At 69.3% G+C, this 57,671-nt stretch carries 43 protein-coding genes and 1 tRNA gene (2 of these 44 running past the window's edge); 24 read left to right on the top strand and 20 right to left on the bottom strand.

Going from position 1 to position 57,671, the window contains the following annotated elements:
- Together EL493_RS17605 and fadD5 are read left to right on the top strand one after the other, a co-directional pair.
- A protein-coding gene (locus EL493_RS17605; RefSeq protein ID WP_019046614.1) for an enoyl-CoA hydratase-related protein crosses the window boundary here: on the top strand, positions 1–590 show its 3' portion. It extends 217 nt beyond the left edge of the window; 590 of the gene's 807 nt are visible here — the last part of the coding sequence; its start codon lies off the left edge, out of view; its stop codon occupies positions 588–590.
- A 22-nt stretch (positions 591–612) separates the two neighbouring features.
- Positions 613–2,187, top strand: a complete 1,575-nt coding sequence (gene fadD5 / locus EL493_RS17600) for a fatty-acid--CoA ligase FadD5 (RefSeq protein ID WP_022567017.1) — start codon at positions 613–615, stop codon at positions 2,185–2,187.
- Positions 2,188–2,244: 57 nt separating this feature from the next.
- Here fadD5 and EL493_RS17595 read toward each other — a convergent pair whose 3' ends face one another.
- The 3 genes from EL493_RS17595 to EL493_RS17585 all read right to left on the bottom strand — a co-directional run bounded on the left by EL493_RS17595 (position 2,245) and on the right by EL493_RS17585 (position 5,720).
- Positions 2,245–3,288: an alpha/beta fold hydrolase gene (locus tag EL493_RS17595; protein WP_126405763.1), complete on the bottom strand. Its 1,044-nt coding sequence runs from the start codon at positions 3,286–3,288 to the stop codon at positions 2,245–2,247.
- Positions 3,289–3,320: 32 nt separating this feature from the next.
- Entirely contained in the window at positions 3,321–4,670 is a 1,350-nt protein-coding gene (locus EL493_RS17590) for a lipase family protein (protein WP_019046611.1), read from the bottom strand.
- 66 nt (positions 4,671–4,736) lie between these two features.
- The gene (locus EL493_RS17585; RefSeq protein ID WP_126405761.1) at positions 4,737–5,720 is read right to left on the bottom strand and encodes an AurF N-oxygenase family protein; all 984 of its coding nucleotides are present in this window, start codon (positions 5,718–5,720) and stop codon (positions 4,737–4,739) included.
- 186 nt (positions 5,721–5,906) lie between these two features.
- Here EL493_RS17585 and EL493_RS17580 point away from each other — a divergent pair, with 186 nt between their 5' ends.
- Positions 5,907–6,701, top strand: coding sequence for an oxygenase MpaB family protein (locus tag EL493_RS17580; protein ID WP_019049119.1), 795 nt, complete (start codon positions 5,907–5,909; stop codon positions 6,699–6,701).
- On the opposite strand, the gene EL493_RS17575 is transcribed toward EL493_RS17580, so the two are convergent.
- The 3 genes from EL493_RS17575 to EL493_RS17565 form a co-directional block, all read right to left on the bottom strand.
- Positions 6,694–7,617 (bottom strand): oxygenase MpaB family protein, encoded by a 924-nt coding sequence (locus tag EL493_RS17575; RefSeq protein ID WP_019049118.1) that lies wholly within the window; start codon positions 7,615–7,617, stop codon positions 6,694–6,696. The two genes, EL493_RS17580 and EL493_RS17575, sit on opposite strands and share 8 nt — an antisense overlap.
- Positions 7,618–7,831: 214 nt before the next feature.
- Positions 7,832–8,995: a thiolase family protein gene (locus EL493_RS17570; RefSeq protein ID WP_022566619.1), complete on the bottom strand. Its 1,164-nt coding sequence runs from the start codon at positions 8,993–8,995 to the stop codon at positions 7,832–7,834.
- Positions 8,996–9,115: 120 nt separating this feature from the next.
- Complete coding sequence (locus EL493_RS17565; RefSeq protein WP_126405759.1) at positions 9,116–9,397, bottom strand: hypothetical protein; 282 nt, start codon at positions 9,395–9,397, stop codon at positions 9,116–9,118.
- A gap of 70 nt (positions 9,398–9,467) precedes the next feature.
- Between EL493_RS17565 and EL493_RS17560 the strand changes: the two genes are divergently transcribed.
- From EL493_RS17560 to EL493_RS17505, 12 genes are read left to right on the top strand one after another with little or no spacing between them, the layout of a single operon-like run.
- Positions 9,468–9,692, top strand: coding sequence for a hypothetical protein (locus tag EL493_RS17560; protein WP_019049116.1), 225 nt, complete (start codon positions 9,468–9,470; stop codon positions 9,690–9,692).
- The gene (locus EL493_RS17555; RefSeq protein ID WP_019049115.1) at positions 9,692–9,877 is read left to right on the top strand and encodes a hypothetical protein; all 186 of its coding nucleotides are present in this window, start codon (positions 9,692–9,694) and stop codon (positions 9,875–9,877) included. The genes EL493_RS17560 and EL493_RS17555 overlap by 1 nt, the downstream gene beginning before the upstream one ends.
- A 34-nt stretch (positions 9,878–9,911) precedes the next feature.
- Entirely contained in the window at positions 9,912–10,796 is an 885-nt protein-coding gene (locus tag EL493_RS17550) for an MlaE family ABC transporter permease (protein ID WP_019049114.1), read from the top strand.
- Position 10,797: 1 nt separating this feature from the next.
- Positions 10,798–11,661 carry an ABC transporter permease gene (locus EL493_RS17545; protein WP_019049113.1) on the top strand — a complete coding sequence of 288 codons (864 nt, stop codon included), beginning with the start codon at positions 10,798–10,800 and terminating at the stop codon, positions 11,659–11,661.
- 9 nt (positions 11,662–11,670) lie between these two features.
- Positions 11,671–13,095 (top strand): MlaD family protein, encoded by a 1,425-nt coding sequence (locus EL493_RS17540; protein WP_019049112.1) that lies wholly within the window; start codon positions 11,671–11,673, stop codon positions 13,093–13,095.
- A complete protein-coding gene (locus EL493_RS17535) occupies positions 13,092–14,114 on the top strand; it encodes an MCE family protein (protein WP_019049111.1) in 1,023 nt (340 codons plus the stop codon). Before EL493_RS17540 ends, EL493_RS17535 begins: the two co-directional genes overlap by 4 nt.
- On the top strand, positions 14,111–15,124 hold the full coding sequence (locus EL493_RS17530; protein ID WP_022566621.1) for an MCE family protein: 1,014 nt from the start codon (positions 14,111–14,113) through the stop codon (positions 15,122–15,124). Before EL493_RS17535 ends, EL493_RS17530 begins: the two co-directional genes overlap by 4 nt.
- A complete protein-coding gene (locus EL493_RS17525) occupies positions 15,124–16,224 on the top strand; it encodes an MCE family protein (protein ID WP_019049109.1) in 1,101 nt (366 codons plus the stop codon). Before EL493_RS17530 ends, EL493_RS17525 begins: the two co-directional genes overlap by 1 nt.
- Positions 16,221–17,339 carry an MCE family protein gene (locus tag EL493_RS17520; RefSeq protein ID WP_019049108.1) on the top strand — a complete coding sequence of 373 codons (1,119 nt, stop codon included), beginning with the start codon at positions 16,221–16,223 and terminating at the stop codon, positions 17,337–17,339. Before EL493_RS17525 ends, EL493_RS17520 begins: the two co-directional genes overlap by 4 nt.
- Positions 17,336–18,520, top strand: coding sequence for an MCE family protein (locus EL493_RS17515; protein WP_019049107.1), 1,185 nt, complete (start codon positions 17,336–17,338; stop codon positions 18,518–18,520). Before EL493_RS17520 ends, EL493_RS17515 begins: the two co-directional genes overlap by 4 nt.
- A gap of 12 nt (positions 18,521–18,532) precedes the next feature.
- The gene (locus EL493_RS17510; RefSeq protein ID WP_019049106.1) at positions 18,533–19,126 is read left to right on the top strand and encodes a hypothetical protein; all 594 of its coding nucleotides are present in this window, start codon (positions 18,533–18,535) and stop codon (positions 19,124–19,126) included.
- Positions 19,123–20,397, top strand: coding sequence for a TetR/AcrR family transcriptional regulator (locus tag EL493_RS17505; protein WP_019049105.1), 1,275 nt, complete (start codon positions 19,123–19,125; stop codon positions 20,395–20,397). Before EL493_RS17510 ends, EL493_RS17505 begins: the two co-directional genes overlap by 4 nt.
- On the opposite strand, the gene EL493_RS17500 is transcribed toward EL493_RS17505, so the two are convergent.
- The gene (locus EL493_RS17500; RefSeq protein ID WP_019049104.1) at positions 20,394–21,089 is read right to left on the bottom strand and encodes a TetR/AcrR family transcriptional regulator; all 696 of its coding nucleotides are present in this window, start codon (positions 21,087–21,089) and stop codon (positions 20,394–20,396) included. The genes EL493_RS17505 and EL493_RS17500 overlap by 4 nt on opposite strands.
- A 152-nt stretch (positions 21,090–21,241) precedes the next feature.
- Between EL493_RS17500 and EL493_RS17495 the strand changes: the two genes are divergently transcribed.
- Entirely contained in the window at positions 21,242–21,676 is a 435-nt protein-coding gene (locus tag EL493_RS17495; RefSeq protein ID WP_019049103.1) for a hypothetical protein, read from the top strand.
- 258 nt (positions 21,677–21,934) lie between these two features.
- On the opposite strand, the gene EL493_RS17490 is transcribed toward EL493_RS17495, so the two are convergent.
- From EL493_RS17490 to EL493_RS17460, 7 genes are all read right to left on the bottom strand, one after another.
- Positions 21,935–24,142, bottom strand: a complete 2,208-nt coding sequence (locus tag EL493_RS17490) for an acyl-CoA dehydrogenase (protein WP_030204244.1) — start codon at positions 24,140–24,142, stop codon at positions 21,935–21,937.
- Positions 24,143–24,144: 2 nt separating this feature from the next.
- Positions 24,145–25,023: an SDR family oxidoreductase gene (locus EL493_RS17485; protein ID WP_019049100.1), complete on the bottom strand. Its 879-nt coding sequence runs from the start codon at positions 25,021–25,023 to the stop codon at positions 24,145–24,147.
- Between the two features lie 34 nt (positions 25,024–25,057).
- On the bottom strand, positions 25,058–25,936 hold the full coding sequence (locus EL493_RS17480; RefSeq protein WP_019049099.1) for a MaoC/PaaZ C-terminal domain-containing protein: 879 nt from the start codon (positions 25,934–25,936) through the stop codon (positions 25,058–25,060).
- On the bottom strand, positions 25,933–26,373 hold the full coding sequence (locus EL493_RS17475; protein ID WP_022566622.1) for a type II toxin-antitoxin system Rv0910 family toxin: 441 nt from the start codon (positions 26,371–26,373) through the stop codon (positions 25,933–25,935). Before EL493_RS17475 ends, EL493_RS17480 begins: the two co-directional genes overlap by 4 nt.
- A gap of 36 nt (positions 26,374–26,409) precedes the next feature.
- On the bottom strand, positions 26,410–27,600 hold the full coding sequence (locus EL493_RS17470; protein ID WP_019049097.1) for a lipid-transfer protein: 1,191 nt from the start codon (positions 27,598–27,600) through the stop codon (positions 26,410–26,412).
- A gap of 213 nt (positions 27,601–27,813) precedes the next feature.
- Positions 27,814–28,002, bottom strand: a complete 189-nt coding sequence (locus tag EL493_RS17465) for a hypothetical protein (RefSeq protein ID WP_019049096.1) — start codon at positions 28,000–28,002, stop codon at positions 27,814–27,816.
- A gap of 97 nt (positions 28,003–28,099) precedes the next feature.
- A complete protein-coding gene (locus EL493_RS17460) occupies positions 28,100–28,876 on the bottom strand; it encodes an MHYT domain-containing protein (RefSeq protein WP_019049095.1) in 777 nt (258 codons plus the stop codon).
- 337 nt (positions 28,877–29,213) lie between these two features.
- Between EL493_RS17460 and EL493_RS17455 the strand changes: the two genes are divergently transcribed.
- Both EL493_RS17455 and EL493_RS17450 read left to right on the top strand, forming a co-directional pair.
- Positions 29,214–30,137 carry an aminoglycoside phosphotransferase family protein gene (locus EL493_RS17455; protein ID WP_022566625.1) on the top strand — a complete coding sequence of 308 codons (924 nt, stop codon included), beginning with the start codon at positions 29,214–29,216 and terminating at the stop codon, positions 30,135–30,137.
- A 115-nt stretch (positions 30,138–30,252) separates the two neighbouring features.
- On the top strand, positions 30,253–30,912 hold the full coding sequence (locus tag EL493_RS17450) for a dihydrofolate reductase family protein (RefSeq protein ID WP_019049093.1): 660 nt from the start codon (positions 30,253–30,255) through the stop codon (positions 30,910–30,912).
- Here EL493_RS17450 and EL493_RS17445 read toward each other — a convergent pair.
- Positions 30,879–32,081, bottom strand: a complete 1,203-nt coding sequence (locus EL493_RS17445) for a glycosyltransferase (protein ID WP_019049092.1) — start codon at positions 32,079–32,081, stop codon at positions 30,879–30,881. The genes EL493_RS17450 and EL493_RS17445 overlap by 34 nt on opposite strands.
- Positions 32,082–32,094: 13 nt before the next feature.
- Entirely contained in the window at positions 32,095–33,384 is a 1,290-nt protein-coding gene (locus tag EL493_RS17440; protein ID WP_019049091.1) for a glycosyltransferase, read from the bottom strand.
- Between the two features lie 68 nt (positions 33,385–33,452).
- Here EL493_RS17440 and EL493_RS17435 point away from each other — a divergent pair, with 68 nt between their 5' ends.
- Positions 33,453–34,457, top strand: coding sequence for a Gfo/Idh/MocA family protein (locus EL493_RS17435; protein ID WP_019049090.1), 1,005 nt, complete (start codon positions 33,453–33,455; stop codon positions 34,455–34,457).
- On the opposite strand, the gene EL493_RS17430 is transcribed toward EL493_RS17435, so the two are convergent.
- The 3 genes from EL493_RS17430 to EL493_RS17420 form a co-directional block, all read right to left on the bottom strand.
- Positions 34,440–35,480, bottom strand: coding sequence for an alpha/beta hydrolase (locus EL493_RS17430; RefSeq protein WP_019049089.1), 1,041 nt, complete (start codon positions 35,478–35,480; stop codon positions 34,440–34,442). The two genes, EL493_RS17435 and EL493_RS17430, sit on opposite strands and share 18 nt — an antisense overlap.
- Positions 35,477–37,627, bottom strand: coding sequence for a thioester reductase domain-containing protein (locus EL493_RS17425; RefSeq protein WP_019049088.1), 2,151 nt, complete (start codon positions 37,625–37,627; stop codon positions 35,477–35,479). Before EL493_RS17425 ends, EL493_RS17430 begins: the two co-directional genes overlap by 4 nt.
- A gap of 623 nt (positions 37,628–38,250) precedes the next feature.
- Positions 38,251–48,486 (bottom strand): type I polyketide synthase, encoded by a 10,236-nt coding sequence (locus tag EL493_RS17420; RefSeq protein WP_022566627.1) that lies wholly within the window; start codon positions 48,484–48,486, stop codon positions 38,251–38,253.
- Between the two features lie 194 nt (positions 48,487–48,680).
- Here EL493_RS17420 and EL493_RS17415 point away from each other — a divergent pair, with 194 nt between their 5' ends.
- The 3 genes from EL493_RS17415 to EL493_RS17405 all read left to right on the top strand — a co-directional run bounded on the left by EL493_RS17415 (position 48,681) and on the right by EL493_RS17405 (position 50,542).
- The gene (locus EL493_RS17415) at positions 48,681–50,009 is read left to right on the top strand and encodes a cytochrome P450 (RefSeq protein WP_019049087.1); all 1,329 of its coding nucleotides are present in this window, start codon (positions 48,681–48,683) and stop codon (positions 50,007–50,009) included.
- A 36-nt stretch (positions 50,010–50,045) separates the two neighbouring features.
- Positions 50,046–50,366: a hypothetical protein gene (locus EL493_RS17410; RefSeq protein WP_022566628.1), complete on the top strand. Its 321-nt coding sequence runs from the start codon at positions 50,046–50,048 to the stop codon at positions 50,364–50,366.
- A gap of 102 nt (positions 50,367–50,468) precedes the next feature.
- Positions 50,469–50,542 (top strand) — tRNA-Pro (locus EL493_RS17405).
- A gap of 982 nt (positions 50,543–51,524) precedes the next feature.
- Here the strand turns inward: EL493_RS17405 and EL493_RS17400 are convergent.
- Positions 51,525–55,157, bottom strand: a complete 3,633-nt coding sequence (locus tag EL493_RS17400; protein ID WP_022566629.1) for a P-loop NTPase fold protein — start codon at positions 55,155–55,157, stop codon at positions 51,525–51,527.
- Positions 55,158–55,548: 391 nt separating this feature from the next.
- Here EL493_RS17400 and EL493_RS17395 point away from each other — a divergent pair, with 391 nt between their 5' ends.
- Positions 55,549–56,241, top strand: coding sequence for a S8 family serine peptidase (locus EL493_RS17395; RefSeq protein ID WP_074965580.1), 693 nt, complete (start codon positions 55,549–55,551; stop codon positions 56,239–56,241).
- Between the two features lie 12 nt (positions 56,242–56,253).
- Positions 56,254–57,671, top strand: partial view of a hypothetical protein gene (locus EL493_RS17390; RefSeq protein WP_022566631.1) — the 5' portion only. Its footprint extends 418 nt past the window's final position; only the first 1,418 of its 1,836 coding nucleotides appear in the window; it begins with the start codon at positions 56,254–56,256; its stop codon lies off the right edge, out of view.

The following is a 57,671-nucleotide window of genomic DNA, read 5'->3' as shown; positions in this document are numbered from 1 at the left end:
GCGGCAACGAGGCCTCCCCCGAGGTCGTGATGGACCGCGCCAACGACGTCATCCGCGCGATCGTCGACTCGCCGCTGCCGGTGATCGCCGAGGTCAATGGCCCCGCCGCCGGCGTCGGTACCTCCATCGCGCTGGCCGCCGACCTGATCTACGCGGCCGAGGGTGCCTACCTGCTGCTGCCGTTCACTTCCATCGGCCTGATGCCCGACGGCGGCGCGACCGCCGTCGTGGCGGCCGCGATGGGCCGGGCCAGGGCCGCGGAGCTGGCGCTGCTCGGCGGCAGGCTGCCCGCGGCCGAGGCCGCGGCGGCGGGCCTGATCACCCGCAGCGTGCCCGCCGAGGAACTGCGCGAGCAGGTCGACACGGTCGCCGCCAAGCTCGCGGTCGGGCCGCGGCGCGCGCTGGAACTCACCAAGGCCGCGATCAACGCGGCGACCCTGCCCGAGCTCGACGGTGCGCTCGCGCGGGAGAAGACCGGCCAGATCGAGCTGCTCACCTCCGCGGACTTCCTCGAGGGGATGACCGCCATGCTCACCCGCCGCGCCCCCAAGTTCGCCGGCGCGCCCAGCCCGGTCGCCGATCCGGCCTAGTTCCCCCGTCAAGGAGACGACGATGTCCATTGCCGCAGAACCGATGCGCTCGCGACGCAATCACTGGATGAACCAGATCGCGATCCACGCCACCACCATCCCGGACGCGCCCGCGCTGCGCTATCTCGGCAAGACCACCACCTGGGGCGAACTGCACGCGCGCGTCGGCCGCCTGGCCGACGCGCTGGCCCGCCGCGGTGTCGGCGCGGGCGACCGGGTGCTGATCCTGATGCTCAACAACACCGAGTACATCGAATCGGTGTTCGCGATCAACACTCTCGGCGCCATCGCGGTGCCGGTGAACTTCCGGCTCACCCCGCCCGAGATCGCCTACCTGGTCACCGACAGCGGCGCCACCGCGATCATCACCGAGGCGATGTTCGCCCCGCTGGTCACCGCGGTCGCGGGCCAGACCGGCGGCCTCGAGACCCGCATCGTGGTCGGGGTGGGCACCTGTGAGGGGCTGCTCGGCTACGACGACTTGCTCGCCGAGGAGGGCGCGCCGCACGAGCCGCTCGACGTGGCCGAGGACACCGCCGCGCTGATCATGTACACCTCCGGCACCACCGGAAACCCCAAGGGCGCGGTGCTCACCCACCTCAACATGCAGTCCCAGGCGCTCACCTGTATCCGTGCCATGCGCTACGCGGGCGACGACATCGCCTTCTGCGCGTCGCCGCTGTTCCATATCGCCGGTTTGGGTTCGGTCGCCGCGTGTTTCGTGCTCGGCGCGCTGACGGTGATCCACCCGCTCAAGGCCTTCGACGCCACCGAGGTGCTCGACGCCTGGGAGCGCGAACGCGCCACCTCGGTGTTCCTGGTGCCCGCGCAGTGGCAGATCGTCTGCGCCGATCCCTCGGTGCCGCAGCGTGATCTGCGGCTGCGGGTGATCAGCTGGGGCGCGGCCCCCGCCTCCGACACCGTCCTGCAGGCCATGGCCGACACCTTCCCAGACGCGCTGAACGTGGCGGTGTTCGGGCAGACCGAGATGTCGCCGATCACCTGCGTGCTCGACGGCGAGGACGCGATCCGCAAGCTCGGGTCCGTGGGCAAGCCCATCCCGACCATCGCCACCCGGATCGTGGACGACGAGATGAACGACGTCGCCCCGGGCGAGATCGGCGAAATCGTTTACCGCGGACCGACGCTGATGCGCGAGTACTGGAACAATCCGCGGGCCACGGCCGACGCGTTCGCCGGCGGCTGGTTCCACTCCGGTGACCTGGTGCGCCGCGACGAGGAGGGCTTCGTCTATGTGGTCGACCGCAAGAAGGACATGATCATCTCCGGCGGCGAGAACATCTACTGCGCCGAGGTGGAGAACGTGCTCTTCGCCCATCCCCGGATCCGCGAGGCCGCGGTGATCGGCCGGGTCGACGACAAGTGGGGCGAGGTGCCGGTGGCGATCGTGGCCGTCGAGGACGACGCCGAGATCAGCCTGGCCGATCTGGAAGACCATCTCAACGCGCACCTCGCGCGCTACAAGCATCCGAAGGATCTGGTCGTGGTCGAGACCCTGCCGCGCAATGCCGGCGGCAAGGTAGTCAAGCACGAACTGCGCAAGCTGCACGGCTCGGCCGCCATCGTCGGCGGCTGATCCCGGTCCCCGGTGGGCACCGCAGGGGGGAGCCCACCGGGGACCGCGCGGTCCCGGTCAACCGCGCAGGAATTCCTCGATCGCGGGCCAGGTGCTGTCCGCGGCGGACACGTTGGCCAGCAGGCCGAGATGGCCGCCGGTGACCTCCACGAAGCGGGCCTCGGCGGCATTGGGCAGCACCGCCAGGCCACGCCGGACCGCGGCGGCGGGCACGACCAGGTCGGTGCGGCTGCCCACCAGCAGGACCCGGCAGGTGACCTTGGCCAGCTCGATCACCAGGTCCGACCGCAGCCGGATCGAGCCGCGCGCGAGTTCGTTGCGCACCACCAGACTCCGGTAGATCTGCCAGGACGAGCGGCCCGGGTAGCCGGGCATGCTCGACATGAAGCGGTCGGTGGCCTCCATCCGTGCCAACGCCTCGGTGTCGAGGGCGTTGCGCGCCAGATACAGCGGACGGGTCAGTTCCCGGTCGAAGGCCTGCAACCGGAACGCGAGCTGGACGAACTCCTCCGGAATCCCGCCCATCAGCTTGCTGATCAGCGCCATCTCCCGGCCGCCGGTGACCTTGCCCGCCAGGCGCAGCGGCTGCAGCAGCGGGGTGCGCGACTGGTCGATCGGGGTGGCCAGGCCGGTGATCGAGGCGATCGGCAGGTCCGGCTGGGCGGCCGAGGTGAGCAGCGCCAGCGCGCCGCCGAGCGACCAGCCGATGATGTCCACCGGGCCGTCGTGGTCGTGGGCGACGCGCAGGATCGCCTCGGGCAGGATGTCGTGGGTCCAGTCCTCGAGCCCGAGATCCCGGTCGGCGTAACCGAATCGGCCGTAGTCGAGCACATACGGCTGCCTGCCCTGGTCGAGCAGGAAGCGCACCAGGCTCTGTCCCGGCCGCAGGTCGAAGCACGCCGGCGTCACCGCCAGCGGCGGCACGAGCAGGACCGGATTCCCGGTCGCCGGTGTCGCGCGGTCGTACCGGCGCAACTGCCGGTGCTTGCCCTCGTACACCGTCATCGACGGCGCCGGCCGCGCCGATTCGAGCCCACCACCGAAGGACACCGACCACACGTTGCGCACCGCGCGCCGAGCCTCGGCAACGATCGCCACCACCACAGAACCCCTCTACTTCCCCGGTCGGCTCGTCACGCCGCGTGCCGCGCCTCGTCGGCGGTCTCGCCGAGACCGGGCCGGATCGCCGAACCGCTCAGCGGCCGCGCGAACAGCACCTGGACCGCGGCTCGGGCGAGCGCGCCCAGCCCCTGGCGGCCCGCCCGCAGGCCGAGCACACTCCACACCGTGCGGGTCTGCGACGGCGTCGCGGGGGCTCCGGCGAACCGGTCGGCCAGCCAGTTCAGGCTCAGCGGGGTCGACAGCGCCAGCAATGTGATGTGCTCGCTCAACCGGTCGCGCAGGTAGGTGACGTGGGCGCCGTGCGCGCGGTAGCGCTCGACCAGCGCGTCGATGTCGGCGGTCGCGATGATCTGATCGTGCACGGCCTGCACCACGAGCAGCGGGACCGCGGGCGCGCGGGTGCCCAGTTCGGCATCGGTGAACATCGCCACCATCGCCTCGAGCGCCAGCAGATCGGCGACCGGCACGGCGGTGTGCTTGCCGACGTTGTAGCGCGCCAGCCGCAGCACCGAGGCACCCGTCGTCGACCGGGACGCGCGTTCGAGCACCTTCATGCCCGCCTCGCTGACATGGAGGCCGAGCGCGGCGTCGAAGTCCGGGTACACCCGGCGCAGCGCGGCGACGACGAGCGTGGGCAGACCAGCGTGCAGGCCGCCGTTGAGCCGGTGGAAGGTCGCGACCAGATCACCGACGGGCGAGCCGAGCACCGCGCCGACGATGTCGAGTTCCGGCGCGTAGTCCGGGGCCATCTCCGCGGCCCACGAGGTCGCCAGACCGCCGCCGGAGTAGCCCCACAGCCCTACCTGGGCCTGCGGATTCAGCCCGAGCGGGGCGAAATTCAGTGCGGCGCGGGCGCCGTCGAGGGCGCGGTAGCCGGGTTCGCGGGGCGCGCCCCAGGCGCCGAGCATGCCCTCGTGATCGGGAATCGAGATGGCCCAGCCGCGGCTCAGCGCGTCGGCGAAACAGAGCAGTTCGACGTGGGCGAAGGTGCCGATCGCGCGCGAGCCGCGCTGCAGCGCGTAGGACGGGAATCCGCGCGAAGTCACCGCGTCGATGGCGCACTGGAACGACAACAGCGGCGTCGCCCGGTCAGCGCCGCCGACCGGCGCGATGACCGTAGTCACCGAGGCGTCGGGCTGTCCGTTCAGTTCGGTGGTGCGGAACAGCAGCTGCCAGGCGGTCACCTTCAGCGGGATCAGCCCGAAGGCGGCGAGGTCGATCGGCCGCCACCGCAGGACCGTGCCCTCCGGCAGCTGCTCGAAGCCGGCCGGTGCCCGGTAGAACGGGTCGTCGTCGGGCAGGACCGCGCCGGCGGGGGCGGGCCAGCTCTCGGCGTTCGATCGGGTGGGGTCGGCAGTCAACGGTGAACTCCAGGGAAGGTGGGAAGCCGGACCGGTCGCGGTGACCGGTCCGGCACGGGGGGACGGTCAGGCGGCGCGGCGGGCCGGTTCGCTGCGGTAGCGCGAGGCCGGGCCGGAGATGCCGAGCAGGCGCCAGGCGAGCTTGGCGACCGGGTTCATCATGCCGGTGGTCGTGACCAGCGCGCGGACGTCACCGAAGACGTCGCGCATGGTGGCCTGTGACTCGGGGCTGCCCCAGTACGCCTCGCGCATCACCTCGGCGGGGATGTCGAACTTCTCCCGGAACTCCTTGGGCGGCGTGGCGATCATGTCGAGCATGATCCGCATGGCGATCGGGAAAGCCACCGACAGCACGGTTTTGGTGACCGGGTTCATCGAGGGCACGTTCTTGCGCAGGTATTCGTGCGCGAAGGAGATGTGCCTGGCTTCCTCGGCCACATGGATCTGCATCACCCGCTGCACCATCGGATGCAGGTCGACTCCGGCGCGCAGCAGCGACTTCTGCAGGTGATCGATCGGCTCCTCACCACCGAGGATCATCGTGAAGAACAGCTCCGGGAAGTACTTCACCGCGGGCCAGATCACCATCGTCAGCTTGCGGTCGATGCTGCCCATGCCGACCACATCGCGGTAGCCGATGCGGTTGATCATCTCCTGGAACATCATCGTGTGGTTGCACTCTTCGGCCGCCTCGTGGGTGACGTACCGGAACTCCGGATCACCGTTGGGCACCGAGACCAGGTACTGCATCAGCCCGCGGATCAGCAGCTGCTCGAAATCCAGGCCGACCTTGGCGATCCCCGCCTGACGCCACATGCCCATGGCGATCTGGCGCTCGACCGGCTGCGCCTTGTACCAGGGGTGGCGGCCCAGCGGGTCCTCCTCCGGCATGATCCAGCGCGGGTCATCGGCGTGCACGGCGAATTCCGGTGCGTCCCAGTCGATGTCGACATAGGGATCGAAGTGTTTGGTCACGGACCCTTCGGACAGACTGCGCAGGATCTCGTGGTAGCCGGGGTCGCCCGGCTGCTTGGCGGTGGACAGCGTCATCGATGTCTCCTCAATACGGTGCTGCCATCCAGTTTAGTGGTACCAGCGGTACCACACAAGTGTTGACGCTACCAAGTGTCACACCTATTGGACGCCGACCGCAAACGCAGAATGTCAAATCACATCACCTGCGCTTGAGCACCATTACCTGTCACATATCTTCAGAATGTGCAGTAACTTATTGGTATGACAGTGCGAGCCGGCTCACTCCTGCGACGCCATCTCGGCGATCGCCGCTTCCTGCTGACACTGCCGCGCGCGGTCGGCCTCCAGGTCCTGCATCCGGTGATCGCCACCGCCCTCGTCGAGCACGCGCCCTATCGCCTGTGGCTGCACAAGCGACGCACCGTCTCCCAGATGATCTATCTCGCCCACTCCGGGCGGACGGCCGATTCGGTGATCCGTTTCGCCCACGAACACGTCAAGGGCGTCGACGATCGCGGGCTGCGCTACCACGCGCTGCACCCCGAGGTCTTCCTGTTCCAGCACGCGACCTACGTCGAGACCCTGATGACCGCGGCCGAGGTGTACGGCCCCGCCCTCACGGCGGACGACCGCGAGCTCCTGTATCAGCAGACCTGCGACTGGTACCGGACCTACGGCGTGAGCGACCGGGACCTCCCCCCGACCTGGTCCGACTTCACCGACTACTTCACCGAGGCGTGCGCCACCCGGTTGCGCCGCAGCCCGGCCGCGGACGAACTGCGCGACCAGGTGCTGCGACCCGACGAATGGATCGTACGACATCTACCCGACGGCGCGGTCCGCGCGCTCCAGCATCCCCGCGCGGTCGAGCTGTTCGACATCCCGCGCCGCCCGGCCGACGCCGCCACCCTGCGCGCCGTCGCCGCAACGGTCCGCACCGGATTCGCGCTGGCGCCCAGCCGGATCCGGCGCGTCTCCCAGGCCCGCCTGCCCCAGCGCGAGATCAGCGAGGGGCCGCCGGCGCCGCGCGCCGACGACCCCTGCCCGGTCAGATGAGCGCCTTCTGCTTCCGGATCCGCCGCCGCACGTCCGACATCATCGCGTAGGTGCCCGCGAACCGGACGAACCGCGGAATGAACCGGTTCACGAATCCGACGAACAGGAACAGATTCTCGAAGCGGCGCTGATCGGACTCGCTCCACTCCACGCCCATCTGGTCGCGGAAGTGCGGCGGCAGGAAGCCCGCGGTGAGGAACCGCAGCAGCCCGCCGAACATCAGCCGGAACGACCAGTGGATCATCCGCAGATTCACCAGATCGCCGATGTAGGCGCGGAAGTCGTCGTCGCACACCACCTGCCTGCATGCCTCGACCCAGTAGTCGTCGAAGTCGGCCCTGGTCGCGGGCCACATGTCCGGGTGCACCTGCAGCGTGGTGCCGAAGGTGTCGGAGCCCTGGTAGAAGTGCTCGAGCTCCTCGGGACTCATCTTCCCGCAGAGCAATTGGTGGGTGTCCTCGTAGCCGATGTAGATCGCCGCCGCCACATACATCTGCAGGTCACGGTCGAAGGCGTTGTACTTCACCTTCGAGTCCGGGCCCGACCGGACCTGCCGATGGGCGACGTTCACCGCTTCGCGCATCGCCAGCTTGTCCTCGTCGGTGCCGAGTACCGCCACCGCCAGATAGGCAGCGGTGGTGCGCAAGCGCTTCCACGGGTGCACCATCAGCGCACCCGACTCGACCTTGCTCTCCATCACCCCGGCCGCGACACCACGGTGCGAGAACTGCATCGCGACATTGGCCGCGGCGCCGGCGAACATCCAGAAGTCCAGCGCGTCGGCCAGGTGCGCGGGTCGCTTCCGGGGGGAGCGGTGATGGTCGGGGATGTGGATCCGCACCTGCTCCAGCGTCAGCGACGGGAGCGCCGACGGCTCCTCGTAGTGGGATTCACCAGGCTTCGATGCCACGGTCATTCGGAAGTCCTTTCGAGTGCTGCCGCGCCGGGCGTACCGCCGCACGCCGGCTGTACGCGCACCCCTCGTCGACGCGGTGCGCCGCCGAGCAGAGTCCCGACGACCCCGTTATGTTACCAACCATTCTGGGCTGACAGACGTCTTATTCAGGTATTTCAGTCCGCTATGTAACTACTGGATCAGAACTCGACTCGGCGGAGCGCCGCAGCGACCGCTACAACCGTTCGATGATCGTGGCGTTCGCCAGGCCACCGGCCTCACACATGGTCTGCAGCCCGTACCTGCCACCGGTCTGCTCGAGATGGTTCACCATCGTCGCGAGCAGCCGCGTCCCGGAGGCGCCGAGCGGGTGACCGAGCGCGATCGCGCCACCACGCGGGTTCACCCGTTCCGGGTCGGCACCGAGCTCGTGCTGCCACACCAGCGGCACCGGCGCGAACGCCTCGTTCACCTCGAAGGTGTCGATGTCGTCGACCGTGAGCGAGACCCGCTCGAGCGCCTTGCGCGTCGCCGGGACCACCGCGGTGAGCATGAGCGTCGGATCGTCGCCCGCCACCGCGAACGAGTGGAATCGGGCGCGCGGGGTCAGCCCGAGTTTCGCCGCGGTCCGCTCGCTCATGATCAGCGCCGCCGACGCGCCGTCGGTCAGCGGCGAGGAGTTACCCGGGGTCACCGACCAGGAGATCTCCGGAAACCGCGCCAGCGCGTCCGGATCGGTGAAGGCCGGGCGCAGGTTCGCCAGCCCCTCCACGGTGGTTTGCGGGCGGATCGTCTCGTCCGCGGCGAGGTCACCCACGGCCACGAGCTCGGCGTCGAACCCGCCCGCGGCCGCGGTGGCCGCGGCGAGCCGGTGCGAGCGGGCCGCGAACTCGTCGAGCGTCGCACGGTCCAGCTTCCACCGGGCCGCGAGGATCTCGGCCGCGATCCCCTGGCCGATCAGCCCGTCGGGATACCGCGCCGCGAGCGGGCCGCGCAGCGCGTCCTTGCCCTGGGCGTTGGAGAACATGGGCGCCCGGCTCATCGACTCCACACCGCAGGCGATCGCCACGTCGTACGCGCCGGCCAGCACGCCCTGGGCGGCGAAGTGAACGGCCTGCTGGCTGGACCCACACTGGCGGTCCACCGTGGTCGCCGGCACCGATTCGGGAAATCCGGCCGCCAGCACGGCCGTTCGGGAGATGTTGCTCGACTGCTCGCCACTCTGGGTGACACAGCCACCGACGACATCGTCGACGAGGGCCGGGTCGATCCCGGTGCGTTCCACCAGCTCGGCGAGGACACCGGCGAGCAGCGTCGCCGGATGCACCGACGACAACCCTCCGCCCGCTTTCCCCCGCCCGGACGGAGTTCGGACTACATCGACGATGACCGCGGACATCTTGATCCTCCTGCGCAACCACCGACCCTCGGCGGCCTCAGCCCACTAAGTTAATCACGATTCCGCTTGTGATCGACCATTGATTCCGACGATAACGCGTGATAGACCGCGTACCGCGCGTCATGTTACCGTCGATTCCGCATCGAGAGGCGAAGTCGGGGGCGCGATGCACACCACCCCGTCGCCGCCGGGCAGCGTCGCCCGGCGGCGACGGGGTGCCCGGACGGCACTGCGCCGATTCGCCGACGGATTCGTCGCGATTTCTCTCACATTTTCCAGAATCCGTAGTAACTTAACGATCGCGATCACCACGGGCGAGCGCATGATCATCGGATTCACTGCGATGTTGCCGAGCGATCGACCATCAAACAACCACCCTGTTGCCAGAATCCTCGGCAACATTTCGGACCATGGAACCGGCGGCTACCACCGACGGCACCCGAGGTCCCGCGGAAAGGAACACCGGTACCCCATGCTCCGACGGCTGGACAGGCTCTTGAGCTACGAGATGAAGGTCTCCGAGTTCCTCGGCACCCTCATCATCATCGGCATCCCCTACGGGCTGGTCGGCGTCGTCTGGACGCTCACCCACACCGCGCACCTGCGCAATCTCTACGGCGCCGACCTGGTGATCTCGTTCCTGGGCTCGATCCTGTGCTGGCCGGTCCTGATCTTCGCGAATGTGACGATGACCTGATGATGGCGCTGGTCTGGGTCATCGACATCGTGGTGACCATCGTCAAGATTCTCGGCGGCCGAACGCAGGTCAATCCCGTTCTCCGCGTAGGCATGTGGATCACGCTGCTGTGTGTCCTGCTCGCCGGCCTCGCCGCGGGCGTGGGCCTGGTCCTGCTTCTCGAACGCTGGCTGAGCACGCTCTGAACCGCCGCGATCACCTCTCGCGCAGCAAGAAAGGATGCGGTGCAGCGTGACCTCCACCGAACATTCCCCGGCGCGGCCGACGCCGCCGGAACCCTCCGAGGTCGGCCGGATCGCCGACAGCCTCGGCGGGCTGTGGCAACGCCACCCCCAGCAGTCGGTCGAGACGCTGGGCAGGCAGGTCCTGCTCGGGCGGGCCGCCGTCGTCGCGCTGGTCGTGTCGATCGCCCGACGGCGCTTTCCCTTCCAGGAGTTCGTCCGCCAGTGCGCGTTCATGGCCAACGTCTCCGCGGTGCCGACGGTGTTCGTCGCCATCCCGGTCGCGGTGGTCGTGTCGATCCAGGTCGGCGCGCTGGTCAATCAGGTCGGCGCCACCACCTTCATCGGCGCGGTCGCCGGACTCGGCATCATCCGCCAGGGCGCCCCGCTGGTCACCTCGCTGATGATCGCCGGCGCGGTCGGCTCGGCCATCTGCGCCGATCTCGGCTCGCGCACCATCCGCGAGGAGATCGACGCCATGAAGGTGATGGGCGTCGACCCCGTGCGCAGGCTGGTCGCGCCCCGGCTGGCCGCCGCGGTCCTGGTCAGCATGCTGCTGTGCGGGTTCATCGTGTTCGTCGGTTTCGCCACGGCGTACCTGTTCAACGTCTACGCCCAGCACGGCACGCCCGGGTCGTTCATCAGCTCGTTCGCCTCGTTCGCGGTCGCCAACGATCTGCTGGTGGCACTGGTGAAGGCGGCGATCTTCGGCGCGCTCACCGCGATCATCGCCTGCGACATCGGTTTGCACACCAAGGGCGGGCCCGGCGGTGTCGCCAACTCGGTGAACTCGGCGGTGGTGACCTCGGCGCTGATGCTGTTCGCCACCAACATCATCGTCACCCAGCTGTACAACACGCTCTTCCCGGCGAAGGTGGTGTGAGATGGCCGCCGAATACACTCCCCCGGCACTGCGCCCGGTCAAGGCGATCGGCGCCGCCGCCAAAGTCCCCGTCCAGGCCAATCAGCGGCTCGGACACCAGGCGATCGTCTTCTTCCAGGCCCTGTTCGCCATCCCGTTCACGTTGCGCCACTACCGCAAGGAAGTCGCGCGGCTGGTCGCCGATGTCGGCTGGGGCAACGGTTCGCTGATCGTGGGCGGCGGCACCGTCGGCGTGGTCGTGGTGCTGTGCGCGTTCGGTGGCATCACCGTCGGCATGGAGTCCTACACCGCGCTCAACCTGTTGACGATGGGCCCGCTGACCGGCGCCATCTCCGGCTTCGCCACCACCCGCGAGATCGCGCCGATCCTGGCCACGCTCGCCTTCGCCATCCAGTCGGGCTGCCGGTTCACCGCGCAGCTGGGCTCGATGCGGATCTCCGAGGAGATCGACGCGCTCGAGTCCATCGCGATCCGGCCGCTGCCGTACCTGGTGACCACCAGGATGATCGCGGCCACGGTCACCATCGTCCCGCTCTACACACTGGGACTGGCGGTCGCCTATCTCACGACGAAGCTGTCGGTGCTGTTCCTCGGCGGCACCACCGCGGGCACCTACGACCACTACTTCTTCCAGTTCCTCGTCGGCGGCGACCTGTTCTTCTCGCTGTTCAAAGTGGTGGTGTTCGTGCTGATCGCCGCCTTCATCCAGTGCTACTACGGCTTCGTCGCCACGGGTGGCCCCGAAGGCGTCGGGGTCGCGGCGGGACGCGCCATCAAGATGGTCATCGTCGTGATGGTCTTCACCAATCTGTTTCTCACTCTTGCGATCTGGGGCATCGATCCCGGATTCCGGATCTCGGGATAGGTCGATCGGATGATTCTCGATCCCAGTGGGCGTGGACCGACGGGCCGTCAGCTGACGGTCGCGGGCCTGGCCATGGTTTCCGCGGTCGCGGCCGCGCTGTATCTGCTCGGACTGCGCTACAACGGCGCGTTCGAAGACACCGTCGTGGTCGGCGCCGACCTCACCAGCACCGGTGACGGGCTGCCGCAGCGCGCCGACGTGAAGTACCGCGGCATGGTCGTCGGCGCCGTCGGCGAGGTCACCATGGTCGCCAAGGGCGAACGCCAGCACGCCACCTTCGAACTCAAACCGGGTCTCGCCGAGACGATTCCGGACACCGTCACCGCGCGGGTGGTGCCCGACAACATCTTCGGCGTGTCCTCGATCCAGCTGGTCGACAACGGCGCGGCCACCGGCACGCTGCGCGCGGGCCACACCATCAGCGAGGACACCAGCTCGGCGACGATCCAGCTGCAGACCACCCTCAACACGCTGCGCGACGTCCTCGACACCATCCAGCCGGAGAAGCTGGGCCGGGTGCTGGCCACGCTGTCCGCCGCGCTCGACCCGAGCGCCCGGATGCCCGGCTCGACCGTCGAACGGCTCGACACCTGGCTCACCACCATCCACCAGATTCCCGAGATCGGCGACCTGCTGGGCAATTTCGGCCAGGCGGCGACCGCCCTGAGCCAGTCGGCGCCGGAGCTGGTCGGGGTACTGGCCGACTCGGTCACCACCGCGCGCACCCTCAACGAGCACCGCACCCAGCTGGTCGAGCTGCTCACCCAGGGCAGTTCCGCGGTGGAGGCGGTGAACAGCCTCTTCGCCGCCAACCCCGATTCCGGTAAGGAACTCGTGGCGGGCCTGGACGGTCTGCTCGGCGGTATCGCCAAGGACCCGGGCGCGCTGCAGTCCTCGGCCGCGAACCTCAACGTGTCGCTGCGCAAGCTGCAGCAGACCTTCACCTTCGGTCCGCGCAGGCAGATGACCTGGCGGATGGACGTCTCGTTCACGCCGTTCCAGCAGTACACCGCCGAGGACTGCCCCCGCTACGGCGACATGACCGGCCCGCGCTGTGGCGGACCGAGCGTGCCTGCCGTCGCGCCGCCCCAGGAATATCCGGAACAGCTGCGGCCGGGCCGGCTCGAAGCGGCGGGCCCCGCGCCGGTCCTGCCGCCCGTGCCCGTGCCCGGCCTGCCCACCCTGCCGAACCTCACGATGCCGACCCTGCCAGGGCTGCCCGCGATTCCCGGCCTGCCCGCCATTCCGGGGATCACCGCGCCCGCGGCGGCCACCGATCAGCCCGCGACCGTGCCCGCGCGCGGACTCACCGGGGTGTCGGCGGTGTCGGCGCTGGTCGGCGGCCGCCCTAGCTTCACCCAGCTGCTGCTGCTCGGCTCGATCCTCGGCACCGTCCCCCTCGTCCCCGACACCGAAGGTGGTGTGCGGCCGTGAAATACACCAAACCGCTGATCGGCTTCAGCTTCTTCGTCGTGCTGGCCACCGTGCTCACCTACACGATCTGGTCCACCCTGCAACGCAGCGTCCCCGGCACCACTACCACGTACTCGGCGGTGTTCACCGATGTGCTCGGCCTGCGGGTGGGCGACGACGTCCGCATGGCGGGCGTGCGCGTCGGGCGCGTCGACAAGATCGACTTCACCCCCGACTACACCGCCAGGGTCGACTTCCGGATCGAGGCGCGCCAGCACCTGACCGACACGACGAAAGCGCTGGTCCGGTACCAGAACCTGATCGGGCAGCGGTATGTCGCGCTGGCGGCGGGCGAGGGCGCGGGCACGGTGATGCCCGCGGGCGCGCAGATCCCGCTGGATCGCACCGAGCCCTCGTTCGACGTCTCCGCGCTGCTGTCCGGGTTCGAGCCGCTGTTCAGTGTGCTGCAACCCGATCAGATCAACTCGCTGTCGGAAACGCTGATCCAGGCGTTGCAGGGCAACGAGGTGTCGCTGGCGGCGCTGATCACCCAGTCCGCCGAACTGGCCAACACCTTCGGCGAACGCGACCAGATCCTCGGTGACGTGCTCACCAATCTGAGCTCCGTGCTGGCCGGCCTGGCCAAGCGCAGCGGCGAACTGGAAACCCTGATCACCCAGACCCGCAGCCTGATGGACGGGCTCTACGCCGAAGGGGAATCGTTGAAGAGTTCCGTGGGCCGGGTGGCGACGGCGACCGATTCGCTGGTCTCGCTCATCGGCCAGGTCAAACCCGGCATGGGCGCCGCCCAGCGCGACGCCACCACCGGCGTGATGATGCTGCTCTACAACGGCGCGGCACTGGATCGCGGTGCGGTGGAGCTGCCCGACTTCCTCAACGGCGTCGCCCGCTTCACCAGCTACGGCGCCTACGGCAATGCCTACATCTGCCGCCTGGATGTCTCACTGTGGGGCGTACTGCTCCCCGAAGGCGTGTTCTCCCAGGTCGGCGGCAATTCACAGTCGGGGGTGTGCCGATGATCCGGGCCCGTATTCCCACGTTCCTGCGGCGCAACAGACACCTGCGCCTCGGGTTGTCCGCGGCGCTGGCGGTGCTGGTGCTGCTGGGCGGGTCGAGTCTGCTGGCCCAGGTCCGCCTGGGCGACAAGACGATCGACGCCGAGTTCGCGCAGGCCGCCGGGCTGCGGCCCGGCGCCACCGTCGACATCGCCGGGATCGAGGTCGGCGCGGTGCAGGATGTGCGGCTGGTGAACGACCGGGTGGTCGTGGCGCTGCGGATCCGCGGCGACATCCGCCTCGGATCCGACGCGCGCGCCGCGATCAAGATGTCGACCATCCTCGGCCGCCTGCACATCGACCTGCATCCCGGCAACGGGCAGGGGCTGCCCGGCAACCGGATCGCATTGGAGAACACCACCGTGCCGTACAACCTGAGCAAGGTGGTCCAGGACCCGAAGTACTCCGCGTCGTTCGAGCGGATCGAACGCATCGACGCCACGAAACTGCGGTCCGCGCTGGATGTCCTCAACACCCAGCTCGGCGACTCCCCCGCGATGGCGGTGCAGGCCCTCGACAGCATCGGCTCGCTGGCCCAGGTCATCAACAGCAGGCGCGACGAGGTCGACACCCTGCTCAAAAGCATGGATCAGGTCTCGCAGCTGGTCTCCGACAACCGCAACAGCGTGCTGTTGCTGCTCACCCGGGGCGAGGCCATCGGCGCCGCGGTCCAGCAGCGCCAGACCCTGCTCACCCAGCTGCTCGACAATGTCGCCGCCATGTCGAAGCTGTTGCAGGACATGGGCATCGAGAACAACGGCGAACTGGGGCCGCTGATCCAGAACCTCAACACCATGGCCGACGGGCTGACCAAGAACCGGGAGAACCTCGACCGGCTCTACGAGATCACCCCGGTCGCGCTGCGCCAGTTCAACAACGTGGTCGGCAACGGGCCCTACGGCGAGATCTGGGCGCCGTGGATCTTCCCGGACAACTGGCTGTGCTTCGCCCAGGCCGTACAGGGGTGCAACTGATGACGACACGACACACACGCAAACTCGCCGCGCTCTGCGCGACGGCGCTGCTGGCCTCGGGCTGCGCGCTGCTGCCCGACAGCGTGACCGGGCTCGGCGAGCGGATGCTCAGCGAGCAGAAACGCATCAGCGCCGACTTCGAGAACGTGGCCGGGCTGTACGCGGGCAACGAGGTGTCGGTGCTCGGCGTCCCCGTCGGTGTCGTCGACTCGGTGACCCCGCGCGGCAGCTATGTCGAGGTGGTGATGTCGATCGACCGTGATGTGCGCATCCCGGCCGAGGCGATGGCGGCGCTGGTCTCCCCGCAGCTGATCACCAACCGGCATGTCGAACTGGCCCCCGCCTACTCCGGCACCGGCCCCGAACTGGCCGACGGCGCGCACCTGCCGCTGGCCCGCACCAGGACACCGGTCGAACTCGACCGGATCCTGGCCAACTTCGATCAGCTCGGCGAGGCCCTCAAGGGCGACGCGGAGACCGGTCCGATGGCGAGCCGGGTGCTGTTCCCGCTGCTCGACGGCAACGGCGACCGGTTACGCGAGACGCTCGACGAACTCTCGGCCGCGTTCGAGGTGACCTTCGCCAACAAGGACCAGATCGCGAACACCATCGTGAAACTGGGCGAGATCACCCAGATCATCGCCGAGAACGACCAGACCGTCCAGGACTTCAGCGCGCGCATCACCGAACTGGTCGCGCTGTTCGGCCAGCAGTCCCCCGGCTTGCAGGCAGTGCTGACCCAGCTCGACGACTTCATCACCAACACGTCCTCAGTGCTCGGTCAGAACCAGGATCAGCTGGCGGGCGCCCTCACCAAGTTCGTGGCGATCGCCGCGCAGATGCGGGCCAACGCCCGCAATCTCACCGAGATCGTCGACGTGGCGCCGCTGCTGTTCCAGAACGTCGACAACGCGGTCAGCCGGGAAAAGCAGGCGCTGCGCCTGCACGGTCTGCTCGACAAGATCGTGCTCGACAGCGAGGCGCTGTCGCTGTTCTGCGAACGCGTGCAGATGCGCCTGGACGGCTGCCGCACCGGCAAGATCGCCGATATGGGCCCGGATTTCGGGCTCACCGCCGCGCTGTTGGGACTGACGAAATGAAGCTTCGCGCGGCGCTGGCCGCTTCCGTCTGCGCGGCCGCGGTCGCGTCGTCGACCGCGGCGTGCTCGCTGACCGTGGCCGACCTGCCGATGCCCGAACCGGGGATCGGCGGGCCGGGCTACACCCTGCACGCCACCTTCCGCGACGCGCTGAACCTGCCCGACCGGGCGCACGTGCGGATCGGCGGCACCGATATCGGTGTCGTCACCGGCATTTCGACGACCTCTTTCCTGGCCGACGTGGAGATGCAGATCCGCGCCGACATCCAGCTGCCCGAGGGCACCACCGCCGAATTGCGGCAGGCCACTCCGCTGGGCGACATCTTCGTGGCGATGACGCTGCCCAGCGCCGAGGCGGCAGGCCCGCCGCTGCGGGCGGGAGCGACCATCGGCGCCGAACACACCGCCTCGGCGGCCTCGGTCGAGCAGCTGATGATCTCGATCTCGCTGCTGCTCAACGGCGGTGGCCTGAACCAGGCCGCCCGGGTGACCGCCGAACTCGACTCGATCTTCGCCGGGAAGGCGCCGCAACTGCGGCACCTGGTCGGCGAGATGACCGCGGTCATGGCCGCGCTGAACCAGCGCACCGCCGACCTCGATGCCACCCTCGGCGGCCTGTCGGTGCTGACCGGCGAACTGGCCGGGCGCAAAGCCGAACTCGGCGCCGCCGCGGACAGTTTCCCGCAGCTGATCGGCTTGTTCTCGGAGAACAACCAGGCCATCGTCGACCTGATCAACCGGGTCGCGGTGACCATGGACGCGCTCGGCGATTTCAGCGCGACCAACGGGCCGCAGTTCGTCAGCCTCTTCCAGAGCATCCAGAACCTGATGAACGGCTTCTCCCAGATGGGCGACGATCTCACCGGCACGCTCGCGGGGTTCCACCAGTTGTATCCGTCGCTGAGCGACAGCCTGCGCGGCCCGAACCTGGCCGTCGGGGCGACGCTGTCCTATCTCGATGTCGGCGCGCTCACCGATCCGGGCGGCAGCAGATGGCCCGAGGTGGGTGACGTGCCCGCCTTCCTCGGCAGTCTCGCCGAGGTCATCGCCAAGGTCACCGGCAGGCTCGCCAGCCCGCCGCAGGCGCCGCAACCGCAGCAGGAGGGTCCCCGATGAATCCACCGGTGTGGCAATGGCTGGTCCGGCACCGGGTCGCGGTCGCCAATGTGGGGCTGGTCGTGGTGCTCGTGCTCGGCAGTCTGTATCTGGGTGGCGCGGTGCTGCGCTTCGACCCGACGCGCACCCGGTTCGACGTGACCGTGGAGCTGGCGACCTCGGGTGGGCTCACCACCGGCAGCGACGTCACCTTCCGCGGTGTGCGGATCGGGCGGGTCGGTGACGTGCGGGTCGCCGGCGACGGGGTCGCCGCGGTCGCCGAGATCGACGGGGGCACCAGGATTCCCGTCGGGGGCACGGTCGCCGTGGCCCGCCTGTCGGCCGCCGGCGAGCAGTATCTGGATTTCCGTCCGGCGGGAGAGTCCGGGCCGTTCCTGGCCGACGGCGCGGTGATCCGCCGGGCCGACACCGCGGTGCCGGTCCAGATGCAGTCGGTGCTGGGCAATATGAGCGGACTCGTCGCCGGAATGAATCCGGAGCGGCTCAATGTGATCGTCGACGAGCTCGACAAGGCGCTGGCCGGCGGTCCGGACGGGTTGCGCAACATGATCTCCGGGCTCTCCCGGGCCATGTCCGGGCTCACCGGCCTGCTGCCGCAGACCGAGCAGCTGATCCGCAATCTCGAGGTCATCGCCGAGACCACTTCGCACGCCCAGCCCGACCTGGGCACCCTCACCAACGCGGGCAGCGCGCTGTTCCGGCAGTTCAGCGCGGCCGACGCCGAACTGCGGCATCTGCTGGAACAGGGTCCGGGCCAGCTGGCCACCCTGGGCGGCTTCGTCTCCCGGACACAGAACCCGATGACCGATCTCGTGACGAACCTGGTCGCGATCACCCGGGCCGCGAAGTTGCGCCAGCCCGCCATCGAAGCGCTGTTCCCGTCGTTCAGCCGCTTCGCCGAGGCGCTGGGTGTCCCCGCCCACGACAACATGTATTTCACCCTGGTCGATCCGTGGCCGCGCCCGACCTGCGACTACGACACCGTGCCCGTGGTGGCGACCACGCCGACCACCGACACCAGGGTGCGTCTCTACAACTACTGCGTCACCGACAACCCGGCACTGCAGGTGCGCGGATCGGCCAACGCGCCCCGGCCCGCCGGTCCCGACAACGGCTCGGGTCCGCCGCCCGGCGTCACCGGCAACGAACTGTCCCAGCCCGCGGTGCCCGCACCCCGATAAGGAGTCCACGCGATGAGCGACGAACCCACCACCGAAAAGCCCACCGCCGAAGCGGCATCCGAGCCCGCACCCGGCGGCTGGACGCAACGCCTGCGGGCGGTGAACCGGCGACAGCTCGGCCTGCGCGGCGCCGTCGCGATCCTGCTCGGCGCCTCGCTGGCGGCCTCGGTGTTCCTGTTCTTCGAGGGCCAGGAGAGCAAGGATCTGCTGACGGCGCAGCAGCAGGCGCGCGAAGCCGCGTGCCGGTACGCCCCGGTGCTCGCCGACTACGACAGCAAGAACCTCGACACCTATTTCGCCGCCGTCCTCGACGGCGCGACCGGTGACTGGAAGAAGCAGTTCGATTCCACCAGTACCGAATTGCGGGAGGTCCTGTCTCAGGGCGAGGTCGTCTCGAAGGTCACCGACACCCAGTGCGCGATCCGCACCGGTGACGAGGAGTCGGCCGAGGCGATCGTGGTGATCGGCCAGACCATCTCCAGCCTGGGCACCGAGCACAAGCCCAAGCCGGGCCAGCTGTCCATGGTGCTGCGCCTGCACAACGACGACGGCCGCTGGCTGGTCGAGAAAGTGAATTCCCCGCTGACGACGGCGCCCACCCCGTGACCGAACCCGGCGCGCTATCCCCCGGCCGCCGCACCCGCCCCGCGAAGGCCGGTTCGGCGACCGAGCCGGGCGCCGAACCGCAGGCCAGGGCCGTGCGACGCCGACCGAAGAACCGGCGCGCGCAGATCGCCGCGGAATCGGCGGCGGCGTTCGGCGCGCACGGCTATCACGGCGTGAGCATGGACGACATCGCCCGCAGGCTCGACATCAGCTCCACCGCCCTGTACCGGCATTTCCCGAGCAAGTACGCCCTGTTCCGGGCCGAACTGCTGCGGCTGTCGGGGCTGGCGCTGCGGGCGGTCGGGCTGCCCGAGGAGGCGGCGGGCTGGTCGCCGCGGCAGCGGCTCGATCATGTGCTCGGCGCGATCGTCGCCGCCACCGTCGCCAACCGGCCCACCGCCGCGCTGGCCCGCTGGGAGCGGCGCTACCTCGAACCCGAGGACCTGCGGCAGTTCAGCGACCAGTTCGCCACGGCCATCACCGGTCTGCGCCGGCTCATCGGCGCGGTCCGCCCGGAGCTGGACGGGCACGATCGCGCGGTGCGGGCCGTCTCCATCTACGCGGTGATCAGCAGTATCGGCGACCATCACGCGACCGTGCCCGCGAAAACGCTGGCGGCACTGCTGCGTTCGGCGAGTTGGTCACTGATCGAGGCGGACCTGTCCGGTCACCGGACCGTGCGGCCGGTGTTCCGGCCGCGGCCGCAGCCGTTCATGCACGAGCAACTGCTGCACCGGGCCGTCGAGTTGTTCCACGAGCGCGGCTATCCGAACGTGAGTGTCGAGGACATCGCCGCCGCCGCCGAACTGTCCTCGGCTTCGGCCGTCTACCGCTATCACCGCAGCAAGAGCGATCTGCTGGTCGCCGCGTTCCGGCGCGCCGCCGATCGCGTCTCGGCGGCGATCCGCCCGGCCACCGCCACCTCCGACAGCCCGGCGGCCGCGCTGGGCACGCTGATCGAGCTGTACGTGTCGGGCTCGTTCACCGAGCGGTCGCTGACCTTCGTCTACTACGCGGAGTTCCGCCATGTCGACCAGACCGACCAGGTGACCCTGCGCCATCTGCAGCAGCTGATCGTCACCGAGTGGGCGCGCCTGGTGGTCGCCGCGCGGCCGGAGCTGTCGATGGGTGCGGCACGCATCCTCGTGCACGCCGCGTTCAGCCTGGTCGTCGACCTCGGCCGCACCTTCGGCGACGACGGGATCTGCCCGCAGGACATGGTGATCGGCCTGCTCGAGACGGTGCTGCTCGGTCGGCCGCGGCCGCGCTAGGCCTCGGCGGGCGGGGTGACCAGGTCGGCCATCGGGGTCAGCGGATTGAGCATGACACCGACCTTGCGCAGGGTGCTGTCCACCACCGCCCAGATCGCTTCCTGCAGATACGACGACAGTTCCGCGGCGTCCATGGGTTGCATCGAGCGGCTCAGCCATCGGTTGACGCTGCCGTCGACGAACCCGACCAGCCCGAACGCCATCGGTTCGGCGACAGCGACCGGGGCGGACTGGGCGCGCAGCGCGTTCTCGAACACCTCGCGCACCGTGCCCGCGATGGCGATCTTGGTACCGGACACGATCGGCGAATTGTGCCGCTGCTGCTTGCCTTCCGATCCGGCGCCGAGGAAGTAGTGCAACCGGGGGTTGGCGGCGATCCAGCCCACGTAGGCGTCGACCGAGCGGGCGATGGCCTCCGCGACGGTGCCCTGCGGACGCAGGGTGGGCGCCAGCACCGCCATCAGATCGTCGACGATGCGGGCGCGCAGCTGCTCGTCGAGATCCTGGCGGTCCTTGAACAGCCGGTACAGCACCGACCGCGGGACCTGCGCGAGATCGGCGATCTCCTGCACCCCCACCGAGGCGCCCTGGGTCTGCACGGCCTGCAGTGCCGCCGCGAGAATCCGGTCGCGGCGTTCGGCGCGATGCCGGTCCCACCGACTGGCCCTGCCATCGGCGCGCGGTGCGGTCACCGTCCTCCCTCCTTGTCCCGATTCGGGCGAACCGGCCCGCTCAGTATTCCAGCCGGTGACGGCGCCGCCCGCCGCGGACTCGGGACAGATCGCGCGGCATGGGCGATCCTGGTCGGGTCGGCGCGGACGCCGGCGGAGAGGACCTGATCGATATGACGACCGCGTGGGCCGTGATCGCCGCGGCCACCTTCTGCTGGCTCGGCATGGTGCTGGCCATCTCGTTCCTCGAGGCGCCGCTGAAGTTCCGGGCACCGGGGGTCACCGTGCCGATCGGCCTCGGCATCGGCCGGCTGGTCTTCCGCGCCCTCAATGGCGCCGAGGCACTGCTGGCCGCGACGATCGTCACCGCCGTGCTGATCGACTCCCCCGGCACCGCCGCCACCACGGCCCTCACCGCGGCCCTGCTCGCGCTCGCCGTCCAGGCCGTCGCGGTCCGCCCCGTCCTCACCCGCCGCAGCGACGCCGTCCTCGCCGGCCTGGACGCCCCGCGCTCGCACGCCCACTACGCCTACATCGCCCTCGAAGTCGCCAAAACCGCCGCCCTCCTCACCGCGGGCATCCTCGTCTTCACCCACGCCATCGAGTGACCACCGGGGTCCGATGCGCATGTGCCGCCCTCCTATCGAGCCGCAGGATCCGGCCGCTTTCACGAGAGCCGGTTCGCCGCTAGCGGGGGTCACGGTGGACGACACTGTCGCCCACGTCGTCGAAGTGGTGCAGACGGTGCGCAAGCACGGGCCGGTCGTCTTGGTCGGACTCGCGTGAATCCGGTTGCGGCCCAGCATCGTGGCCGCTCGCCGGTGACGGACAGGTGGTCGCGATCGGCGACCACCTGTCCCGGACCGTCAGGCCGACGCGTCGCGCGGTAGTCCGAGCATCCGTTCGCCGATGACGTTGAGCTGCACTTCGGTGGTGCCGCCGTAGATGGTGGTGGCGCGGCCCGCGATGAGCTGTTCCATCGCGTGATCGCTGCGTTCCCCGGGTACCGACACCACCCCGGCGGTGCCGAGTTCGGCGACCACGAACTCCGAGATCGCTTGGCCCAGCGCCATTCCCAGCAGCTTGCCGACGCTGGAGGTGGTGGACACATCGATGCCGGACAGCTGTTTCAGCACCACCCTGGACCCGATGACATCCACCGCCCGGCTCTCGGCCATCAGCTCGCCGACGTGGTAGCGCGCCACCGGCGACAGCTCGCGCCCGATCGCGAACCGCAGCAGGTCGGTGTCGGTGGCGTAGGCCTCCATCTTCTGGCTCAGCGCCACCCGCTCACCGGCCAGTGTCGTGCGCGCCACGTGCCAGCCGTCGTCGACCGCGCCGACCACGTTCGCGTCGGGGATGAACACGTCGTCGAGGAACACCTCGTTGAACAGCGCCGACCCGGTCATCTCCCGCAGCGGCCGCACCGTGATCCCCGGGCTGGACATGTCGAGCACGAAGTAGGTGATGCCCTCGTGCTTGGGCTTGTCCGGGCTGGTGCGCGCGATCAGCATCGCCCATTCGGCGAACTGCGCCACGGTGGTCCAGATCTTCTGCCCGGTGACCCGCCAGCCGCCCTCGACCTTGGTGGCCTTGGTCGTCAGGCTCGCCAGGTCCGAACCCGCGCCGGGCTCGCTGAACAGCTGACACCACACCACCTCGCCGCGCAGCGTCGGCACCACCAGTTCCCGCTTCTGCCGTTCGTCACCGTGCGGGACGATCGCACCGACCGCCCAGGTGCCCATCAGCAGCTGGGGCATCGGAATACCGGAAGCCCTGAGCTCCTGCGAGATCACCACCTGCTCGAGCGGCGAGGCCGAGCGGCCGTAGGGCCGCGGCAGGTGCGGCAGGTTCCAGCCGCCGTCACCGAGGGCGACGAGCTGGTCGTCCTCGTCGTCGATCGCCGCGATCTCAGCCAGTTCGGCCCGGATCCCGGCCCGGATCTGCTCGGCCTCGGCGGGCAGTTCCAGTTCGCTGGACAGCGTCAGCCCCGCCAGCGCGTAGCCGGCCACGGCCTCGGCCCGGGTCTCGCGTGTCCCGAGCTGGCCGCGCAGCGCCAGCGCCCGCCGGTAGTACAGGTGCGCGTCGTGTTCCCAGGTGAACCCGATTCCGCCGTGCACCTGGATGCAGTCCTGGGCGACCTGCACCGCCGCGTCGGGCACGATCAGTGCCGCGATGGCGGCCGCGTAGTCCGCGGTCTCGTCGCCGCGATCCAGCGCCGAGGCGGCGTCCCACAGCACCGCCCGCGCCTTCTCCAGCGCGATGCCCATGTGCGCGCACTTGTGCTTGACGCCCTGGAACTGGCCGATCGGCCGACCGAACTGCACCCGGGTCTTGGCGTATTCGGCCGCGGTCGAGACGCACCACGACATCACGCCCACCGCTTCGGCGCCGAGCACGACCGCGGCGAGCGACCGCACCCGCTCCGGCGACACCTCGAGCACCCGCTCCGCAGGCACGGTGACCGAATCCGCGTGCAGCCGAGCCGAACCGCGCAGCACGTCGACGCTGTCCTGGGCGGTGACGGTGAGGTCGGTGTTCTCGAACGCGACCCAGCGCGGCGTGCCGTCGACGGTGACCGGCGCGATGATCACATCCGCCGACACCGCCCCCACCACGCCGTCGGCGGTCCCGTCGACGAGCAGCGCATCATCACGGGCCACCCCGGTCAGCGCCGAGGCCAGCGCGACCGCGCCGGTGCGTGACCCGTCGACCAGGCCGGGCAGCTGCGCCCGTGCCCACGCTCCATCGGCCTGCGCCAGCACCGCGCTCGCCAGTGCGGTCGGCACGAACGGGCCGGTGTGCACGGCGCGACCCAGCGGCTCGAGCGCGACCGCCAGGGTCAGCAGCCCCGCGCCCTGGCCGCCCAGCTCCTCGGGCACGTGCAGGCCGAGCAGATCCTGGGCGACCAGCGCGTCCCAGTAGGGCAACTGCTTGCCCGTCTCCGTGGATTCGACCGCGGTGCGGACGATCTCGGCGGTGACGGTCCGTTCGGCGAACCCCGCGACCGCGTCGGCCAGGGCGAGGTGCTCCTCGCCGACGCCCACACCGAGTTCATAGCTGTTGCGTGCCATGGTCACACCGTCTCCTTCAGCCGCGCCGCGACCTCGTCGATGGTCCACGGGCCGTCGGTCTCGACGGTGCGCACGTCGTGCCAGCCGGCGAGTTCGACGATCGCCCCGCCCTGCACGGCGAACACCTTGCCGGTGAGCGGGCAGCCGGCCTCGGCCAGGTGCGCGACCAGCGGGGAGATGTTGGCGGGGGCGAAGGCGTCGAATTCGCCCTCGGGCACCTCGGCGGCGAACAGCGCGCCCATGCCGGGGGTGGCCAGCGTCAGCCGGGTGCGCGCGATCGGGGCGATCGCGTTGACCCGCACGCCATAGCGTTCGAGTTCGTCGGCGGCGACCAGGGTGAGTGCGGCGATGCCCGCCTTGGCGGCACCGTAATTGCCCTGCCCCGCGTTCGGCATGAACGTGCCCGAGGCCGAGGCGGTGTTGATCACCGACGCCGCGACCGGGGTACCCGCCTTGGCCTGCGCCTTCCAGTAGGCGGCGGCGTGGTGCAGGGTGGCCGCGTGGCCCTTGAGGTGCACTGCGATGACGGCGTCCCACTGAGATTCGTCCATGCCCGCGATGAACGCGTCGCGCAGGATGCCCGCGTTGTTCACCACGATGTCGAGCGTGCCGTATTCGCCGACCGCCTGGTCGATCAGGGCTTTCGCCCCGGCCCAGGTGGCGATGTCGTCGGTGTTGGCCACGGCGACCCCGCCGGCGGCGGTGATCTCGTCGACCACCTGCTGGGCCGGGCCCGCGTCGGTGCCGGTGCCGTCGTTGGCGCCGCCGAGGTCGTTGACCACGACCTGCGCGCCCTCGCGAGCGAACAGCAGCGCGTGTTCGCGGCCGATGCCACGTCCCGCGCCGGTGATGACCGCGACGCGACCGTCAAGCTTTCCCATGAGTTCGGTACTCCTCGTGAATGTTTCGCGGATATCAGGCGTCGGCGATCTCGACGCGGCCGTCGGTGATCGCGATCTGGCCCGCCGCTTCGGTCTCGAAGGCGTAGGCGGCGACGCCGTGGTCGCCGTCGCCGGTACGCCACAGCGTGGTGGTGATGTCCTGGCCGGGCAGGACCGGTTTGGCGAAGCGCACGGCCAGGCGGCGCAGCCGGGCGGTGTCGCCACCGGCCAGTTCGGTCAGTGCCGCCCACGAGGTGAACGCCATGGTGCACAGGCCGTGGTTGATGATGCCGGGCAGCCCCGCCATGCGGGCGATCTCGTCGTCGAGGTGGATCGGCATCGGGTCGCCGGAGGCGGGGGCATAGCGGAAGGTCTGGTCGCTGTCGATGTGCGCGGTGACCCGCGCGACCGGCGCGGCGGCCCGGTCGTCCTCGGCGATCCGGTGCCCGGGTGCCTGGTCGCCCTCGCCCGCTCCGGCGTCGACCTTGCGGAAGAACGCGGTCATCCATTGTTCGTTGACCAGTTCGCCTGCCGCGTCGCGGGTTTCGGCGTACACGACGACGGTGGATCCGTTGGGCTTACCCGCGTAGCCGATCGGCTTGGCCCGTACCACGAGTTCGTCGCCGGCCACGATGGGCCGGTGGAACCGGAAGTCCTGTTCACCGTGGACCAGCTTCATCAGCAGTTCCACCGGCGCCACCGACAGGGCGGCGGGCGCCATCGAGGTGAACACCGGCACGACGGCGAACACCGGCGGCGCGATCGCCCCGCCGCGGTGGGCCTCGATCGGGTCGTTGGTCGCCGCGGCGTAGTCGGCGATACGTTCGGCGGTGACCGCGAAATGTTCGGGGTCGGTCCACACCCCCAGGCCGGAGCCGTCGAAGACGACCCCGGCCGACGCGGAGGTGGTCATGCGGCCGAGCCGACGAGTTCGGTGAACTTGGCCATCGAGGCCTTCAGATCGGCCTCGGCGTGCTTGGCGACGGCCTTGCCGATCGGGCCGACGATCATGGTGCCCTTGAAGCTGGCGTCGAAGGCCGCCGAGGATCCGGTGGCGGTCGCCTCCACCTTGAGCGCGAATTCCACGGTGACACCGGCCATTCCGGTGCCGGTGATGCGCAGGTAGGTGTTCGGGTCGACCTCGGCGACGGTCCATTCGATCTTGTTGGCCATGTTCATCACCGAGACGACCTCGATGAAGCGCGCGCCCGCGGTCAGCTCGGCGGGCAGCTCGCTGCGCCAGCCCTGGTGGATGGTCAGCCAGTCCTCCCAGTTGGCGAGGTCGCTGAGGCGCGCCCAGGCCTGCTCGGGGGTGACGGGAAGTTCGGTGGATACGGACACAGATGCCATGGGGATGCTCCTCGAAGAGTTCGGTGGGGACGGGGTTCAGCGGTTGGCCGGGCGGTAGGCGGTCACCACGACCGCCCCACCGAGGCCGATGTTGTGCTGCAGGGCGATTCGCGCACCGTCGACCTGGCGCGCGTCGGCCGTGCCGCGCAGCTGCCAGGTGAGTTCGCTGCACTGGGCCAGCCCGGTGGCGCCGAGCGGATGACCCTTGGAGATCAGGCCGCCGGAGGGGTTGACGACCCAGGTGCCGCCGTAGGTGGTGGCGTTGTCGTCGACCAGGCGGCCGCCTTCACCGGGCGCGCACAGCCCGAGGGCTTCGTAGGTGAGCAGCTCGTTGGTGGAGAAGCAGTCGTGCAGTTCGATGACGTCGATGTCGTCGGGGCCGATGCCCGCCTGGTCGTAGACCTGCCGGGCGGCGGTGCGCGTCATGTCGGCGCCGACGAGGTTGATCGCGGACTGGGTGGAGAAGGTGGACTGCAGGTCGGTGACCATGGCCTGCCCGACCATCTCCACGGCCCGGTCGGCCAGGCCGTGCCGGTCGACGAAGTCCTCGCTCGCCAGGATCACCGCGCCCGAGCCGTCGGAGGTCGGCGAACACTGCAGCTTGGTCAGCGGGCCGTAGATCTGCTTGGCCGCGAGTACTTCCTCGAGGCTGTATTCCTTCTGGAACTGCGCGTACGGGTTGTTCACCGAGTGCCGGTGGTTCTTCACGCCGATCTTGGCGAACTGCTCGGCGGTGGTGCCGTAGCGCTCCATGTGCTCCTTGCCCGCCGCGCCGAACATGTAGGGCGCGGGCGGCATGGCGAACTCCTGCAGTTCGGCCAGCGCCAGCAGGTGCCGCATCATGGGCTGCTCGCGGTCGTCGAAAGTCGAACCGAGCGAACCCTTCTGCATCTTCTCGAAGCCCAGCGCCAGGGTGCAGTCGGCCAGCCCGCCGCGGATGGCCTGGGCCGCCAGGTACAGCGCGGTCGAGCCGGTGGAGCAGTTGTTGTTGACGTTCACCACCGGGATACCGGTCAGGCCGAGCTCGTAGACCGCACGCTGACCCGAGGTCGATTCGCCGTACACATAGCCGACGTAGGCCTGCTGGATCAGGTCGTAGCCGACGCCCGCGTCGGCGAGCGCCGCGGTGCCCGCCTCCCTGGCCATGTCGGGGTAGTCCCACTCCCGCTCGCCCGGTTTCTCGAACTTCGTCATGCCGACGCCGACGACGAACACCCGCTGTGTCATGTACGCACTCCTGTGTGCCGCACGCCCCGGATATGTGGGACGCGGTGTCCCTGTAACTTATGTGGGACACCACGTCCAGGTCAATACCTCGACCGGCACGGTCATCCGCCGCAAGAACGGACAAATGCCCGCATACTCCCCGACCAGCGGGAATTATGCGGGCTACCTGTCCTGGATACTTGACCGGACAGTAAGGGGTGACGCGGAAGGGATCTAGTCGACCAGCGGATCGAACGGGATACCCTCGACGGCGCGCAGCCGCTCGGCGAATCCGGTCAGCAGCGCGTACGACTCGGGCGACAACCCGTCGACGAGCGCCAGGAAGCGGGCGAAGGCCGGATCGGAGAACGGCCTGCCCCGGTCGGTCACGGGCACAGCTTCGACCGAGCCACTCGACGACATCCGGACTCCCTGGACAGCGATCACGTGCGCCGGGCCACCCGCTGCCGACGGTGACCGGGCCGAAGGAAAAGTAACATAGCTGAGCATTTGCGGATAGTCAGCGCCGGAATCGGGGCAGCGCGTCGAGCCGCATCCTGGGCAGCGCGTCCTCGTTCTCGATCTCCGACAGGCTCACGCTGATCAGCACCAGCATCGTCACCATGCTGATGATCCCGAGCAGGGGCCCCAGCAGTTGCATGGCCTGCGCGCCCGGCGGCGGCGCGAAACTGTGGTGCCCCTCGTGCGCGCGCATCGCGGCCATCCCGGTGTAGTGCATCCCGCAGACGGCCACACCCATGATCGCGGCCGCGCCGACGGTGGCCAGAAATCCCTTGACGCGCAAGGTGAACCACAGCGCCACGATCGAGGCCACCACCGCGATCACCATCGACACGGTGACGATCCACGGGTCGTAGGTGATGACGGCGTGCGATTTCATCGCATACATGCCGGTGTAGTGCATGGTCCCGACGCCGAGGCCGGCGATCGTGCCACCACCGATCAGCGAGGCGAGCGTCGGCTGCGGCTTGTTCACCATGAACAGCCCGATGCCGACGACCACGATCGCGGTCACCGCGCTGAACAGCGTCAGCGGAATGTCGTAGCGGATTTCCGATCCCGCGATCGAGAAGCCGAGCATCGCGATGAAATGCATGACCCAGATCCCGGTTCCCCCGATGGCCACCGCGGCACTGATCAGCCAGCCGACGCGCCCGCGGCCGGAATGCCGCCCGCGAGCCGCGCATTGCAGGCCGAGCAGGCAGCCGACGAACGACATGAAATAGGCGAGAACGGGGGTGACCCAGCCGTAGGAGAAGTGATAGATGTCGAGCACGCCGTGAAAACCCTCGCACCGGTGCCGCAGCCCTGCTGCGGCACAAAGAAATCCGACCGCGGGTGAGATTACGTGACTTCTGGCAAATATTCAGCATCTGGACGTACGCCCAGCTTGTCTTGTTGATCACATCGATCACATCGTGGGCATATATGCCCTGTCGCATCGTTATCCGCGCGAACTATCACCGATATCCTCGCGGCTTCGACGGCGAATAGGCCTCATGGACATGGCTGGGCATTCCGTCAGCAATCGACAAGACTGGGCACACATCGCCACGCCCAAGAATTTCCTGTTGTGGCAGAACAGAATTGCCGTCGCACAGTAGGGTGAATTCATGCGCAGGGTGGGGACAGCAGCGATGATCACCGTGCCCGCGGCCTTCGCGGACAAGTCCGGTGGCGGTGCCGATCGTCGTCGCCGGGAGTGGATCGAAACACTGCCGGGAGTCGTCGCGGATCTGCTGCGGCACTGGTCTTGCACCCCCGACGGGCCTGTCCGGCACGGCGAGGTCGGCCTCGTGGTGCCGGTCCGTCGCGCGGGACTGCCGTGCGCTGTCCTCAAGGTGTCGTTCCCCTATCCCGACATCGAGTACGAGCCCGCCGCGTTCGCCGCGTGGGACGGTCGCGGCGCCGTCGAACTACACGCCCGCGACGACGAGCGGCACGCCATGCTGCTCGAACGAGCCGGCGACACCCTCGCCACGGTGACCGACCCGGACCGGGCGATCGCCATCCAGGGCGCGCTCACCCGCAGGCTCGCGGTCGCCGCACCGCCCGGCCTCCCCCGGCTGGCCGATCGCATGGACCAGTGGGAACGCGAGATCGTCTCCACCGCAGCCACGTTCGGCGACCCGCTGCCCGCCGGCGTGATCGGCGCGGCCGTCGCCACCCTGCGCGAGCTCGGCTCCGACCAACCCGACCTGCTCGTCCACGGCGATCTGCACGACGCCAATGTGCTGGCGTCCGATCGTGAACCGTGGCTGGCCATCGACCCCAAATGCCATGTCGGCGACCCGGCCACCGACGCGCTCAACGTCATCCGCAGTCCCCGCTTTGCCGAGCTGCTGTGCTCGCCGCATCCGGAGGCACGGATCCGGCGCCTGCTCGACATCTACACCGACGCGGCCGAACTCGATCCGGAACGGGTGCGACGATGGACGCAGGCGGGCGCGGTCAGGGAAGCACTGCTGGGCCGCGTCGACGGCGACCCGGAGTGGCTCGTCGCCGCGACCGACCAACTCGCCGAGGTCCTCACCTGACGCCGACCGGCCGGCGGAACGCATCGTTACCGCGCGGATCCCGACGAGCTCCGGCTGATTGCGGGGCCGGGCTAGGGTTCGTAGCGAGCGCACAGTGCAACCAGAAGGGGTGACGATGACCCAGCAGTTCGTCCGCGTGCAGAACTTCTCCATCTCCCGCGACGGCTACGGCGCTGGTGTGGGACAGAGCCGGGAACGGCCGTTCGGCCACGCCGACCCCGCCGATTTCATGTCCTGGGCGGGCGCCACCGCCCACTGGGTCAACCGGACCGATCCCGGCGGCAGTTACGGCCTCGACGACTACATCACCCGCGATTTCGCGAACAATATCGGCGCCGAGATCATGGGGCGCAACAAGTTCGGGCCGTTACGCGGCCCGTGGGAGAACGAGGACTGGCAGGGCTGGTGGGGCGAGGAACCGCCGTTCCACACGCCGGTGTTCGTGCTGACCCACCACCCGCGGCCGTCGTTCACCCTGTCCGACACCACGTTCCACTTTCTCGACGCGTCACCGCAGGAGGCGCTGACACAGGCGTTCGCGACGGCGGACGGCAAGGATGTGCGCATCGGCGGCGGCGTGGCCACGATCCGGGCGTTCCTCGAGGCCGACCTCGTCGACCAGATGCATGTCGTCGTCGCGCCCGTCGATCTCGGCCGCGGCGAGAAGTTCTGGAACGGGCCCGAGGACTACACCGACCGGTTCCACCTGGAGCGGGTACCGAGCCCCAGCGGCGTGGTCCATCACTTCTTCTGGCGGCGCGCGGCGTCGGAGTAGACCCCGAGCAGGGCATCGAGGTGCCGGGACTGGCGCGGCTCGTCGGCGTGCGCCGCGAGTGCGGTACGCATCGCGACCAGCGGTGACCGGTCCTTCGCCAGTGCGGTGACGGCGTCGGCGAATGCCGTCACCGACCGGTCGCCGGTGCGTACTCCGCCCGCGGCGGGGATGGTTTCGGCAAGTTCGGGATCGCAGTACACAATGGGCAGTCCGGTCGCGACCGCTTCCAGCAGCACCATGCCCTGAGTGTCGCAGTCGGAAGTGAGCAGCAGCAGGTCGTGCTCGCGCATGGCGGCCAGACAGGTCGCCTGGTCGACCTGGCCGTGCAGGCGTACATTCCCGGCCAGGTCCGCCGCGGCGCGCACCCGGTCGGCCAGCGGGCCGCCGCCGTAGAGGTCGAGGGTGCAGTCCGGGACCTGCCGGATGATCTCGATCGCCTCCAGCGGGCGCTTCTCCGGGGACAGGCGTCCACACCACAGCGCCCGGAGCGGACCGTCGACCGGGCGTTCGGCCCCGGGTGCCGGTCCGTCGAGCAGGGCGTCGTCGATCCCGTTGGACACCACCGTGATCGGCCGGTCGACACCTCGCTCGGCGAGGCGGCGGGCGAAGTGCGCGGTCGGCACCACCACTCGGTCCGCGGCCTGCGCCTGCGCGATCAGCGGTCGCCAGGCGAGCCGGGCGGTGCGGCTGTCGCCCGCGTATCGCGGCTGCGCGCGCAGGGGCACGAACCAGCCGTGCATCAGGCGCATGGTGAGCGCCGCGGCGTACGGCGACGGCGCGTAGTTCTCGATCATCGCGTCGTCGCGGCTCTGCATGCTCTGGACGACGGGAACGCCGTGCCTGCGCCCCGCCCTGGCGCCGGCGATCCCGCCGCCGTAGGTGGTCAGGGCGTGCACGACATCGAGGGGTCCGCGCTCGGCGAGCGCCGCGTCGATCAGGCGCTGGTTCGCGCGGGTCGGCAAGACCACCGGCAGACCGTTGTTCATGGTCAGCGGCACGGTCCGCAACACCACGGTGTCGGGGTCGTGCGCGGCCGGATCCGGTGCGGGCGCGGTGAAGACGGTGACCCGGTGCCCACGTCCGCGCAGTCCGTCCCGTAGCGCGCGCAGCGCGGTCTGCACCCCGCCGAGGGTGTCGGGGTGGAAGTCGGTGAACAGCGCGATGTGCACGGTGTCCGCCCGGTCAGGCCGACGCGGTGACGGCGAGCCGTTCCACCGCGTCCGCCGCGGCGCCGACCCCGTTCTCCGCGGCGACGGTGCGCCCGAATTCGGCCGCCCGGCTGCGCGCTTCGGGAGTGAGGGTGCGGATCAGCGCGTCGTGCAGGCGGTCCTCGGTGAGCGACGGGTACGGGAAGTCGGCGCCGATCCCGAGATCGGCGATCCGCCACCCGTAGAAGAACTGGTCGCTGTGCACTCCGATGACGACCGCCGGGAGACCGGCGCGCAGCACGTCGTGGGTGTTGCCGCTGCCCCCGTGGTGCACGACCGCCCGGCACCGGGGCAGGACCCGGTCGTAGTCGAAGGAGTCCAGCACGAACAGGTTCCGGTCGTAGCCGATCCCGCGTGGATAGCCCTCGCCCTTCACGGTGACCAGGGCGCGGGCACCGAGCCTGCGGCAGACCGCGGCGATCATGTCGCAGCAGCCCACCGGATCCAGGATGGGCATGCCGGTGAGACAGAAGTAGATCGGCGGCTCGCCCTCGTTGAGCCACCCGGTCAGGACCGGGTCGAGCTCGGCCTCACCCCAGGCGCCGCGCAGCCGCTGCGGCAGGATCGGCGCGCCGACGACGGTGGAGCGGTCGGGCCAGTCGGCCGGTGTGGGCAGCAGCACCGGACTCACCATGTGGACCAGGGGGATGCCGTCCTCGCGCAGGCGGCGGAACGGATTACGGGGCGCGCCGGGCAGTTCCATCAGTTCCCGCACCCGCCGGTCGACCCGGCGATAGGCCACCCCGTAGGCGATCTCGAAGCCGGTGTAGCTGGCCCGCCGCAGCCACGACCACGGAATCATCTTCTTCACCATGAACGACGACGGGAACTCCCCGGTCCGCTCCAACGGGTAGGGCAGGACCCCGATCACCCGCTGCCCGGTCTTCTCACCGCGTTCCATCGCCCACGGCAGGGTCGAGGCGCAGGAGACGATGACGTCGGCGTCGCGGCAGGCGTCGGTGAGCACCTCGTGCATCCGCTCGCCGCGCTCTCCGGTCATGATCTTGACGGTGTCGAGCATGATCCGCACGAACGGCAGGGTCTTGCCGGAGGACAGCGCCCGTTTGGCGGCGGGCGATTCCAGCAGTTCGGCGGAGTTGAACGGGATCACGTGCGGTGCGAAGCCCGATCGCCGGACCACCTCGGCGTAGTTCTCGGTGGCGGTGATGCTCACCTGGTGGCCGCGGGTGGCGAATTCGTCGGCGAGGGCGAGGTAGGGCTGGTGATCGCCGCGGGTTCCCGCGGTCAGCAAGGCGATGCGCATACTCTCGGCTTCCGTTCGTGATCTGTTGTGTTCGTACCGTATTCGGGCACCGGTGTTACCGTCGGGGCGTGACCGAAGATCCGCGTCCCGCGCTCCGCATCGGTGTTCTCGGCGCCGCCCGCATCGCCCCCGCCGCGGTGATCGGTCCGGCGCGGCGCAGTCCGGAGGCGACGGTCACCGCGGTGGCCGCCCGGGACCGGACCAGGGCCGAGCAGTTCGCCCGCAAGCACGGCGTCGAGCGGGTTTTCGGGGACTACCAGGACCTGCTGGACTCCCCCGAGGTCGACGCGGTCTACATTCCGCTGCCCAACGGTCTGCACGGACGCTGGACGCGCGCCGCCGTGGCCGCGGGCAAGCACGTGCTGTGCGAGAAGCCGTTCACCGCCAATGCCGAGGAGGCCCGTGAGATCGCCCGGCTGGCCGCCGATTCCGGCCTGGTGGTGATGGAGGCGTTCCACTACCGCTACCACCCGCTGATCCGTGCCGCCGAGGAGATCGTGGCCTCCGGTGAGCTGGGCACGCTGCGGCGGGTGGAGACCGCGCTGGCGTTTCCGCTGCCGCTGTTCTCCGACATCCGCTACGACTACGACCTCGCCGGTGGCGCGCTGATGGACGCGGGCTGCTACGCCGTGCACATGGCCCGCGTCCTCGGCGGCGAGGACCCGGAGGTGGTGTCGGCGCGGGCGAAACTGCACGGCGACCGCCGGATCGATCGCGCCATGTCGGCCGAGCTGCGGTTCCCGTCGGGGCACACCGGCCGGGTGCGCTGCTCGATGTGGTCGGCCGACGTGCTGCGGATCAGCGCGACGGTTGTCGGCGACCGCGGCCGGATGCGCCTGCTCAACCCGGTACTCCCGCACGCCGGACATCTGCTGGCAGTGCGCTCCACGGACGGCACGCGGCTGCGCCGGTTCCCGCGCAGGCCGTCCTACGACTATCAACTCGACGCCTTCGCCGACGCGGTCCTGCGCGGCGCACCGGTGCCCACCACACCGGACGACGCCGTCACCACCATGGCCGTCATCGATGACATCTACCGGTCCGCGGGCCTGCCACTACGCGTGCCCCGCTGACCGCTCGTCGAGGAAGTCGACGATGTGCCCGAACACATCCAGCGCCGCGCCGCGCCCGATGAACGTGTCCAGGTGTCCGTAGGAGGGGATCTCGGTGTAGCGGACGTCGAGCGCGGGCGCCCGGGTCGCGAGCACATCGCGGCACAGCCGGTTGGAGTCGAGCCAGGTCTGGTTGCGGCTGCCCGACAGCAGCAGCACCGGGCAGTCGATGCGATCGGCGCGATCGAGCGAGTTCTCGGGCAGCGCCCGGTAGCGGTCGTCGTCGAGGTTCCAGCGGACCACCGCGTGCGCCATCTCCATCTGCCGCAGGTGGGGCAGCAGCGACAGCGGGATCGGGCCGAACAGATCGGCGAGCCGGTCGTGGGTGCGCGGGTCGAGGTGATCGTGGGCGAACAGTTCGGCGCCCATGCCCCAACCGTGGTGGACCATCCGGCAGGTCGGGTCCGGGCAGTCGCCCTTGCGGGACAGCGCCGCGTAGAGCAGGGTGCGGCGCGACCACAGGCCGACCTTGCGGAAGTCCGATTCGAGGTGGCCGACGCGGGAGCCGAGCAGTTCGCTGCCGACCAGCACCCGCGCCCGCGTCGAAGTACTCACCTTCGGAGTGAGGAACACCCCCTGGGCCACGACCCCGGCCAGTCCGGGCAGCAGTCCGGCGGTCAGGCTCTGCGCCAGGGCCAACGCGCCGACGCAGTGCGCGACCGCGAACAGCGGACGCTCCCCGATCCGGTCACGGATCTGGGCGACGGCGGCGGGCAGGTCGTAGAGCGCCACGTCGTCGAGGGTGTAGGGCGGGCCGGAGACGTTGTGCGGCAGGGCCCGGCTCCCGCGCCAGTCGAGCAGCCAGGACTGGTATCCCGCGTCGGTGAGCACATCGACGAGGCTGCGGACCTCGTCGAGGGCGAACATCTCCGCGGAGACACCGTGTCCGTGCACGAGCAGCACGGCAGGTGCGTCTGCCGGGCCGACGCGGCGCAGCCGCAGTTCCGCGCCGTCGGCGGTGCGGAACGGGAACGTGTCGGTCATCGGCGGTCCTTCCGCAGGGCGCGACGCAGGTCGAGCAGGTCGAGACCGACCCGCAGCATCGGCTCCATCAGGCTCTTGCCCAGTTGTCCGCCGAACCAGCTCAGCCACAGCATCTTCGCCAGCCGCCGTTGCCGTTCGGGCAGCGCCGGGTCGATCTCGATGCCGTCGATCTGGTCGGGCAGGTAGGTGTGCATCGGGACGCTGACCTCGCCGGTGTAGGTGGCGGGTTCGCCGGTGCGCCCGATCTCGACGACCTGGGTGCCGAGCTGGCGGACGAACCGTCGGCGGGCGGCGGCGAACTTGTAGCCGGTGAGCCACCAACTGTCGCCCGCGCTGCTGCGCAGGGTGAGCTGGTAGTGCATGATCGGGTGCCGCAGGTCGTCGGGCAGCGGGGTGCCGTCGTGCGGGCGGACGGTGGCCGTGCCCTCCACCGACAGTGGTTCATGGTGCAGGGCTGGGCAGGTGAGGTCGCCGCCGACTTGCAGCGTCCGTGCGGCGAAGATCTGCGCGCTGTTGGCCACCGACAGGGTGAGCCGCAGATCGCACGCGGATTCGATGGTTTCGCCGGTCCGGGTGACGGTGCCGGCGAGGGTCTCGTGGAAGCGCAGGTACGGGTGCTCCCCGGGTGGGGTGGGCAGCGCCGCGAGCATGCGGGCACGGCCGGACCCGGAGGTGTTCGGGGTGGGCAGACCTCGTGCGGCGACGAAGGATTCGGTGCGGGTCGCGGTGGCGGGTGCCGTGTCGACCATCGCGGCCAGTTGCCGCCGGGCGACCGGGCTCTGCAGCACCTGCGCCAGCGGTTCCAGCTCCGTCGCCTGCTCGGATCTGATCGCCGCGACGACCTCCTCGGCCCATTGCTCCCAGTGCTGCACACGCACGCCCAGGCCACCGACGGTGGTCTCGGCGAGGATCTGGTCGAGGGAGGTGGCGGGTCCGGTGAGGTGATAGGTCTGCCCCCACGCACTCGGCTCGAGGACGATCTCCGCGGCGGTGCGGCTCACCCAATCGACCGGGGCCGCGTTCAGATACCGGAAGCCGGGCACGGTGCGGAACCGCAGCAGCGCGGCGCTGATCCCGGTATTGAGGTCGCGCGGATTGTGCGCCCCGGTCTCCGGGTGCCCGCCGATCCCGCCCGGTCGCAGGACGGTCACCGTGAGCCCGTGCTCGCCTGCCCGCCGCAGCACGGCCTCTGCCGCCCATTTCGATCGGTCGTAGCCGATCGGCAGGTCCGCCACGTTCGCGGTGGGCGCGTCCTCGGCGAGCGTGCCGGCTCCCGAACCGTTGAACACCGCGAGCGAGGAGATGTGGTGCACGGGCTTGGGCCGGGTGGTGCAGGCCAGCTCGGCCAGGGTCAACGGGCCGAGGACATTCGTCCGGCGCAGCGAAGGGTAGCCGCGCAGGAAGTCGACGGCGGCACCGGCATTGACGATCGAATCAACCTCGGCGGCAAGGGAATCCCAGCGGTCACCGTCCAGCCCGAGCCGGGGTTCGCGCAGATCACCGGCCAGCGGGGTGACCCGGCGCAGCACCTCCCTGGACCAGGGCAGCGCGTACTGCCGCAGCGACTGCTCGAGCCGCTGCGCCGCGGCGGTGTCGTCGACGGCGCGGACCAGGCAGACGACGTGGGCGTCGCTGTTGCGCAACAGGTCGAGGAGCAGGTGGCTGCCGAGGAAACCGGTCGCGCCGGTCAGCAGAATCCGGCGCGGAGGGGTCCGCGGTGGTGCGGGGACCACCGGCAGGCGGTCCGCGCCGGCCAGGTCGGCGAACAGCAGGGCGAGGTCGTCGGTATCGGTCGACTCCGGCGTATTCGTGGTCGCCACCGCGCCGTCCGACGCGTCCCCTTCCGCGCTCCGTGCCCGCACGATCGCGTCCCGCGACCCGACGGTCGAAGGGTCGACTGTGTTGTCGCTCGTCGGTTCAGCCGACCCGGCCTGGTCGAGCGGGTACTGCCGCTCGGGGTGATCGGTGAGCCAACGGTGGGCGAGCCGTCGGGGCCGGGCGTCGAAGAAGACCATGTCCAGGTCGAGGTGGATGCCGAGGTCACCGGCCAGGGCGGCGACGAATTCGACCGCGGCGACGGAGGTGCCGCCCGCGTCGAAGAAGTCGGTGTCCTCGGCTACCGGCGAGGTGGTGAATCTACTCGCCACCGAGGCGATCGCTCCCGCGAGGTCCGTCGGGTCGACAGGTCTGCGCGAGTCCGTGTCGATCCCAGCTCGCGGAGCGATAGAGCGGTCAGCAGCCGAAACCCTGTTGAGTTCAACCGGTTCGAGCCCCTGCTCAGGAACCACGAGCTCATCCGACTGCACGGTGTTCCGGGAACTGTCGACACCGATCCGAGCCAGTAGCGCCGTGACGTCCCTACTTGTTACTCCGCTCTCGCCGAACGATCCGTCTTCGGCCGACACCGGCTCGAAGGCGACCGGTCCGCCCGCTCCGGCGAGCAGCGGATCGATATCCGCACTCGTCCCTCTGCCTTCGCCGGGCGCTGCGGCTTCGCTCGACACCCACTCGGACGCCATCGGTCCGCCAACTCTCGCGAGCAGCGCATCGACATCCTTGCTCGTCCCTCGGCTCTCGCCGGACGATGCGCCTTCGCCCGATGCTGACTCGGAGGCGATTGGTCTTCCTACGCGGGCGAGCAGTGCGGCGACATCAAGTCCGGCATCACCGCGTTCGAGCGACTCCGCGCGGGAGCGCCGGTCCACCGCGGACAGCGGCGTCGGCTCGTGCTCGGCGGCCGACGCCCGGTCGACATCTGGCTGATCCCGCATCACGCGATCACCTCCGTGTTCTCGGCAGGGCTGTGCCAGGACCGGAACTCGCGCAACCGGTTCGGTGTCACCACCGTCTTCTGCGGACCGTCCCAGTTGTCATGCCCGTGCAGCCGGGCGGCCAGCCGCCGGGCGGGAGTGTTGCGGGCGGTGTGGTCGACCGTGAGGTGGACCGTCGAGCAGCCCAGGGTGTCGGCACGGTCGGCGATCCAGCCGAGCAGGCGCTCCTCGATGCCGCGGCCGAAGGCTCGGCAGCTCAGGTGCCAGCCGGTGACGTGCAGGGTGTCGCCGTCGTCGCGGACCGACAGGACCGAGATCAGCCCGTAGTCGCCGAAACGGTCACGGGCGGTCGCGGTCCACACCTCGTCTTCGGCCCGGCGGCGGTCGAAATCGTCGACGGTGACGGTGCCGAGCGCGAATTGGGTGGTCCGCCGCACGAGCTGGTGCGCCCTGGTGAGGGTCGCGTCGGTGAGCGGTGCGATCTCGACGCGCAGGTCCAGGTCGGCCAGGAACTGCTCGAATTCCGTGGTGGCGCGCGCCCGGTCACGAGCGGATTCCTGACGGTAGAAGTCGGCCCGCACCCGGTCCTCGACGGTGGCGGCCAGGGGAACCAGCGGCCACAGCCGGGTCAGCAGCACTCCGATTTCGGTTGCGGGCGGGCAGGTGACGGACAGGACCTCGGGGTGTTCGCTGCGCATCCGCGCGATCTCGACGGGATTGTCGTCGAGGTAGCAGAAGGTATCGAGGCCGAGCCCGAGACTATCGGCGATCGATGCCAGCCGTTCCGGTTTGCCCGCCCACCCCGTCGACACGGCGGCGAAGTCCGCGTAGCGCAGGGGACTGTCGGGCCGGTCGAGCACGGCGCGGACGATGTCGTCGTCGTTGTTCGTCACCAGGACGAGCAGCGTGCCCGCCGCGCGCCACTGTCGCAGCCGCGTCGCCACCGCTATCCGGGCCGCGTCGAAACCGACTCCCTCGGCACCGACTTCGCCCGCCGTTCCGCTCCACAGGGTGTCGTCGCCGTCGACGGCGATCACCTTGGGCGCGGGTTCGGTGATCGCGGTGATCGTCGCGATCAGGGTCAGCGCCACCGCGGCTTGGAACTGCGGAGTGAAGGGCAGGTGCGCGAGGATCTCGGTGCGCTCGTCGAACACGTCGTCCACGGGATGTGTCCGGGTGATCGCCGCGGCGTCCAGCACCGCGACACCCGGTTCCTCGCGCAGTCGTTCCGCGACGCGCTGCTCCCATGCGAGCAGCCGCCCCTGCCGCGACGGCAGGAAGGCGACGATGATCGGTCGTCCCGTCCTCGCGACGAGATCGGCGACCGCCGAGGGGAATTCGTCGGCGAGTTCGGCGAGCAGCGTGTCGGACAGGTCACCGAAGCGTTCGAGGTCCACGCCACGCACGAGCACGACACCCACATCGGTCGAGGCCTGGGCGAACACCCCCGACGGGTCACGCAGGCACGACAGCACCTGGTGATACGGCGGCTCGGCGACGGTGAGCGCGCGCTCGGTCGACGCCGCCGCCAGCAGTTCGGGCAGATGCCCCACGGCGAAGGTCGCGGCCACCGCGACGCGGAGTCCCGAATTCTCCTGTTGTGCGGCACCTTCCGCGCGGGCGGGCGCACCGGGGTCGGCGACCGCCGCGTCGACGACCGTCAGGTAGTCGCGGCCGAACTCGGCGCAGGACGCGGCGTCGATGATGTCGGTGTTGTAGGTGAACCACACCTGGTCGGTGTCGGGCAGCACCGCCACCATCAGGTCCAGATCGGAGAAGCCCGTACTCACCGGGACGAGCTCGGCGCCGGTCACCGCGGAGTTGGCGCGCAGATAGTTGAAGTAGACCTCCACCATCGGCGCGTTGTCCCGGTACAGGCCCTCCCCCGCCAGCGCGGTGAGCACGTCGGCGAAGCCCGCGCCCGGCACGAGCAGGGTGCGGAGCCGGTCGCCGGTGCGGCGCAGTACATCGGTCACCAGGTCGTCGTCGGCGACCAGGGCCGGGAACGGTACCGGCACACCGAAATACCCGACCGCGCCGCTCGCGTCGGCGTGCATGCGGGTGTCCACCGGGACCGCGAGCGCGAACCGGTCGACCTGGGTGCGCCGGGCCAGCGTGATCGTCAAGGCCCCGAGGAAGACCGCCGCCGGCGTGATGCCCAGCTCCCTGGCGCGCTCGGCGACCCGCTCGTGCAGACCGGCGGGCAGATCGAGCGCGATCGCCGCGCCGCCGTAGCCGCGGGTGGCCGGACGAGGCGCGGCCAGCGTCAGATCCAGTCGCCGCGCGCCCGCGAAGGCGGCCTGCCAGCGGCCGGTGGCGGTGTCGTCGCGCCGGGTGGTCTGTGCCGCGAGCAGCTGGTGCAGGTCGCGGTTGGTCGGTGTGTCGTCCAGGGGTGCGCCCGACAGGTCGGCGGCCAGTTCTCCCGCGACGAGCAGCATCGACTGCACGTCGCTCATGGCGTGATGGGCGCCGAACAGCAGCAGTTGTCCGGCGGCGGCGTCGAGGAGTTCGAAGCGCCACAGCGGCCCGGTCGTCAGGTCGAACGGCGCGGCCATCAGTGCCCGGAAGTGCGCTTCGGCCACGGTGTCGTCGAGGTGGTCGACGGCACGCCAGGTCGCGGCGATCGTCACGTCGCGGTGGATTCTGACTTCCCGACCGGATTCGGTGCCGGCGTGAATCGTGCTGCGCAGGGCGGCGTGGCGCCGGGCCAGCCGGGCGAGTGCCCGATCGAGTTCCTCCAGGGTCACCGGCGTGGGCACCCGCACGGCGACTCCGCCGGTCTGCGCCGCGCTCGGAATACCGAGCTGTTCGGTGCGCAACAGCCGCATCATGTCCCTGGTCACCGGCAGCACCTCGACCTCCGGCACCTCGGTGGCGTCGGTCGCCGCGCCGGCGGGTCCGGTCTGCCGGGTGACCTCGTCGACGAGATACCCGGCCAGGTCGGTGAGGTTCTGTTCGGCCAGGATGGTGCCCAGCGGCACCGCGATCCCGGTGTGCTCGCGCACCTTGTTGCGCAGTTCCACCGCCATCAGCGAATCCAGGCCCAGACTGTGGAACGACGTGTCGGTGGCGACCTTCTCGGCACCGGTGTGCCCGAGCACCTCCCCCGTCCACGCGGCGAGCGCCGCCGTCGCCGACCGCACGGCATCGGTGCGGGACGCGGCGCGCAGTTCCTCGGCGAACCGCGACCCGACCACGGTGTCGCCGGTGGCCCGGTCGGCCACGGCGCGACGCGGCGCCCGGCGCACCAGGCCGTGCAGCAGCGGCGGCACCGCAGGCGAACGGCGCAGCACCGCGGTATCGAGCAGCAGCGGCACCACGAGCGGATCACCCTGTGCCAGTGCGGCATCGAAGCACGCCATGCCGTCGGCGACGGAGAACGCGCGTACACCGGCGCGAGCGATCCGGGCGATGTCGGCGCGCGCCAGATGGTCGTGCACATCGACATCCCAGGCGCCCCACGCCAGCGACTGCGCGGGCAACCCGAGCGAGCGGCGATACACGGCCAGCGCGTCGAGGTAGGCGTTCGCGGCGGCGTAGTTGGCCTGACCCGGCGTGCCGAACAGGCCACCGGCCGCCGAGAACAGCACGAAGAACGACAGCGGACGGTCCGCGGTGAGCTCGTGCAGGTGCTGCGCCGCATCGACTTTCGGACGCAGCGCGGCCGTCAGCTGTGCCGGTGTGAGCGAGCCGACGGTCGCGTCGTCGAGCACCGTCGCCGCGTGGACCACACCAGCCAGCGGCAATCCGTCCAGCAGGGCAGCCAGCGCGGACCTGTCGGCGAGGTCGCATGACGCGAACCGCACCCGCACACCCCGCTGTTCGAGATCGGCACGCAATTCGACGCCACCGGGGCCGTCGATGCCACGCCTGCTCACCAGCACCAGATCGCGAGCGCCGTAGGCGTCGGCGAGGTGCCGGGCCAGTGCCGAACCCAGACGGCCGGGCGCGCCGGTCACCAGAATTGTCCCTTCCCCCAGCGCAATCCGGCCCTGCGGTGCCGTCTCGGCGAGCCGGGCCAGGCGCGGCACGTGTACCGCACCCGCGCGGACGGCCACCTGCTGTTCCCCGGTCACCAGCACCGCTGCGAGATCCACGGTGGGGTCGGCGGAGTCGACCAGGACGATCCGTCCCGGGTTCTCCGACTGCGCCGACCGGACGAGACCCCACACCACCGCGCCGGCGGGATCGGGAACCCCTGCCTCCGCGTCGGTGACCACGGCGCCGGAGGTCCGCACGACCAAGGTTGCCCGCTCGAACCTGTTGTCGCCGAGGAACTTCTGCAGGTTTGCCAGAGTTCGCTGCGCTGCCTCGTGCACCGCTTCGGGCGATCGCCCCTGTGGGACGGTGAGCACCAGCGTGTCGGCACGAACCGGGTCGAGCACCCCGTGGCCTGCCAAGCCGTGGGAGTGGCCTGCGGAAGTAGCCTGCGGGTCGGAGCCGGCCGGGTCGTCAGCATTAGCCGAAGCGGCGGCTGCGCCGGTGCCTGTGACGACGTCGTCCCAGGCTGCCACCGCCAGCCGGTCCCGGCCCGCCGCAGCCGCGCCCGGCGTGGTGCTGCCCGGCCAGCCGTCGCCGACGAACCGGGCGCCCGCGATATCGGTGGAAGGACTGTGGCCCGCAGTGGATTCCGTCGCCCTGGTCCAGGTCAGCCGGTACAGGCGGCGGAAGGCCGGCGCGAGCGAGGCGGCATCCCACTGGCTCGGCTCGACCGGACGCAGGAGCAGCGAACCCACCGACACCACGGGCCGACCGGTGCGGTCGGTGGCCGACAATGCCACCGTGTCCCCCGAGCGGGTCAACTGGACCCGCAGCGCCGTGGCACCGGTCGCCGAGAGAACCACATCAGACCAGGCGAACGGCAGCAGCGCATAGTCACCCTCACCGGCGAACAGTGCCGTGGCGTGCAGCGCGCCGTCGAGCAGCGCCGGATGGATGCCGAATCGCGCGGCGTCCCCGTGCGCCTGCTCGGGCAATTCGACCTCGGCGAACAGATCGTCACCGCGCCGCCAGACCGCACGAACACCCTGGAACACCGGACCGTACCGGTGACCACGCGCCGCCAACCGCGAGTAGAGGTCGCGGACATCCACGGGCACGGCATCAGCGGGCAACCAGCCGGCCTCATCATCCGGCTCCACGCGATGACGAACAACGATGCCGCGCAGTTCCTCCGCGACCATGCCCTCGGCGTGCAATGTCCATTGCGCGTCGGGTTCCTGCTCGTCGCGGCCGAAGATCCGCACCGTTCGTCGATTGTCGGCATCGGCCCCACCGACGACGACCTGGATCTGCACCGAAGCACGCTCGGGTACGAGCAATGGCGCGCGCAGCACCAGTTCCCGCACCACCGGGCAGTCGACCTCGTCGCCCGCCCGAACGGCCCATTCCACCAGCGCCGCACCGGGAACCAGCACCGCAGCGGGACCCGCGTGATCGGCCACCCACGGGTGTTGCGCGCGCGACACCTTGCCGGTCAGCGTCACGCCCTCCGAATCCGGCTGCGGGACAACAGCACCCAGGACCGGATGGTCGATGTCGTCGAGGCCGAGCGCACCGGTGTCGCGGTGCGCGCTGTCGGTCCAGAACCGCCGCTCGTCGAACGCATAGGTGGGCAGGTCGACATGACCGCGCTCGGGGACCAACCGCGACCAGTCCAGATCGTGCCCGGCCGCGTACAGCGCCGCCTGCGACCGCGCCAGACACGTCGGACCGTCCTCCTCCCGCAGCAGCGACCCGACCGCGATCACCTCGCGCCCGGTGCCCTCGGCCACGGCCTGCACGGCCGCGGTGAGCGAGGGATGCGCACCGAGTTCCACGAAATAGCGGTACCCGTCGGCGACCATCCGTTCGACCGTCGCCGCGAAACGCACGGTCTCGCGCGCATTGCGGTACCAGTACTCGGGCCCGGCCACGGTGCCGGTCATCGGTTCTCCGGTCACCGTCGAATACCAGGGCACGACCGGCGTTTCCGCGCCGAGGCCGGTCAGGTGTTCGGCGAACGGCGCGCGGATCTCCTCGATGATGCGGCAATGCCCGGCCAGACCGGGCCCCGACGCACCCAGCCGGGTGTAGACACCGGCGGCGTCGAGCGCGGCCAGCAGCTCGGTCACCGCGGCCTGCTCCCCCGCCACGATGGTCGAGCGCCGCACATTCACGGCGGCGATCGACACGCGGCCGTCGTAGTCACGCAGCCTGGTCGCGACCTCGGCCTCCGGCAGCCCGATCATCGCCATGGCCGCCGGTTCCTCGATGTCCTGCATCAACCGGCTGCGGGTGACGACGATCCGCGCGGCGGCATCGAGCGCGAGCGCGCCCGCGCAGTAGGCGGCGGCGATCTCACCCTGGCTGTGCCCGATGACGGCGTCCGGCACCACGCCCGCCGCGCGCCAGGTCGCGGCCAAGCCGGCCATCGTCGCGAACAGCAGCGGCTGCACCACCGGGAAGTCGAGCAGATCGGCGGTGGTCATGGCGCTGAGCCGGTCGAGCAGCGACCAGCCGAGCAGTGGCCCGAAAGCCTTGTCGCACAGCTCGAATTCCGTCCGGAACGCGGTATCGGCGACGAGCAGATCACGCGCCATTCCCACCCATTGCATCCCCTGCCCCGGGAAGACGAACGCGGTCTTCCCCGAGGTGAGCACCGGACCGGCACCGACCACCACGTTCGCCGACGACCGGCCGTCGACCAGATCCCGCAGCGCCGCGACCATGCCGTCCCGGTCGGCGGCGACGAGAACCGCGCGGCGCTCGAACGGCGTGCGCTGCACCACGAGCGCCCGCGCGACCTGCCCGGGCTCCAGCGTGTCGTCCTCCAGTACCCGCGCGAGCAGCCGCTCGGCCTGCCCGCGCAGCGACCGTTCGCTGCGCGCGGAGATCGGCAACAGGCGCACGGTCTCACCACCGGGCTCTACCACCGGCTCGGACTCGGGCGCGGCTTCCTCGAGGATCAGGTGGGCATTGGTGCCGCTGAGCCCGAACGCGCTCACCCCGGCCCGGCGCGGCCGGTCACCGCGCTGCCACGGGGTGGTCTCGGTCTGCACGGCCAGTCCGCTGGTCGCCCAGTCGACGTGCGCGGACGGTGTCCGCACATTCACCGTCGCCGGAATGCGCCCGTGCTGCAGGGCGAGCACCAGCTTGATCACGCTCGCCACACCCGCCGCCGCCTGGGTGTGCCCGAGATTCGACTTCAGCGACCCCACCCCGAGCGGCCGTCGCGGATCCCGCCCCGGCCCGTACACCCGGGCCAGCGCGCGGGCCTCGATCGGATCGCCCAGGGCCGTGCCGGTGCCGTGCGCCTCCACATAGTCGATGTCGTCGGGCGCCAGCCCCGACACCCGCAGCGCCGACCGCAGCACCTGTTCCTGCGCAGCGCCGTTGGGTGCGCTCAATCCCTGGCTGCGGCCGTCCTGGTTGACGGCGGATCCCCGCAGGACGGCCAGGATCCGGTCGCCGTCGCGGCGCGCGTCGGCGACCCGCTTGAGCAGCACCATGCCCGCGCCCTCGGCCCACACCGTCCCGTCGGCCTCGGCGGAGAACGGCGCGCAGCGCCCGGTCGGCGACAACACGCCCAGACGGCACAGCTCGATGTGCGCGGTCGGTGACATGAGCAGGGTGGCGCCACCGGCCAGCGCGAGATCGCACTCCCCCGCCCGCAGTGCCTGCATCGCCAGATGCATGGCCACGATCGAGGAGGAACAGGCCGTGTCCATGGTGACGGCGGGACCGTGCAGACCCAGCGTGTAGGAGATCCGGCCCGAGGCCACACTCGGCGAAAGCCCGGTACCCACCTGCCCGTTCAGCTGCTCCGGCGCCGGATCGGCCAGGTAGCCGGTGCTGTATACTCCCAGGTAGACGCCGGTGGCACTGCCGTGCAGGGTGCGCGGATCGCGGCCGGACCGTTCGATCGCCTCCCATGCCAGGTGCAGCATCATGCGCTGCTGCGGGTCCATCACCGCCGCTTCGCGCGGTCCGATGCCGAAGAAGGCAGCGTCGAAGCGGTCGATCCCGTCGACGTAGCCGCCGCGGAAGGTGTAGGCCGTGCCGGTCGCGGTCGTATCCGGGTTGTAGAGGCCGTCGATGTCCCAGCGGCCCGGCGGCACGTCGCCGAGCCCGTCGCGCCCACTGTCGAGGAGCTGCCAGAGCGCCTCGGGCGAATCGGCCGCGCCGGGGAAGCGGCACGACATGGCGATGATCGCGATCGCGTCGTCGGACTCGACATCCACCCCCGGCGCTTCCGCGACCACCGCCTCGACCCGCACTGTTCCGGTCAGCACCGCCGCGACACCGTCGATCGTCGGATGGTCGAAGAACAGGTTCGTATCGATGAACCGGCCGACGAAGTCCGACAGGTCGACGACCAGCTCCACCAGATCCGCCGAACCCAAACCGAATTCGACCAGCGGCCGGTGCACGTCGACCCGCTCCGGATCCAGCACCGCCTGGCGGGCGATGTTGGTCACCAGCCAGTCGCGCACCGCCTCGGCCGACAGCTCCGCCGCGGGTTCGGCCGACGCCACGGGCTCCTGTGCCGCCTCCTCGAACTCGTCCTCCGGCGACCGCATCGGCGCCGCCAGCAGCGTCAGCAGCTCACCGGACAGGTAGGCGGCCCGGCACGCCGAGCGCTGGATCTTGCCGCTGCTGGTCTTGAACACCGTCCCCGGCCGGATGAGCAGCACCGCGGCCAGGGTGAGGCCGTGTTCGGTCGCGACCGCGGCGCGCACCGCCCCTTCGATGGCCGTCAGCTCGGCCGGATCGGTGCTCTTGACCTCGGCGACGACGACCGGCTGCTCCCCGTCCACCCCCGGATCGGCGGAGAACGCCGCCACACACCCGGCCCGCACCGCATCGTGCGCGGCCTCGACGGTGGTCTCGATGTCCTGCGGATAGTGGTTGCGCCCGTCGACGATCACCAGATCCTTGCGCCTGCCGGTCACGAAAAGCTCACCGCCGGAGAGGAACCCGAGATCACCGGTCCGCAGGTACGGCCGGTCGTCGCCGGGTAGCACGGCCCCGAACACCTCGGCGGTGGCATCCGTGTCCCGGAAGTACCCGGCCGCGACGCTCCCACCGGCGACCCAGATCTCCCCCTCCACGCCGTCGGCGCGTTCGACACCGGTCTCCGGGTCGACGATCGCCAGCGACATCCCCACCGCCGCCGACCCGACCCCCACCAGTTCACCGCTGCCCACCGTGACGATCGACGGCGCGGCGGTGGTCGACGGCGCGGTCACGATCAGCGTCGCCTCGGCCAGACCGTAGACCGGTTGCTGAGCGGTCGCCCGGAACCCCGCGCCGGCGAAGGTGTCGGCGAACCTGCGCACCGTCCGCGCGCGAATCGGCTCGGAGCCGTTGAACGCCACCCGCCACGAACTCAGGTCGAGCCCGTCGAGATGCTCCGGCGGGATCCGCCGCACACAAAGCTCGTAAGCGAAGTTCGGGCCGCCGCTGGTGTGCGCGCGATAGGTGGAAATCGCCCGCAACCACCGTTCCGGCCGTTGCAGGAAGTGCAACGGCGACATCAGCACCGAGTTGGCGCCCAGGTAGACGGTGTGCAGCAGCGGCGCGATCAGGCCCATGTCGTGATACATCGGCAGCCAGCTGGCGAACAGCGCGCCGTCCCAGGACTCGACCAGGCCCCGGTCGTGCCCGAGCCCGGCGGCGAGCGCACGCTGATTGTGCAGCAGATTCGCGTGAGTGAGCACCACGCCGCGCGGTGCGCTCGTCGAACCCGAGGTGTACTGCAAAAACGCCACCGAATCCGGGTCCAGATCCGGTTCCCGCCAGCGCAGCGCCGCCGCGCTCGGCAGATCGTCGGTCGACAACCACGCCACCCCGGCCAGCTCCGGGATCTCCGCGCACAACGCGGCCGATTCCGCGACGACCCGCTTCGGCGCCAGCACGATGTCGACCTCGGCGTGCGTCACCATCCGCCGCAATCGCCGCAGCGACCGGTTGTCCCACTCCGGCAGCGGCGCGGGCACCGCCACCACCCCCGCCACCAGGCAGCCGAAGAACGCCTCGGCGAATTCCGGCCCGGCCGGATACAGCAGCAGCGCCCGGCGCGGCGCGGAATCCTGCAGCACCGCGCCGATCGCCCGCGCCCGTACCCCTAGTTCGGCATAGGTCGATTCGCGCACCGCACCATCGACGTCGCCATTGTCCAAGAACCGATACACCACCTCGGCCGGCCGATTCTCGACCTGGGCGAACAATGTGTCGACGAAAGTGTTGCGCACGTACTACGTCCTCTGACCGTGAAACCCACTGACTGCGCCCACAATAGCGGCCATGCGAGTCTTCAGCGGGAGTCGTGAACATCGACTACGTCATGGTGAGCCCCGAGAATTGGGGGCATCGAGTATTCGACATGTCTTGCTACAACGGCATTTTCGCGATTGCGCATCGAGCGACCAGCCGTGAGGATGGCTGAGTGCCCGACACCGTGACCTCGCTCCGCGACCTGCCCCGACTACCGCTGCGCCGGCTCGGCGAACTCGGCGGATTGTTGCGTCCCGGCACCCACCGTTCACCGCTGCTGGAATTCGGGGAACGGTTCGTCGTGACACCGCCGGGATTTCCCACGATGCTCGTCACCCACGAACCCGGCGACGTGCGCGCACTGTTCGCCAATCACGACGATTTCTCGATCGGCCAGGTCCTGAGCCGTTTCTCCAGCCACGACGTGATGTTCGGCAAGCAGACGATGATCTTCCTCGACGGCGAGGAACACCGCAGCGAACGCAAACATTTCGCGCCCCCGTTCCAGACCGCGGCGCTGCGCTCCTACGAGGAGCTGATGGTCGAGGTGGTCCAGCGAGAGCTGCCGAACTGGCCGGTCGGTGAGCCGTTCGAGTTCCTGACCGCCGGCTACGACCTGGCGATCGGCGTGCTGCTCGGCGTGGTCTTCGGCGATGTCGCCCCCGAGCGGCGCGACCGGCTGCGCGACGCCGTGCGCGCCTGGTTCGGCGAGATCGAGAGCCGGGGCTTCCTCGCCGTCACCCTGATCACCCCGTTCATCGGCGGCCTCACCATCCCCTACCCGCCGCTGCGCCGCCGCCAGAACGAGGTCGACGCCGTCATCATCGAGGAGATCACCGCCCGCCGCGCCGACCCCGATCGCGCGAGCGCCCGTCGCGACGTCCTCGCCCGCTACATCGGCACCGACCAGGACCGCCACGACGACGCCGCCCTGGCCCGCAACATGCGCGGCATCCTGCTCGGCGCCTACGAAACCACCGCGATCACCCTCGGCTGGATCGCCGCCATGCTCGCCGCCGACCCCGCCGCCCTGGCCGAAGTCGACGACGCCGTCGACGCCGGCGACACCACCCGCCTCGACACCTACCTCGACGCCGTCGTCGCCGAGGTGATGCGCTTACGCCCGGTCTCCCCCTTCACCGGCCGACGCGCCCTGCGCGACACCGAGATCAACGGCATCGCCATCCCCCGCGGCGCCATCGTGATCGTCCCCATCCTGCTGATCCACGAATCCGAACGCCACTACCCCGACCCCCTGGCCTTCCGCCCCGAACGCTTCCTCGACCAGCGCCCGAGCACCAGCACCTGGCTCACCTTCGGCGCGGGCGCCCACCGCTGCCTCGGCGCCCAGTTCGCCCTCGCCGAGGCCCGCATCCTGTTCCGCACCGTCCTCGAACACCGCCGCATCGCCCCCATCCCCGGCCCCATCGAACCGCCCCGCCGCTACCACACCGGCCTCAGCCCCGCCGACAACGCGCGCATCACCCTGCTCCCCCGCTGACGCCGTCGAACGGCCACCGATAAGGTTGCCGAAAGTGTGCTGGCCACCGCACGGGGGTCGGCGATCGCCGATGAAGGGACCGACGTGAACCGCACCCTGCTCGTCACCACCCTGCTCGCCCTGGCCCTGGCCGGCACGGCCTGCACGAGCACATCCGGCCCCACCACCCCCATCGCTCCCACCACCCCCGACCCCACGACCACCTCCCGAACCCCACCCCCGACCCCCACCTCCCGCCGCGCCGGCGACTCCTACGACCCCACCGACCCCGACAGCGTCTGCTTCGGCGCCAAACCCGAACTCCCCCAGCCCTATCCCGGCTGCCCCGGCTACGACCCCGCCCAGCCCTCCGAATAGCCCCCACCCCGACCAAAACAGCCATCTACCAGCCGATTAGTACCTTCACGAACTGGTGAGGTAATCTTTCCGAGCACCCGGCAACGGGGGCAAGAAAGAGAACGGGCTGTGGCGCAGCTTGGTAGCGCACCTGACTGGGGGTCAGGTGGTCGCAGGTTCAAATCCTGTCAGCCCGACAGGCAAAACCCCCTCTGACCTGGGTCGGAGGGGGTTTTCTTGTGTCCCGGCACTTGACGTGGTTCGGCGAAATCACACAGAAACCCCACACTTTTGAGTCAGCGAGCCCGCTGGAACACCCCGCAGACCACCGAAATCGGATCATTTTCAGCCCACTGGACAGGACCGTGTCAGACATCACAGTCAGGGGTCCGAGATCCGCTGTCCTCCCTGAGCCGAGCCAGGAACATCCTCCCGGTCCAGGATCGGACCGCCGACGGGAGCCAGGCAAATCGGCCACCCGACCGTTGCGTGGTGAGTGCTCTGACGTTGCCACCCCAGCGAGCCCGGTTCGACCAGCCGAGACCACATGGCTGTGCAGCAGATCGACACCAGGCCGCGGTCACCGCGGAGCGGTTTCTATCAGGTCGCCAGCCCCTCGCGCGAATTCCGCGTGGATCGGTCGAGTCAACACCGCCAACCCAGTTCCGCAGCTGATCGGCCGAATGGTGTGGGTCGTCGACGTCGTCACCGGAACCGGCATCCGCCCCTTCGAAGTCTTCGCCCTCCTGCTCGACGACATCAACCTCGACACGCCCGACCCCTACCTGGAGGTCACCGGCACACTCGAACAGGTCCGCGGTGCCGGTAACGACGGATGGGTCCGCAAACCCGCGACCAAGACAGACAACGGATGGCGCCGGATCCTGCTCCCGCAACACAGCATCGAATCCATCAAAGAAGCCATCGACTACCTCGACATCAACCGAACACCGAACCCGCACGCGGTCTTGTTCCCCGCCGCCAACGGCTCCCTACGCAACCCGAACAACTTCGGACGAGTCTGGCGCTCGGCCCGCGGTAGCGAGTTCGCCTGGGTCGCCCTACGTAGCTATCCTCACCTTCGCGGAGCCGAGATCGAGGCCTTCGGCCAGGCTGGCAACGTCGCATTGGACACGGCCCGCGTCGCCTCTTCGCTGCAATTCCGCTGCTTGATGGGGGTCAAAGCAATCGAGCGGCCAGCGATCCGATCTTGGGGTCGGTGGCCAGAAATGCCTTCAGGTCTGCGCACCAGATCGGTAGTTCGGCGTCCGTGGGAAGGCTCAGCCCCACGACGGCGACGACTTGCGCCCATGACTGCGTGCTGTTACGACTCGCCTGCTCGAGCGCCTCGAGTGGATGCTCGCCGTCGTTCGAGGACGGCCCGATCAGCGACATCAGGTGTGGCCAACGAATCGCCAGCGCAGCAAGTTTCGCTATCTGCTCGGCAGAGGGAGCCATCAGCCCGTCGAGGCGCTGCCGTTGCGCGACGAAGGTATAGAAGCGAAACAGGTTGATGTACCGCTTGACCTCACGCGGGGTCGTCGCGGCCAGGCTCGGCAGGGCTGCGGTGATCGCGTCCGCAGCATCAGCATCGCGGTACAGGTCTTTCAGGACAGTCTCTACGGCAGCCACGGTTTCCGGACGCAGCGAATCAGTGGGAGCGTGCGGAATCAGTAGATGTTGAGCGGCACGCGCCGTCTCCGGGAGAGTGGTGGGAGAGGGACTACGGCGCCGGATCTCGATAGTCAACTGTCGCACGAGATCCAGGTCGAGCATGCCTGAGCGATCCTGCGTCGGTGCAGCGGCCGAGTGCGACCGCTGCCGCTGGTAATGGCTCGGCGGGTCGGTCCCGAGGTCGATGTTTCGAGGTCGCGGCGCCCCAGGCCGATGGCCTGAATCGGAAACCGGGACAGAAGAAGGCGTTTCGGTTCCGGTGGTTTGCAGAAGGCCGCGGGCGTAGTTTCCGATATCTCTGCTCCCCTGCGGCGCCGGCAAACTCAATGGGAGCTGGATGATCTTTTCCAGGAAGCGCCAGCCGAGCGTGGCCCAGTCGCCTCGCGCGTGGCTGATTTGGAGTGCTGCGTTCAGGTCGCTGTACGCGACCTCGATGTGAGCCGCGACAACTCTCGGCTCCATCGCGATGACGAAGACGCAGTTCGGGAACTCACCGGCGAGAAACAGATTGATCGCTTCGATGACCTGGACAACAGTGCCGGGAGTGCACCGGTCGAGGTCGTCGACGAACACCACCAGCGGGCGATCGTCGGTGGCGACCAAATCGAGAACCCGCTTCATGTCCACGTGAACGAGATAGAGCAGTCCCGACTTCGGTCCGTAGCCGGGTTCTGGGAACAGATCGAGTGTCCCCTTCAGCTCCTCGCCCGCAACGCGCCCGAATCCGCTCGCAGCGGGCCCCTGCACCAGACCACCCAACGGCCCAGCCGCAGCTTCACCGAAGAATCCATGGGTACGAACGACTGAGCCGATGATCCCTGCCGAGGTGGCGATCGCGACGATTCCGCTGGTCGCGGGACCCAGCGGAACACTGACGCCCGACAGCTTGACCAGCAGCAGGGTGACACATGCGACAGCCATCCCCGCCGCCACAACCAGCATCACAGGCAGCAGCCGTTCCAGGACCGTCCGGTATACCCGGCGCCGGACCGCTCCCCGGTCCATCCGGGCGAGGTTGAGTTTCAACCAGAATCGTTCGCGGTCGCCGACTGGCAGACGCGCGGTGACCTGAGTGATGATCTCGTGGGCGAGCCCGGACCAGATCTGTTCGCCACTCTGATACATCCAGGGGTTGAACCACACCGTTGCGCGCCAATCCCTGGGATCGAGGCCGCTGGTCTGGCCAAGCTGTTCTGCGCGCAGCAACGGAATGGGTTCCGCGGCGGCGAGTGGTTCCTCGGCTTGCGACAGCGCCTCACGAATGTTCACCGGTTGAGTTCGTGCCGCTGCCGATTGCTTTCCGCGGTGAAACCATGACCGCTGCTGATCAGGGTCCGCCTTTTCCATCAGAACGGCTCGTGACCTCGGGTCCAGCTGAATGGGTCGCGGAGTGCGAGAGCCGGGCGGCGACAAACCGAAGGGGTCCTCCCCTACACCGGGATCGAGCCGCTTCTGCACCATCCGCATCAGCGAGGTCTTGCCTGCACCCCATGGAGCCTTGACCCCGATCGTCAGAGGCGGCTGTGTCGCGTCGTGCTGAATGAACGAAGCGATAGCATTGGCGTAGGGGGCGTGCTCGAGTTCGTCCTCGGTGGTCCAGAAATCACGCGCCAACCGCGGCTCCGGAAGATGATCGCGCCCGGACAACCATCGATGGACTTCCTGCTGCAGAGCCCTCCGCGCTTCCTCGTCCTCTCCATTCACCAGCTCGGTTGCCGCGAATTTCTGGACGGGTTCGTCGACGAAATACCGGCGGCCGTCCGACCTCTCGACCATCAAACCCTGCTCAGCCAGCTGATCGAGCATATATGCCGCCTCAACGCGGTCTGAGTCCATCAACCGTGCGGCGATCCCCGCATCCAGTCCATCGGCGTCGACCAGCGCTGCCCGCCGAAACAGCTGCGCGGTCTGTTGATCGAGTTTACTGTAGCGGTCTGCGACCAAACCGATCATCCGGTTGTGGACGCTGTCCGCATTGCGGAAGTCTTCGGGATGGTCCTGCGCCTCTTCGATGAGCTGGCCGACCAATGGATTGCTCTCGGCAATGGTGGCGATCCAGTCGCCGGTGCCATGTAGTGACGGTGACGAAATCGGCTTGGCTCCGGAATCAGCTGCACTGGTCAACTCGGACAACAGCACCCGAGCAAAATCCGGCAGTGACGGCGCGATCGTGTCGAGCCAGGACACGATGGCGTCGGCTCGAATTCCTTCACAGGCAATCCAGTCGATCTGGTCGTCACCATCACCGGTGTGCCACCGTGTGCCATCGCGGCGCAGGACATTCCCGGTGTCGTCGCGTTTCGGCACACCGGCATGGTGTAGAGCTACCATTTCCCACTGGTCGTTGAAGATCGGTGAGCCCGAGTTGGCCACGCCTTGATCGCTGAAGTAATGAACGAATTGATCGAGTACGAGTACCAAACGGTTTCCCCGGGTCCACAGCTCTTTGAGGCGGCCATCCGGGTGTCCGACCAAATTCAGATTCTCCCCTACCAGCACCGATCCATGGATCGGGACCAGCAGCTGACGTCCGAACCTGTCGCCGGGAAACTGCCCCTCATTGTCTGGATGCAAGAGGACCAAGGAGATGTCCAAATGGATGTCCTCCACCATGAACGAGTCAGGATTCAGCCGGAATCGCCTCGCCGGTTTCGGTACTCCGTCAGCACCTACCTCGGCATCGAACTCGACGACCACGTCGCGAGCTGTGTCCTTGTCAGGGAGGACATGCCTATTGGTCAGCAGTAGCCGACGGGTGATCAGGATCCCCGTTCCTATCGGTGCTTCCCGGCCCATCCGCTGATCGGATATGCGGGCAACGCATTGCGCCGCCCGAGCAGCGCGCGATACCCAGGCAGCAGAGGTGTTGTCCGAGGCCGCGACTATTCGCTCGAGTGCCGGCACCGTCGAGGCGACCTCCGACGCTGCGAGTTGGATGACCGCGCTGGCAGGGACAGCGCCACTGGCCAGGAGACGGTCGGCCCGGGCCTCGATGTCCTCGGGGCCGCCCACGATCCCCGTCTCGCTGACAGATCGCGACCGCTCGATCTCCTCACGCAACGGCCCGCTTTCTGCGAACCGGCGCGACGCGTCGTCCGCACCGTCCCAGCGAGCAGCCTCGGAACCGCTGGATGCCATGATCTCGCCTCCTCTGTCCAGCCCGCTGTGACAAGACCGACCACCGTTCGAGGCAACAAGCGTCTCGCATATACAGCGATCCATCACGGGTAGCGGACTACCCGTGCACCAGCCCGTGGCTGCGCGCAGTATTCACCACGAAGGACACGCCCATACCTGGTACAGAAGGTGCGTCATGGCAGTCAGCGGCCATCGCCGGCTTCCGGAGAACCGCAGTCGCACAGGCCGGCGACAGGGTCCGGCGAGCACGGCGAATATCGGTGAAATCGGCATTCGATGCGCGACCCGGTACCTGCGGGCCCCGGGCCCGTTCGCAGGCCTCGCTGTCACAGATACCCGGGTGTTGTGGTGGCCATCGTGGCTTCCCGATAGCAAGGGCGCCGGTGTCACCGTGGGCCTCATCGAGGGCGACTACAGCCCGGATGTCCCCGATCTAAGGGATGCCCAGATCACCGTCGAACGCTTCGGCACCCGCGAGCCTGGTGGGCCGTTGCTGTGCGAGCACGGATCGTTTTCCGCAGCCCTGCTGGTCGGGCAGGGAACCGATCACCTACGCGGGGTCGTCCCCTCCGCTCGGCTACTGATCGCCTGTACCGCCTCCGCGAGTGGAGATGCTCACCCGAACGCGGTCAGCGACGCGGTGGAATGGCTGGCACCGCGCGTCGCGCTGATCGTGATCCCCCTCGGCCGAAACGATGAGCATCCACGACTCGCCGCGACTGTGCGTAACGCCGCAGTGGCGGGATGCGTCCTGATCGCGGCGGCGGGAAATCGCGCTGATCGCTCCGTGCTGTTCCCGGCCCGCGCCGACGCATGTCTGGCGATCAGCGCATGCACTGCCATGGGCTCCACCGCACCGCACTATCCGACCTCCCCCGATGTCGACCTCATCGTGCGCGGAGATCACGTCACCGCGCCGGTGGCGGCAGGGTCGGTTCGGTGTCGATCCGGCACCTCGATCGCGTGCGTGCTGGCCGGCGGCCTGATCGCTGCCAAGATTTCGAACTCGTTGCCCGACAAGATGATTCCTTCGCAATCATCACTTGCTCCGCCGCACCCGGCGGGGTGGATCCGGGCCCGTTGAAGGAGCGCAACCATGACAACCGTGATCACGAACACGCAGGTGGTAGAACTGGCCGACCCCAAGCTGAGGGCTCTCGCGCTGCGCGTGGTGCGTGAGCTGGAGCTGACCGCTGAGCGTGTCGCCGCTCATCACGGCGACCGCAGTCGCTTCCGATTGCCTACCCAGCCGGACTCGGTGGAGGCACTGTTCGACGCTCAGTTCCGGTCGCTGCCGCAACCTACTCAGGCGCTTGCCGCCCAGCGCGCGCTGACCCGTTTACAGGCGCCCGCTGCGGTACGGGCCCGCCGATTGGGCGACCTGACCAGAATCGACTTGAGTGTGCCGGTCTCGGTCGAGACCCAGGCGATGGCGATTCCTTTGCCTGCCGCGGCGCGGTTCTCTGACGCCGACATCGCGAAGCTCGAGCGGCTGGCACTGGGCGACCTCATATCGGGATTGACGCCACAACAGCCGACGAACACGCTGGAGCTCCGGGTGCACCGCGTCATCTGCGTGGATGAGACCGACGGGTTTCTCGGGACGGAAGCTGGTGAGGACGAGATATACCTCGGCGGCACCAGCGTGGACGGAGCCGGAGCGAGTCTGAGGATCGACCCTTTCAAGGTCGGCGACTTCGATGACGGCGACATCAAGCGGTATTCGCCACCTCGACTGTTCGCCGCGTTCCCGGTCATCGAGGGTGGCTTCCCCAAATCCTTCTTCGCGACCCTGGTGCTCTCCGAGGCCGACAACGGCGGATTGAGCAAGTTCATCGACGACCTCCTGGACAAGATCCGTAGCAAGATCGCGACCGAGATCGCCAAAGCCACCGGCGGCGCGATCGGGGGCGCTGTCGGGGGCGCGCTCGGCGGGGCCATCGGCGGAATCGCGGGTGCGATCATCGGCGCCGCGGTCGGGTACGCGCTGGGCAAGGCAGTCGACGCGCTACGCGACGCATGGGAAGACGACTTCTTCGCGCCTGTGACCGTCTCGGTCGCCTTGAACTCCCACGACGACCGATGGCCCGGAGGACAAACCGACAGCCCTCAGGGCCGGATCACCTGGCGTGGGCACGGCGGCAAGTACGAACTGGTCTACGACTGGCGGTTGCACGACAGACAAGAATCGATCCGCTACACCGCAGCATGGACTCAGAACACCAGCGGTGAATACCAGATCTTCGACGTACCGTACGAGCAATACCGGGCCCGCTACGATCAACTTTGGCCCCAAGGGTGGCGGCTGCACGCTCTGAGCACCGCGGTAGTGAACCGGCAACCGCTATACACCGCGATCTGGCGGCCCGCCACTACCGGCGAGACCCAGGTCTATGGCGTCGACTACGCAACCTACCGGGCCCACTACGACGAACTCTGGCCCCAAGGCTGGCGGCTCAAACTGCTCACCCGTTACGTCGTCGGTGGTCGAACCTTCTACACCGCCGCGTGGGC

The sequence above is a fragment of the Nocardia asteroides genome (assembly GCF_900637185.1).
In the GTDB taxonomy this organism is placed as follows: Bacteria; Actinomycetota; Actinomycetes; order Mycobacteriales; family Mycobacteriaceae; genus Nocardia; species Nocardia asteroides.
This window is presented reverse-complemented; position numbering and strand designations above follow the sequence as displayed.

Excerpts from the sequence above, each read along its gene's own strand:
- EL493_RS17495 (WP_019049103.1), top strand. The coding sequence starts at position 21,242 with ATGACGACCGCGTGGGCCGTGATCGCCGCGGCCACCTTCTGCTGGCTC.
- EL493_RS17580 (WP_019049119.1), top strand. The coding sequence starts at position 5,907 with ATGACAGTGCGAGCCGGCTCACTCCTGCGACGCCATCTCGGCGATCGC.
- EL493_RS17530 (WP_022566621.1), top strand. The coding sequence starts at position 14,111 with ATGATCCGGGCCCGTATTCCCACGTTCCTGCGGCGCAACAGACACCTG.
- EL493_RS17490 (WP_030204244.1), bottom strand. The coding sequence starts at position 24,142 with ATGGCACGCAACAGCTATGAACTCGGTGTGGGCGTCGGCGAGGAGCAC.
- EL493_RS17450 (WP_019049093.1), top strand. The coding sequence starts at position 30,253 with ATGACCCAGCAGTTCGTCCGCGTGCAGAACTTCTCCATCTCCCGCGAC.
- EL493_RS17585 (WP_126405761.1), bottom strand. The coding sequence starts at position 5,720 with ATGACGCTGTCCACCGCCAAGCAGCCGGGCGACCCCGGCTACCACGAG.
- fadD5 (WP_022567017.1), top strand. The coding sequence starts at position 613 with ATGTCCATTGCCGCAGAACCGATGCGCTCGCGACGCAATCACTGGATG.
- EL493_RS17565 (WP_126405759.1), bottom strand. The coding sequence starts at position 9,397 with ATGTTGCCGAGGATTCTGGCAACAGGGTGGTTGTTTGATGGTCGATCG.
- EL493_RS17465 (WP_019049096.1), bottom strand. The coding sequence starts at position 28,002 with ATGTCGTCGAGTGGCTCGGTCGAAGCTGTGCCCGTGACCGACCGGGGC.
- EL493_RS17400 (WP_022566629.1), bottom strand. The coding sequence starts at position 55,157 with ATGGCATCCAGCGGTTCCGAGGCTGCTCGCTGGGACGGTGCGGACGAC.
- EL493_RS17575 (WP_019049118.1), bottom strand. The coding sequence starts at position 7,617 with ATGACCGTGGCATCGAAGCCTGGTGAATCCCACTACGAGGAGCCGTCG.
- EL493_RS17555 (WP_019049115.1), top strand. The coding sequence starts at position 9,692 with ATGATGGCGCTGGTCTGGGTCATCGACATCGTGGTGACCATCGTCAAG.
- EL493_RS17440 (WP_019049091.1), bottom strand. The coding sequence starts at position 33,384 with ATGCGCATCGCCTTGCTGACCGCGGGAACCCGCGGCGATCACCAGCCC.
- EL493_RS17485 (WP_019049100.1), bottom strand. The coding sequence starts at position 25,023 with ATGGGAAAGCTTGACGGTCGCGTCGCGGTCATCACCGGCGCGGGACGT.
- EL493_RS17455 (WP_022566625.1), top strand. The coding sequence starts at position 29,214 with ATGCGCAGGGTGGGGACAGCAGCGATGATCACCGTGCCCGCGGCCTTC.
- EL493_RS17515 (WP_019049107.1), top strand. The coding sequence starts at position 17,336 with ATGAATCCACCGGTGTGGCAATGGCTGGTCCGGCACCGGGTCGCGGTC.
- EL493_RS17540 (WP_019049112.1), top strand. The coding sequence starts at position 11,671 with ATGATTCTCGATCCCAGTGGGCGTGGACCGACGGGCCGTCAGCTGACG.
- EL493_RS17480 (WP_019049099.1), bottom strand. The coding sequence starts at position 25,936 with ATGACCACCTCCGCGTCGGCCGGGGTCGTCTTCGACGGCTCCGGCCTG.
- EL493_RS17550 (WP_019049114.1), top strand. The coding sequence starts at position 9,912 with ATGCGGTGCAGCGTGACCTCCACCGAACATTCCCCGGCGCGGCCGACG.
- EL493_RS17430 (WP_019049089.1), bottom strand. The coding sequence starts at position 35,480 with ATGACCGACACGTTCCCGTTCCGCACCGCCGACGGCGCGGAACTGCGG.
- EL493_RS17525 (WP_019049109.1), top strand. The coding sequence starts at position 15,124 with ATGACGACACGACACACACGCAAACTCGCCGCGCTCTGCGCGACGGCG.
- EL493_RS17570 (WP_022566619.1), bottom strand. The coding sequence starts at position 8,995 with ATGTCCGCGGTCATCGTCGATGTAGTCCGAACTCCGTCCGGGCGGGGG.
- EL493_RS17510 (WP_019049106.1), top strand. The coding sequence starts at position 18,533 with ATGAGCGACGAACCCACCACCGAAAAGCCCACCGCCGAAGCGGCATCC.
- EL493_RS17475 (WP_022566622.1), bottom strand. The coding sequence starts at position 26,373 with ATGGCATCTGTGTCCGTATCCACCGAACTTCCCGTCACCCCCGAGCAG.
- EL493_RS17545 (WP_019049113.1), top strand. The coding sequence starts at position 10,798 with ATGGCCGCCGAATACACTCCCCCGGCACTGCGCCCGGTCAAGGCGATC.
- EL493_RS17470 (WP_019049097.1), bottom strand. The coding sequence starts at position 27,600 with ATGACACAGCGGGTGTTCGTCGTCGGCGTCGGCATGACGAAGTTCGAG.
- EL493_RS17560 (WP_019049116.1), top strand. The coding sequence starts at position 9,468 with ATGCTCCGACGGCTGGACAGGCTCTTGAGCTACGAGATGAAGGTCTCC.
- EL493_RS17520 (WP_019049108.1), top strand. The coding sequence starts at position 16,221 with ATGAAGCTTCGCGCGGCGCTGGCCGCTTCCGTCTGCGCGGCCGCGGTC.